Source organism: Massilia sp. DJPM01 (assembly GCF_030348125.1).
In the GTDB taxonomy this organism is placed as follows: Bacteria; Pseudomonadota; Gammaproteobacteria; order Burkholderiales; family Burkholderiaceae_D; genus Telluria_A; species Telluria_A frigida.
This window is the reverse complement of sequence record NZ_JAQOZV010000009.1, coordinates 57672-115342: the sequence shown is the minus strand read 5'-3', so window position 1 is coordinate 115342 and position 57671 is coordinate 57672. Positions and strand designations below refer to the sequence as shown.

General features: G+C 63.3%; 49 protein-coding genes and 2 pseudogenes (1 of these 51 only partly in view). 25 read left to right on the top strand and 26 right to left on the bottom strand.

Annotated elements, in window-relative coordinates:
• A protein-coding gene (locus PO883_RS08770; RefSeq protein WP_289309414.1) for an N-acetyltransferase crosses the window boundary here: on the bottom strand, positions 1–127 show its 5' end (the start). Its footprint begins 338 nt before the window's first position; only the first 127 of its 465 coding nucleotides appear in the window; it begins with the start codon at positions 125–127; the stop codon falls past the left edge of the window.
• Positions 128–322: 195 nt separating this feature from the next.
• Between PO883_RS08770 and PO883_RS08765 the strand changes: the two genes are divergently transcribed.
• From PO883_RS08765 to PO883_RS08715, 12 genes and pseudogenes are all read left to right on the top strand, one after another.
• Positions 323–1051 carry a TorF family putative porin gene (locus tag PO883_RS08765; RefSeq protein ID WP_289309413.1) on the top strand — a complete coding sequence of 243 codons (729 nt, stop codon included), beginning with the start codon at positions 323–325 and terminating at the stop codon, positions 1049–1051.
• Between the two features lie 199 nt (positions 1052–1250).
• Positions 1251–1337: a potassium-transporting ATPase subunit F gene (locus PO883_RS35070; protein WP_082692272.1), complete on the top strand. Its 87-nt coding sequence runs from the start codon at positions 1251–1253 to the stop codon at positions 1335–1337.
• The gene (gene kdpA / locus PO883_RS08760) at positions 1337–3118 is read left to right on the top strand and encodes a potassium-transporting ATPase subunit KdpA (protein ID WP_289309412.1); all 1782 of its coding nucleotides are present in this window, start codon (positions 1337–1339) and stop codon (positions 3116–3118) included. The genes PO883_RS35070 and kdpA overlap by 1 nt, the downstream gene beginning before the upstream one ends.
• Before the next feature lie 18 nt (positions 3119–3136).
• Positions 3137–5236 (top strand): potassium-transporting ATPase subunit KdpB, encoded by a 2100-nt coding sequence (gene kdpB, locus PO883_RS08755; protein WP_289309411.1) that lies wholly within the window; start codon positions 3137–3139, stop codon positions 5234–5236.
• 13 nt (positions 5237–5249) lie between these two features.
• Positions 5250–5834 (top strand): potassium-transporting ATPase subunit KdpC, encoded by a 585-nt coding sequence (gene kdpC / locus PO883_RS08750; protein ID WP_054264914.1) that lies wholly within the window; start codon positions 5250–5252, stop codon positions 5832–5834.
• A 14-nt stretch (positions 5835–5848) separates the two neighbouring features.
• Complete coding sequence (locus PO883_RS08745) at positions 5849–8533, top strand: DUF4118 domain-containing protein (RefSeq protein ID WP_289309410.1); 2685 nt, start codon at positions 5849–5851, stop codon at positions 8531–8533.
• A 38-nt stretch (positions 8534–8571) separates the two neighbouring features.
• Complete coding sequence (gene kdpE / locus PO883_RS08740) at positions 8572–9279, top strand: two-component system response regulator KdpE (protein ID WP_289309409.1); 708 nt, start codon at positions 8572–8574, stop codon at positions 9277–9279.
• Positions 9276–10730: a sigma 54-interacting transcriptional regulator gene (locus PO883_RS08735; protein ID WP_289309408.1), complete on the top strand. Its 1455-nt coding sequence runs from the start codon at positions 9276–9278 to the stop codon at positions 10728–10730. Before kdpE ends, PO883_RS08735 begins: the two co-directional genes overlap by 4 nt.
• 129 nt (positions 10731–10859) lie before the next feature.
• Positions 10860–11672, top strand: coding sequence for an acetolactate decarboxylase (budA, locus tag PO883_RS08730; RefSeq protein ID WP_289309407.1), 813 nt, complete (start codon positions 10860–10862; stop codon positions 11670–11672).
• A gap of 69 nt (positions 11673–11741) precedes the next feature.
• Complete coding sequence (locus PO883_RS08725) at positions 11742–11894, top strand: hypothetical protein (protein ID WP_289309406.1); 153 nt, start codon at positions 11742–11744, stop codon at positions 11892–11894.
• 53 nt (positions 11895–11947) lie between these two features.
• Positions 11948–12648, top strand: a pseudogene (locus PO883_RS08720) (response regulator).
• A pseudogene (locus PO883_RS08715) lies at positions 12645–13965 on the top strand (ATP-binding protein). The pseudogenes PO883_RS08720 and PO883_RS08715 overlap by 4 nt, the downstream one beginning before the upstream one ends.
• 23 nt (positions 13966–13988) lie before the next feature.
• On the opposite strand, the gene PO883_RS08710 reads toward PO883_RS08715, so the two are convergent.
• The 3 genes from PO883_RS08710 to PO883_RS08700 form a co-directional block, all read right to left on the bottom strand.
• Entirely contained in the window at positions 13989–14498 is a 510-nt protein-coding gene (locus PO883_RS08710; protein ID WP_289309405.1) for a hypothetical protein, read from the bottom strand.
• 81 nt (positions 14499–14579) lie between these two features.
• Positions 14580–15011, bottom strand: coding sequence for a cupin domain-containing protein (locus PO883_RS08705; RefSeq protein WP_289309404.1), 432 nt, complete (start codon positions 15009–15011; stop codon positions 14580–14582).
• Between the two features lie 269 nt (positions 15012–15280).
• Complete coding sequence (locus PO883_RS08700) at positions 15281–16915, bottom strand: ATP-binding domain-containing protein (protein ID WP_289309403.1); 1635 nt, start codon at positions 16913–16915, stop codon at positions 15281–15283.
• Positions 16916–17220: 305 nt separating this feature from the next.
• Here PO883_RS08700 and PO883_RS08695 point away from each other — a divergent pair, with 305 nt between their 5' ends.
• The gene (locus PO883_RS08695) at positions 17221–17508 is read left to right on the top strand and encodes a PEP-CTERM sorting domain-containing protein (protein WP_289309402.1); all 288 of its coding nucleotides are present in this window, start codon (positions 17221–17223) and stop codon (positions 17506–17508) included.
• A 33-nt stretch (positions 17509–17541) separates the two neighbouring features.
• On the opposite strand, the gene PO883_RS08690 is transcribed toward PO883_RS08695, so the two are convergent.
• Genes PO883_RS08690 through PO883_RS08645 form a run of 10 tightly spaced genes read right to left on the bottom strand, consistent with a single transcriptional unit; the run spans position 17542 to position 27451 of the window.
• Entirely contained in the window at positions 17542–18573 is a 1032-nt protein-coding gene (locus tag PO883_RS08690) for a hypothetical protein (protein WP_289309401.1), read from the bottom strand.
• A complete protein-coding gene (locus PO883_RS08685; protein WP_289309400.1) occupies positions 18567–20729 on the bottom strand; it encodes a peptidase domain-containing ABC transporter in 2163 nt (720 codons plus the stop codon). The genes PO883_RS08690 and PO883_RS08685 overlap by 7 nt, the downstream gene beginning before the upstream one ends.
• A gap of 12 nt (positions 20730–20741) precedes the next feature.
• On the bottom strand, positions 20742–21980 hold the full coding sequence (locus tag PO883_RS08680) for an HlyD family secretion protein (RefSeq protein ID WP_289309399.1): 1239 nt from the start codon (positions 21978–21980) through the stop codon (positions 20742–20744).
• On the bottom strand, positions 21977–23047 hold the full coding sequence (locus tag PO883_RS08675) for a hypothetical protein (RefSeq protein ID WP_289309398.1): 1071 nt from the start codon (positions 23045–23047) through the stop codon (positions 21977–21979). The genes PO883_RS08680 and PO883_RS08675 overlap by 4 nt, the downstream gene beginning before the upstream one ends.
• Before the next feature lie 46 nt (positions 23048–23093).
• Positions 23094–24125, bottom strand: coding sequence for a glycosyltransferase family 2 protein (locus PO883_RS08670; protein ID WP_289309397.1), 1032 nt, complete (start codon positions 24123–24125; stop codon positions 23094–23096).
• A gap of 24 nt (positions 24126–24149) precedes the next feature.
• Positions 24150–25196, bottom strand: coding sequence for a glycosyltransferase family 4 protein (locus tag PO883_RS08665; protein WP_289309396.1), 1047 nt, complete (start codon positions 25194–25196; stop codon positions 24150–24152).
• On the bottom strand, positions 25183–25650 hold the full coding sequence (locus tag PO883_RS08660) for a tyrosine-protein phosphatase (RefSeq protein WP_146046665.1): 468 nt from the start codon (positions 25648–25650) through the stop codon (positions 25183–25185). The genes PO883_RS08665 and PO883_RS08660 overlap by 14 nt, the downstream gene beginning before the upstream one ends.
• Positions 25616–26107 (bottom strand): NUDIX domain-containing protein, encoded by a 492-nt coding sequence (locus tag PO883_RS08655; protein ID WP_289309395.1) that lies wholly within the window; start codon positions 26105–26107, stop codon positions 25616–25618. Before PO883_RS08655 ends, PO883_RS08660 begins: the two co-directional genes overlap by 35 nt.
• Positions 26104–26727: a hypothetical protein gene (locus PO883_RS08650; RefSeq protein WP_289309394.1), complete on the bottom strand. Its 624-nt coding sequence runs from the start codon at positions 26725–26727 to the stop codon at positions 26104–26106. Before PO883_RS08650 ends, PO883_RS08655 begins: the two co-directional genes overlap by 4 nt.
• A complete protein-coding gene (locus PO883_RS08645; protein WP_289309393.1) occupies positions 26693–27451 on the bottom strand; it encodes a hypothetical protein in 759 nt (252 codons plus the stop codon). Before PO883_RS08645 ends, PO883_RS08650 begins: the two co-directional genes overlap by 35 nt.
• An 827-nt stretch (positions 27452–28278) precedes the next feature.
• On the opposite strand from PO883_RS08645, the gene PO883_RS08640 reads away from it, so the two are divergent.
• Entirely contained in the window at positions 28279–29433 is a 1155-nt protein-coding gene (locus tag PO883_RS08640; RefSeq protein ID WP_289309392.1) for a diguanylate cyclase domain-containing protein, read from the top strand.
• A gap of 34 nt (positions 29434–29467) precedes the next feature.
• Here PO883_RS08640 and PO883_RS08635 read toward each other — a convergent pair whose 3' ends face one another.
• Both PO883_RS08635 and PO883_RS08630 read right to left on the bottom strand, forming a co-directional pair.
• Positions 29468–30154, bottom strand: a complete 687-nt coding sequence (locus PO883_RS08635) for a response regulator (RefSeq protein ID WP_289309391.1) — start codon at positions 30152–30154, stop codon at positions 29468–29470.
• The gene (locus PO883_RS08630) at positions 30151–32298 is read right to left on the bottom strand and encodes a 7TM diverse intracellular signaling domain-containing protein (RefSeq protein ID WP_289309390.1); all 2148 of its coding nucleotides are present in this window, start codon (positions 32296–32298) and stop codon (positions 30151–30153) included. The genes PO883_RS08635 and PO883_RS08630 overlap by 4 nt, the downstream gene beginning before the upstream one ends.
• 498 nt (positions 32299–32796) lie before the next feature.
• On the opposite strand from PO883_RS08630, the gene PO883_RS08625 reads away from it, so the two are divergent.
• Positions 32797–34608, top strand: a complete 1812-nt coding sequence (locus PO883_RS08625; RefSeq protein WP_289309389.1) for a S8 family peptidase — start codon at positions 32797–32799, stop codon at positions 34606–34608.
• Between the two features lie 363 nt (positions 34609–34971).
• Positions 34972–36726, top strand: a complete 1755-nt coding sequence (locus PO883_RS08620; protein ID WP_289309388.1) for a hypothetical protein — start codon at positions 34972–34974, stop codon at positions 36724–36726.
• A gap of 458 nt (positions 36727–37184) precedes the next feature.
• Here the strand turns inward: PO883_RS08620 and PO883_RS08615 are convergent, their stop codons facing one another.
• From PO883_RS08615 to PO883_RS08600, 4 genes are all read right to left on the bottom strand, one after another.
• Positions 37185–37895, bottom strand: coding sequence for a nucleotidyl transferase AbiEii/AbiGii toxin family protein (locus tag PO883_RS08615; protein ID WP_289309387.1), 711 nt, complete (start codon positions 37893–37895; stop codon positions 37185–37187).
• A 377-nt stretch (positions 37896–38272) separates the two neighbouring features.
• Complete coding sequence (locus PO883_RS08610) at positions 38273–38422, bottom strand: hypothetical protein (protein WP_289309386.1); 150 nt, start codon at positions 38420–38422, stop codon at positions 38273–38275.
• Between the two features lie 536 nt (positions 38423–38958).
• Complete coding sequence (locus PO883_RS08605; RefSeq protein ID WP_289309385.1) at positions 38959–39186, bottom strand: hypothetical protein; 228 nt, start codon at positions 39184–39186, stop codon at positions 38959–38961.
• Between the two features lie 212 nt (positions 39187–39398).
• Positions 39399–40655, bottom strand: a complete 1257-nt coding sequence (locus tag PO883_RS08600; RefSeq protein ID WP_289309384.1) for an IS4 family transposase — start codon at positions 40653–40655, stop codon at positions 39399–39401.
• Positions 40656–40851: 196 nt separating this feature from the next.
• Here PO883_RS08600 and PO883_RS08595 point away from each other — a divergent pair, with 196 nt between their 5' ends.
• The 5 genes from PO883_RS08595 to PO883_RS08575 all read left to right on the top strand — a co-directional run bounded on the left by PO883_RS08595 (position 40852) and on the right by PO883_RS08575 (position 44792).
• A complete protein-coding gene (locus PO883_RS08595) occupies positions 40852–41514 on the top strand; it encodes a TetR/AcrR family transcriptional regulator (protein ID WP_289309383.1) in 663 nt (220 codons plus the stop codon).
• A gap of 162 nt (positions 41515–41676) precedes the next feature.
• Positions 41677–42330, top strand: coding sequence for a protein-L-isoaspartate O-methyltransferase (locus PO883_RS08590; protein WP_289309382.1), 654 nt, complete (start codon positions 41677–41679; stop codon positions 42328–42330).
• A 12-nt stretch (positions 42331–42342) separates the two neighbouring features.
• The gene (locus tag PO883_RS08585) at positions 42343–42666 is read left to right on the top strand and encodes a rhodanese-like domain-containing protein (protein WP_289309381.1); all 324 of its coding nucleotides are present in this window, start codon (positions 42343–42345) and stop codon (positions 42664–42666) included.
• A 91-nt stretch (positions 42667–42757) separates the two neighbouring features.
• Complete coding sequence (locus tag PO883_RS08580) at positions 42758–44116, top strand: TolC family outer membrane protein (protein WP_289309380.1); 1359 nt, start codon at positions 42758–42760, stop codon at positions 44114–44116.
• Positions 44117–44294: 178 nt separating this feature from the next.
• Complete coding sequence (locus PO883_RS08575) at positions 44295–44792, top strand: hypothetical protein (RefSeq protein ID WP_289309379.1); 498 nt, start codon at positions 44295–44297, stop codon at positions 44790–44792.
• 58 nt (positions 44793–44850) lie between these two features.
• Here PO883_RS08575 and PO883_RS08570 read toward each other — a convergent pair whose 3' ends face one another.
• A complete protein-coding gene (locus PO883_RS08570; protein WP_289309378.1) occupies positions 44851–45309 on the bottom strand; it encodes a hypothetical protein in 459 nt (152 codons plus the stop codon).
• Between the two features lie 213 nt (positions 45310–45522).
• Here PO883_RS08570 and PO883_RS08565 point away from each other — a divergent pair, with 213 nt between their 5' ends.
• Positions 45523–46668, top strand: coding sequence for a sensor histidine kinase KdpD (locus tag PO883_RS08565; RefSeq protein ID WP_289309377.1), 1146 nt, complete (start codon positions 45523–45525; stop codon positions 46666–46668).
• Between the two features lie 67 nt (positions 46669–46735).
• Here the strand turns inward: PO883_RS08565 and gloA are convergent, their stop codons facing one another.
• The 5 genes from gloA to PO883_RS08540 form a co-directional block, all read right to left on the bottom strand.
• Positions 46736–47149: a lactoylglutathione lyase gene (gene gloA, locus PO883_RS08560; protein ID WP_206090529.1), complete on the bottom strand. Its 414-nt coding sequence runs from the start codon at positions 47147–47149 to the stop codon at positions 46736–46738.
• A 66-nt stretch (positions 47150–47215) separates the two neighbouring features.
• The gene (locus PO883_RS08555) at positions 47216–49918 is read right to left on the bottom strand and encodes a TonB-dependent siderophore receptor (RefSeq protein WP_289309376.1); all 2703 of its coding nucleotides are present in this window, start codon (positions 49916–49918) and stop codon (positions 47216–47218) included.
• A gap of 251 nt (positions 49919–50169) precedes the next feature.
• A complete protein-coding gene (locus PO883_RS08550; RefSeq protein WP_103170664.1) occupies positions 50170–50598 on the bottom strand; it encodes an OsmC family protein in 429 nt (142 codons plus the stop codon).
• Between the two features lie 109 nt (positions 50599–50707).
• Positions 50708–52009: a sorbosone dehydrogenase family protein gene (locus PO883_RS08545; RefSeq protein WP_289309375.1), complete on the bottom strand. Its 1302-nt coding sequence runs from the start codon at positions 52007–52009 to the stop codon at positions 50708–50710.
• A complete protein-coding gene (locus PO883_RS08540; protein WP_054264877.1) occupies positions 52006–52314 on the bottom strand; it encodes a hypothetical protein in 309 nt (102 codons plus the stop codon). Before PO883_RS08540 ends, PO883_RS08545 begins: the two co-directional genes overlap by 4 nt.
• Before the next feature lie 260 nt (positions 52315–52574).
• On the opposite strand from PO883_RS08540, the gene PO883_RS08535 reads away from it, so the two are divergent.
• The 3 genes from PO883_RS08535 (at position 52575) to recN (ending at position 57577) form a co-directional block, all read left to right on the top strand.
• Positions 52575–54791, top strand: coding sequence for a DUF4157 domain-containing protein (locus PO883_RS08535; RefSeq protein ID WP_289309374.1), 2217 nt, complete (start codon positions 52575–52577; stop codon positions 54789–54791).
• 159 nt (positions 54792–54950) lie between these two features.
• Complete coding sequence (locus PO883_RS08530; RefSeq protein WP_289309373.1) at positions 54951–55853, top strand: NAD kinase; 903 nt, start codon at positions 54951–54953, stop codon at positions 55851–55853.
• Between the two features lie 53 nt (positions 55854–55906).
• Positions 55907–57577, top strand: a complete 1671-nt coding sequence (recN, locus tag PO883_RS08525) for a DNA repair protein RecN (protein ID WP_289309372.1) — start codon at positions 55907–55909, stop codon at positions 57575–57577.
• Positions 57578–57671: the final 94 nt, after the last annotated feature.

Sequence of the window (57671 nt, the reverse complement as noted above, 5' to 3'; positions counted from 1 at the left end):
AGCCACGTATCTCGCCCGCCGCCGCGTCGATCAGGGTCACCGAATTTCCTTGCGACAGAAGATGCCGGAAACTGCGCCGGCTGACCCGGTCGCCGGCAAAGCTCGCTTCTTCGATCGCCGCCAGCATCGCCACATCCTCCATCGACGCGCTACGAATCATCGCCGTCTCATGCTTTCCCACCGCTACTCCCTTGGCTTCCTTGAAGCATGCATTTTTACATTTCTTTTACGGCAGCGCCCTAACTCTTTAGAAATTTTTTACGGCCGCGCCGATACGATTTGCCGTCTCTCCGTTTCCCATCACAGCAAAGAAAGAAGCACCATGAAGATTGCCATTCTCGCAGCCCTGCTGTCGGTGTCCGCGCAGGCAGCATCGGCCGCGGACGACTTCAGTCTTAACGCGGCCCTCACCAGCGACTATCGCTATCGCGGCATCTCGCAAACCCGCCTCCAGCCGGCGTTGCAGGGCGGGGCCGACCTGGTGCACAAGCCGTCTGGCTGGTACTCGGGTGCCTGGGCCTCGACCATCACCTGGACCGGCGACGCCGGCGGCGGCGGCAAGGTCGAACTCGACCTCTATGGCGGCAAGCGCGGCGAACTGGCGCCCGGCATCGCTTACGACGCCGGCGTGCTGACCTATGTCTACCCATCCAACAAGCTCGGCCACATAGCCGGCTTCGCCAACGCCCACACCACCGAGGTCTACGGCCAGCTCGGGTACGGCGTCGCCCTGGTCAAGTATTCCCACGCGCTCACCAACCTGTTCGGCTACGTCGACAGCCAACATAGCGGCTACCTCGACCTGGCCGCCAATCCCGCCCTTGGCAAGGGCCTCGTGCTCAACCTGCACGCCGGGCGCCAGCGCGTGGCCCACCATGGCGCCGCCAGCTACACCGACTACAAGATCGGCATCACCAAGGAGTTCGGCGTGGCGAGCGTGGCGCTGGCAGCGATCGGCACCGACGCCGGCAAGGCCGCCTACGCCTCGCCGGCGAACGGCAAATTCCTCGGCAAACGCGCGCTGCTGCTGACCGTCGGCACGACCTTTTAATGCCGGCGTTTACGCTTTGTTTACACCTGCGCGGCAACTCTTTACACCATTTTTAGACGCTTGCCGATACGCTCATCAATAACAAAACCAATTCGTTCGAGGGTGATATGGACTTGATTTTCATTGGAGCGATCCTGCTCTTTTTCGGCCTCAGCTGCGCTCTCGCGGCCGGCTGCGCCACACTGGGGGAGAAAAAATAATGGCCCTCATCTATATCGGCGGGCTCGTCGCAGCCGGCCTGCTGGCTTACCTGGCACATGCGCTGCTGAATGCGGAGGACCTGTGATGAGCACGCAATCGATGGCGCTGCTGGGCGCCTTTTTGGCCGTACTGCTGGCGCTGGCCTGGCCGCTGGGCCGCCAGCTGGCCAAGGTCGCCGAGGGCGGCGCCGTACCCGGCTTCGGCTGGCTGGCGCCGCTCGAACGGCTGCTGTACCGCGCCGCCGGCGTGTCGCCCGGCGCCGGCATGGGCTGGCAATCGTATGCGCGCGCGCTGCTGGTGTTTAACGGCCTGGGCGTCCTGTTCGTGTACGGCGCGCAGCGCTTGCAGGCCTTCCTGCCGCTCAATCCCCAGGCGCTGGCCAACGTCAGTCCCGATTCCTCGTTCAATACCGCCGTCAGCTTTGTCGCCAACACCAACTGGCAGGGCTACGGCGGCGAACAGACCATGAGCTACCTGACCCAGATGGTGGCGCTGGCGGGCCAGAATTTCTTTTCCGCCGCCACCGGCATGGCCGTCGCGTTCGCCCTGATGCGCGGCTTCGCTTCGCGCTCGGCGGCATCGATCGGCAACTTCTGGGCCGACATCACCCGCTCGACGCTGTACGTGCTGCTGCCGCTATCGCTGCTGTTGGCCGTGTTCCTGATGGGGCAGGGCGTGGTCCAGAACTTCAACAGCTACCAGCAAGTGCAGCTGATCGAGCCGGTCGCCTACACGGTCGTCGGCGCCGGCCCGGACGGCCAGCCGGTAACGCAAGCAAGCGTGGCTACCACCCAGAGCATCGCCATGGGTCCGGTCGCCTCGCAGGAAGCGATCAAGCTGATCGGCACCAACGGCGGCGGCTTCTTCAACGCCAATTCCGCCCATCCGTACGAGAATCCGACCGCCCTGTCGAACTTTGTCCAGATGCTGGCGATTTTCCTCATTCCCGCCGCGCTGTGCTTTACCTTCGGGCGCATGGTCGGCGACCCGCGCCAGGGCTGGGCCGTGCTGGCCGCCATGAGCCTGATCTTCGTGGTGGCCGCCGCGGTGCTCATGAGCGCGGAACAGGCCGTGCACCCGCAACTGGCGGCGCTGGGCGTCGACCAGGGCGCTGGCAGCTTTCAGGCCGGCGGCAATATGGAAGGCAAGGAAGCGCGCTTCGGCATCGCCGCCTCGTCCCTGTTCGCCGCCGTGACCACCGCCGCCTCCTGCGGCGCGGTCAACGCCATGCACGATTCATTCGCGCCCATCGGCGGCATGCTGCCGATGCTGCTCATGCAGCTGGGCGAAGTGGTGTTCGGCGGGGTCGGCTCGGGCCTGTACGGAATGCTGGTATTTGCCATCATGGCGGTGTTCATCGCCGGGCTGATGATCGGCCGCACGCCGGAATACCTGGGCAAGAAAATCCAGGCCCATGAAATGAAAATGAGCGCGATCGTGATCCTGGTCACGCCGCTGCTGGTGCTGAGCGGGACCGCGCTGGCGGTGATGCTGGACGCCGGCCGGGCCGGCATTGCCAACCCCGGCGCGCACGGCTTCTCGGAGATCCTGTACGCCTTCAGTTCGGCGGCCAACAACAACGGCAGCGCCTTCGCGGGCTTGTCGGCCAATACGCCGTTCTATAACACCATGCTGGCCATTGCCATGTGGTTCGGGCGCTTTGCCGTGATCGTGCCGGTGCTGGCGATTGCCGGCGCGCTGGCCGCCAAGCCGCGCCTGCAAGCCAATGCCGGCACCATGCCGACCCACGGCCCGGTCTTCATCGGCCTGCTGGTGGGCGTGGTCATGCTGGTCGGCGTGCTCAATTATGTCCCGGCGCTGGCGCTCGGCCCCGTTGCCGAGCATTTGCAGCTCTATACCAAATAACTTCACGCGGAGCCCATGATGTCGCAAGCACTTCCGCTGCCACTGGCAGCCACCACCCGCAAGACACTCACCTTGTTCGATACGGCACTGATTGGTCCCGCCATCGTCGACGCCGTGCTGAAGCTGGGACCGCGCACGCAATTGCGCAGCCCCGTCATGTTCGTCGTCTACGTCGGCAGCATCCTCACCACCTTGATGTACTTCCAGGCCGTCGCCGGCAAAGGCGACAGCGGCAGCGGCTTTACCCTGGCGATTGCCATCTGGCTGTGGTTTACCGTGCTGTTCGCGAATTTCGCCGAAGCGCTGGCCGAAGGGCGCAGCAAGGCGCAGGCCGCGTCCTTGCGCGGCCTGAAGCAAAGCGTCAGCGCCAAGCAGCTGGCCACGCCCAAATACGGTACCACCTGGCTGCCGCTTTCCGGCGCCGATCTGCGCAAGGGCCATACCATTCTGGTCGAAGCGGGCGATGTGATTCCCATCGACGGGGAAGTCATCGAAGGCGTGGCGTCGGTCGATGAAAGCGCCATCACGGGTGAATCGGCGCCGGTCATCCGCGAATCGGGCGGCGATTTTTCGGCCGTCACCGGCGGTACCCGCGTGCTGTCGGACTGGCTGGTGGTGCGTGTGACGGCCAACCCGGGCGAGACTTTCCTCGACCGCATGATCTCGATGGTCGAAGGCGCCAAGCGCCAGAAGACACCCAACGAAATCGCCCTCACCATCCTGCTGGTGGCCTTGAGTATCGTGTTTTTGGTCGTCACCGTGACCCTGTTGCCGTTTTCGCTGTTCGGCGTGGCCGCCGCCGGCGCCGGAAAACCGGTCGGCGTGACGGTGCTGATCGCGCTGCTGGTATGCCTGATCCCGACCACCATCGGCGCGCTGCTGTCGTCGATCGGCGTGGCCGGCATGAGCCGCATGATGGGCGCCAACGTGATCGCCACCTCGGGCCGCGCGGTGGAAGCGGCCGGCGATGTCGACGTGCTGCTGCTCGATAAAACCGGCACCATCACCCTGGGCAACCGCCAGGCCGCGGGCTTCTTCCCCGCGCCGGGGGTGAGCGAGCGCGAATTGGCCGACGCGGCGCAACTGGCGTCGCTGGCCGACGAAACCCCGGAAGGGCGCTCGATCGTGGTGCTGGCCAAGCAGCGCTTCGATATCCGCGAACGCGACATGGCCAGCCTGCAGGCCAGCTTCATTCCATTTAGCGCCAACACGCGCATGAGCGGCATCGATGCCGGCGCGCGCCAGCTGCGCAAGGGCGCGGCCGAGTCGGTGAAAAAGCACGTGGAGGCGCTCGGCCTGGCGTATCCGCCCGAGGTGGCGCGCATGGCCGACGAGGTGGCGCGCCGTGGCAGCACGCCGCTGGTGGTGGCAGACGATGGCCGCGTGATGGGCGTGGTGGAGTTGAAGGATATCGTCAAGGGCGGCATCCGCGAACGCTTCGCCGAGCTGCGCCGCATGGGCATCAAGACCGTGATGATCACCGGCGACAACAGGCTGACCGCCGCCGCGATTGCCGCCGAAGCGGGGGTGGACGATTTCCTGGCCGAGGCCACGCCGGAGGACAAGCTCAAACTGATTCGCAGCTACCAGGCCGAAGGCCGGCTGGTGGCGATGACCGGCGACGGCACCAACGACGCGCCGGCGCTGGCCCAGGCCGACGTGGCGGTGGCCATGAACTCGGGCACCCAGGCCGCCAAGGAGGCCGGCAACATGGTCGACCTGGATTCGAATCCGACCAAGCTGCTCGACATCGTCGAAATCGGCAAGCAGATGCTGATGACGCGCGGTTCGCTCACCACGTTCTCGATCGCGAACGATATCGCCAAGTATTTTGCGATCATTCCGGCGGCCTTCGTGGGCACGTATCCGCAGCTGAAAAGCCTGGACGTGATGCGCCTGGCCAGCCCCGATTCGGCCATCCTGTCGGCCGTGATTTTCAACGCCCTCATTATCGTGGTCCTGATTCCGCTGGCGCTCAAGGGCGTGCCGTACCGGGCCATCGGCGCGGCGGCCCTGCTGCGCCGGAACATCCTTATTTACGGTGGGGGCGGCATCGTGCTGCCGTTCATCGGCATCAAGCTGATCGACATGCTGCTGTCGGCGCTTCACCTGGTCTAGAAAGGACATCGTCATGAAAACCACTTTTCGCCCCGCCCTCATGCTGTTCGGCGCGCTGACCCTGGTCGTGGGCGGGCTGTATCCGCTGGCGGTCACCGGCATCGGCTACGCCGCCTTTCCCGACCAGGTGCGCGGCAGCCTGGTGACGCAGGGCGGCCGGACGGTCGGCTCGCGCCTGATCGGGCAATCGTTTGCGTCGCCCGGCTATTTTTGGGGACGTCCGTCGGCGACCGCACCGATGGCCTATAACGCGATCGCCAGTGCCGGCTCGAACCTGGGGCCGCTCAACCCGGCGCTGATGGCGGCGGTGCGGGGCAGGGTGGCGGCGCTGCGCGCGGCCGATCCGGGCAATACGGCGCCGGTACCGGTGGACCTGGTCACCGCCTCGGCCAGCGGGCTCGATCCGGAAATCAGCCTGGCGGCGGCGCGCTACCAGGCGGGCAGGGTGGCGCGCGCACGCACGCTGCCGCGCGAGCGGGTCGAGGCGCTGATCGGGGCAACGGCGATCATGCCGCTGTTTGGCGTGTTCGGGGAAGCGCGCGTGAATGTGCTGGCGCTCAATCTCGCGCTGGACAGGGCGTATACTCGGGCGGATTAGCGACAAAGGCGGCCATGTCCCCAACTGAAACCCAACGCGCCGATCCCGACGCCCTGCTGGCCCAGGTCCAGAGCGACGAGCGCAAGGCCGCGCGCGGCAAGCTGCGCATCTATTTCGGCGCCTCGGCCGGCGTCGGCAAGACCTGCGCCATGCTGGTCGCCGCCCGCAAACTGCGGGACGAGGGCGTGGCGGTGCTGGTCGGCGTGCTCGAAACCCACGGCCGCCCCGACACCGCCGCCCTGCTCGACGGCCTGGACCTCCTTGCCCCGGCCATGCGCGCTCACCGCGGCCAGGCGCTGCGCGAGTTCGACCTCGATGCCGCCCTGGCCGCCGCGCCGTCCCTGATCCTGGTCGACGAGCTGGCCCACTCCAACGCGCCCGGCTCGCGCCATCCCAAGCGCTGGCAGGATGTGGAAGAGCTGCTGGCGGCCGGCATCGACGTCTTCACCACTGTCAACGTCCAGCACCTGGACAGCCTGAACGACGTGGTCGGCGGCATCACCGGCGTGCGCGTGGCCGAAACCGTGCCCGACACCGTGTTCGACGGCGCCGACGAAGTGGTGCTGGTCGACCTGCCGGCCGACGAACTGCTGGCGCGCCTGCGTGGCGGCAAGGTGTATCAGCCGGAACAAGCCGAACGCGCCGCGAAAAACTTTTTCCGCAAAGGGAACCTGATCGCCCTGCGCGAGCTGGCCCTGCGCCGTACCGCCGACCGGGTCGAAGGCGATGTGCGCGCCTACCGCATCGAAAAATCGATCGGCCCGGTGTGGAAGACCGGCGGCGCGCTGCTCGCCTGCGTGGGGCCGCGCGCCGATGCCGAGCATGTGGTGCGCAGTACCGCGCGCCTGGCGGGCCAGCTCGGCGCCGACTGGCATGCCGTGTACGTGGAAACGCCGGCCCTGCAGCGCATGCCGGCGCCGCGGCGCGAACTGACCCTCAAGACCTTGCGCCTGGCGCAGGAACTGGGCGCGAGCACGGCGGTGCTGGCGGGGCGCGACATCGCCGACGCCATCGTCGGCTACGCGCGCGAGCACAACGTGTCGAAGCTGGTGCTGGCGCGCGCACATCCGTCCTGGCCCTGGCGGCGCGCGCACCGCGAGCGCATCGCCGGCATCGCGCCGGATATCGACCTGATCGAAGTCGGCGGCGGCAAGCCGCGTCCGGCCGAGGCGGCGCCGGAAACGAACACCGTCACCCTGGCCTTCGACAGCGGCAAACGGCGCGCCGCGGCCTATGCCTGGTCGGGCGCGGCCAGCCTGGCCGCCGCGCTGCTGCTCGCGCCGCTGGTCGGTCACGTCGACCTGGCCAACATCGTCATGCTGCTCCTGCTGGTGGTGGTGCTGGTGGCGGTGCGCTTCGGACGCGGGCCATCGGTGCTGTGCACCTGCCTGTCCGTGGCGTGCTTCGATTTTTTCTTCGTCACGCCGCGCTTCGACTTTGCCGTCTCCGACCTGGAGTACCTGATTACCTTCGGCGTCATGCTGGCGGTCGGCCTGATCACCGGCCACCTGACGGCCGGCTTGCGTTTCCAGGCGCGCGTGGCGGCGCACCGCGAGCACCGTTCGCGCGCGCTGTACGAGTTCGCGCGCGAACTCTCCGGCGCGCTCCAGACCGAGCAGATCGTGGACGCCACGCGCGCCGCCATCGCCCGCACCTTCCGCGCCGGCGCCACCCTGCTGGTGCCCGATGCCGAAGGCCGCCTGCAAGCGCCGTCCGGCGCCACGGCCGACATGGGCATCGCCCAATGGGCCTTCGACCACGCCCAAAGCGCGGGCCTGGGCAGCGGCACCCTGCCGGCCAGTCCCCTGTTCTACCTGCCGCTGGTGGCCCCGATGCGCACGCGCGGGGTGCTGGCCATCGCGCCGGAACAACAGCGCTGGATGCTCATTCCCGAACAGCGCACCCAGCTCGACACCTTCGCCGCGCTGGCCGCCATCGCGCTCGAACGGGTGCACTACATCGAGGTGGCGCAGGATGCGCTGGTAAACATGGAGTCCGAACGCCTGCGCAATTCGCTGCTGGCGGCGCTGTCGCACGACCTGCGCACGCCCTTGACCTTGCTGGTGGGCCTGTCGGAATCGCTGGCCGACTCCGGTCCCGCACTGGCGGCGCCGCAGCGCGACATGGCGGTCATCCTGCACGAGGAAGCGCTGCGCATGAGCGCCCTGGTGGCGAACCTGCTGGAGATGGCGCGCATCCAGAGCGGGCAGATCACCTTCAACATGCAGTGGCACCCGCTCGAAGAAGTGGTCGGCAGCGCCCTGCGCGCCTGCGCCGCGCCGCTGCGCGCGCATGCGGTGCGCACCGCGCTCGCGCCCGGCCTGCCGCTGGTGCGCTTCGACGCGGTACTGATCGAGCGGGTGTTGTACAACCTGCTGGAGAACGCCGCCAAGTACACGCCGCCCGGTTCGACCATCGAGGTGTCCGGCACAGTCCATGGCGCATGGCTGCAATTGCGCGTCGATGACGACGGCCCGGGCTTCCCCGCCGGACGCGCCGAGACCCTGTTCGAGAAGTTCGCGCGCGGCGAGCGCGAATCGGCGAAACCGGGCGTGGGCCTGGGGCTGGCGATCTGCCGCGCGATCATCGAGGCGCATGGCGGTAAAATCGAGGCTGGCGCGTCGCCCATCGGCGGCGCCTCGCTTGTAGTGAACCTGCCGCTCGGAACCCCGCCGCCCGGCCCCGAACCTGAAACCTGAAACCTGAAACCTGAAACCTGAAACCTTCGCACCGCCCGATGACTGATTCCGCTCCCACCGCCCTGCTGGTCGAAGATGAACCGCAGATCCGCCGCTTCGTGCGCGCCGCGCTCGAAGACGAGGGCTGGGTCGTGTTCGAGGCGGCCACCATGCAGCGCGGCCTGATCGACGCCGGCACCCGCACGCCCGACCTGGTGGTGCTGGACCTGGGCCTGCCCGACGGCGACGGCATCGCCTTCATCAGCGACCTGCGCAAGTGGTCGGGGGTGCCGGTGATCGTGCTGTCTGCGCGGGTGGGCGAGGCCGACAAGATCCGCGCGCTCGACGCCGGCGCCGACGATTACCTGACCAAGCCGTTCGGCGTGGGCGAGTTGCAGGCGCGCGTGCGCGCCACCTTGCGCCGCCAGCGCCAGCCGGGCGCCGCGCCCGCCGCGCTGGTGCGCTTCGGTTCCGTAAGCGTGGACCTGAAAGCGCGCCGCGTCACCAAGGGCGGCCAGCACGTGCACCTGACCCCGACCGAATTCCGCCTGCTGGCGGTGATCGTGGCTAACGCCGGGCGCGTGGTCACCAATCCGCAGCTGCTGCGCGAGGTGTGGGGGCCGTCGCACGGCGAGGATGGCCACTACCTGCGCATCTACATGGGCCATCTGCGCCACAAGCTCGAAGACGATCCGGCGCAGCCGCGCTGCCTGCTGACCGAAACCGGCGTCGGCTACCGTCTCTTCATGCCGGATGAGCGCCCGTGAGCTTGTCCCTGATCGACGCCGAAAATACGCTGGCCTCGCCGGTCTGCGCGCTGGCCGGCCGCGCCGCGCTGCGGCTGGCGCTGACCATCCTGTGGCATCCGCAGCCGCAGCGCATCGGCGAGCAGTTCATCGCCGCGGCGGGCAGCGGCGACATCGATGTCAATCGCTTCGCGCCGCTGTTCGGCGGCCTCGCGGGCAGCGCGCAAGCGCTCGGGCAGCGCCGCATCGCGCGCGATGCGCTGCGCTTGCGGCGCCACCGCGACCATGGCGTGAGCCTCCTGCCGCCGCAAAGCCGCATGCGGGTGGAACTGAACGGCGCCATGCTGGCCGGCGCGCCCGTGCGCTGCACGCCCGAACAGGTGGATGCGGGCCTGGTCATCGGCCTCGGTGGCGTGGTGCTGCTGTGCGTGCACTGGATGGACCGCCTGCCCCAGGCCAGCGCCATCGCCGCCGTGCACGGGGTCGGCAGCGCCGCCATCCGCGTGCGCGAGCTGATCCGGCAGGTGGCCGCGACCGACCTGCCGGTGCTGCTGCTGGGCGAAGCGGGCAGCGGCAAGGAACTCGCCGCGCAGGCGATCCATCAAGCCAGCGCGCGCTGCCGCGGCCCGCTGGCGACGGTCAACCTGGCGACCCTGAGCGAAGCGCAGGCGGTAGCCGACCTGTTTGGCGCGGATACGGGCGCCTTCGCCCGGGCCGATGGCGGCACCGTGTTTCTCGACAAGATAGGCACGGCGCCGCAGGCGGTACAGGCGCAGCTGCTGCGCGTGCTCAAGACCGGCGAGTACCGCCCGGTCGGTGCGCGCGCCGATCAGGCGGCGCGGGCCCGCCTGATCGGCGCCAGCGACCACGATCTGCATGATGGCAGCTTCAATCAGTCCCTGCTGCGCCGCCTCGAAGCGCTGGTGGTGCGCCTGCCGCCCCTGCGCGAGCGGCGCTGCGATATCGGCGTGCTGGCGCTGCACTTCATGCAAGCCTGGAGCGCGCGCACCGGCTGCGCGCCCGAGCTGCCGCTGGCCTTCGTCAGCCAGTTGTGCAACTACGACTGGCCCGGCAATGTGCGCCAGCTCGGCAAGGTGGTGCAGCGCGCGCTCAGCGCCGCGCAGGCGGGCCAGCCGCTCGCTTTCAATGCGCTGGTGCCCGGTGTGGCGGGGCGGACGGCGCGAATCCGGCTGGCACAACTGAGCGGACAGGCGGTGCTGGACGCGCTCGAAGCCAACGGCTGGCTGATCCGCAACGCGGCGCTGGCGCTGGGGGTGTCGCGGCCGTCGATGTACAAGCTGATCGGGGAGCATCCCGCCATCCGCCAGATCGGCCAGATCGCGCCGGACGAGATCGCGGCGGCGCTGGCGGCGCACGGCGGCGACGCCGGCCGCTGCGCCGCCGCGCTCAGGACCCCGAGCGAAGCGCTGCGGCGCTACCTGCGCCGGCAGGCCGCGGGCAAGCTGTTGTGAAGCGGGCACGGCGGCATGCGGCTGGGGTGGTGGCCGGCGCCGGAGCTTGCATCCGCGCGCGGCCCGGCATCTAATACAGGCAAGGAGCGCCACCCGGGGTTCCCATGAATATAAAAAGAGGATATTGCAATGCAATCTGGACGTTCGTATCGCCGCTGCCTCGCGGGCCTCGCGCTCGGCCTGGCCAGCCTGGGCAGCGCCGCGCAGGAACCGGCCCTGTACGTGTATTCGACCATCGATGCGCTGCTGGCCGGCGTGTACGAGGGCGAGCTGACCGTCGCCCAGCTGGGCACCAGGGGCAACTTCGGGATCGGTACCTATAACCACCTCGATGGCGAAATGGTGGTCCACGATGGCAAGTTCTATCATGTGCGCTCCGATGGGTCGGTGCGCGTGGCGGCGCCGTCGGAGCGCACGCCGCTCGCCTACGTGCTGCCGTTTGTGCCGACCCGGACCGTGGCGCTCGGGCCCAGCGCCAGCCTGGCGCAGATCGAAGCGCTGGCCGACCAGCAGCTCGGCAACAAGAACATGTTCTATGCGCTCGAGATCAAGGGCCAGTTCAGCGCCATTTCGACCCGCGCCATTCCCGCGCAGAGCCGGCCGTACCGGCCCCTGGCCGAGGTGTCGAAGTCGCAGAACGTGTTTGCGCGCGATGCCGTGGCGGGTACCCTGGTCGGCATCCGCAGCCCGGCCCTGAGCAAGGGCATCAGCGTGCCGGGCTACCACTGGCATTTCATTGCGGACGACCTGAGCTTCGGCGGGCATGTGCTCGGCACCGGCCTGGCGCGCGGCGTGCTCAGGCTGGCCCAGGTGCGGCGCATGGAAGTGGAGCTGCCGCTCAACGAGGACTTCGCCAAGGCGGACCAGGAAAAGGATCGCGCCGCCGAATTGCGCAAGGTCGAGAGCGCGCGGCACGACAAGGATGGCGACAGCAAGCCCTGAGCCGGAGCGCGCAGGGCTTGGCCGTTGGCGTAAAAATGCATTTTTCATAATTCAAATGAAAACATTGTCATGCACACGCTCCCGCTTCTGTCCGCTCTCGTCCTGGCCACGGCCGGCCTGAGCGCGCTCGCCTCCCTGGAATGGCAGGTGGACCAAGGCGGGCTGGCCGTCGTCGATGAACAATCTGCCCTGGCCGAGGGCGTGTACAACAAAGGCCGTTGAGTGCGGCATCGCCATCATTGGCCGGCGGCCGTCACTGGGAAAAAAGGAAAGCCGTGGCAGAAAGCGACCATGTCCTGATCGTGGATGACGACCGCGACATTCGTGAGTTGCTGAGCACCTATCTCGAAAAGCAGGGCTTGCGCTGTACGGCGGTCGCCGATGGCCGCGCGATGCGGGCCGCGCTTGCCCGGTCGACGCCGGACCTCATCGTTCTCGATATCATGCTTCCTGGTGACGACGGGCTGGTCCTGTGCCGCGAAATCCGCTCGGGAAAGCAGCGTACGATTCCGATCCTGATGCTCACCGCGCGCGACGATGAAACCGAGCGCGTGGTCGGCCTCGAGCTGGGCGCCGACGACTATATGTCCAAGCCGTTCGCCGCGCGCGAACTGCTGGCGCGCATCAGGGCGGTGCTGCGCCGCACGCGCATGCTTCCACCGAACATGCAGGTGAGCGAGCCGGCGCGCCTGATCTGCTCGCCGGTGACGATGTCGCGGTCGCCCTGAGCAGCGCCGAATACCGGCTGCTGCGGGTCTTCCTCGACCATCCGCAACGGGTGCTGACCCGCGATCAATTGCTGGAGCTGACCCACGGCCACGATGCGCAGGCATTCGACCGCTCGATCGACATTCTCGTCAGCCGCCTGAGGCAGCGGCTGCGCGACGACCCGCGCGAACCGCGCTACATCAAGACCTTGCGCAGCGAAGGGTATGTGCTGTCATGTCCGGTCACCCCGCTCGCGGATCCGGCGTGAGCGGCATCGTCGCCCGCTTGCGCAGGCTGGGGCCGGCCAGCCTGTTCGCGCGCCTGTCGCTCATTTTGCTGGCGGGACTGGCCGCGGCCCAGTTCCTGTCCGCTTATCTGACGATCGAAGAACGCAACGACGCCAGCATGGGGGCGATGATCGATTATGTCGAGGCCGACCTGCGCACCGCCGTCGCCCTGATCGACCGCTTGGCTGCCGCGCCTCGCCCGCGGCGGCTACCGATTCTCGTCGGACGCCGGCCTGGCCGGGCCACCGGTGCGATCGCCGTACTCGCTGCGTTTGCTGGCGTCGGCCACGCGCGCGCTGGCACCGGGCTACGCATTGAGCGCGCATGCGCTCGAGGGCGGCCCCGAACGCTTCCAGGTGCATGTGCGGCTGTCGGACGGCCAGCCGCTGACAGTCGACTTCCGGCCACGGCGCGGCCTGCCCTTGTCGGCCCGGCTGCCCTACCTGCTGGCGGGGCAGCTGGCCTTGGTGGCGCTGGCTTGCTGGCTGGCGGTACGCCTGGCCATCAAGCCCTTGCTCACCCTTGCCGACGCCGCCGATTCGCTCGGGCCGGACCTGCGCCCGGTCCGCATGCCTGAACAGGGACCGTCGGAAGTGGTGCGCGCCGCGCGCGCCTTCAACGCCATGCAAAGGCGTATCGCCGCCTATGTCGATGAACGGCTGCGTATCCTGGCGGCGATCTCGCACGATTTGCAGACGCCGATCACGCGCATGCGCCTGCGCGTCGACCTCATGGAGGAATCCGCGCAGCAGCAACGCCTGATCGACGATCTGCAGCAACTCGAAGACCTGGCGCGGCAAGGGATTGGTTACGCGCGCGCCATGCACGGCCTGCTGGAAGCGGCGCGCGCGATCGATCCCGACGACCTGCTCGACGCCATCGCGCTCGACTACCGCGACAGCGGCGCCGACGTCGGATTCACCCGCCGCAGCGGCGCGCCAGTCGTCACGCGCCCGGGCGCCTTGCGCCGGATCGTGACGAACCTGGTCGACAATGGCATCAAGTATGCGGGCCAGGCGGAGATCGTGATGGAGCGCTCCGCCGGCGCTGTCATCACGATCCGGGTACTGGACCGGGGGCCGGGCATTCCGGAGGCGGCGCTGGAGGCGGTCTTCGAGCCGTTTTATCGGCTCGAAAGCTCGCGCAGCCGCGACACCGGCGGCACCGGCCTGGGGCTGGCCATCGCACGCCGGCTGGCGCTCACGCTTGCCGGCAGCCTGACCTTGCACGCGCGCCCCGGGGGCGGCCTGGAAGCGCGCCTGGTGCTGCGGACACTGGAGGCGCCGGGCGCGCCCTGAGCGGCAAGCGCGCCGGCGTGCCGTCAGCCGAAGGTAAAGGCATAGACGTCGGCCCCGTTGTCGAGGAAACGGACCTCGATGCGCCGCTGCCGCACCGATCCGGATTGCCTGATCAATTGATACAGGCGGGTGTCCGTGACGAGGCCATTGCCGTCGGCATCGATGTCGGCCCCGTAGTCAGCGCCTGGCGCGCGGCCGTCGAGCGTGACCTTGATCCGCACCTGGCGCCCGCGTGCGCCGGCACCCATCACCAGGTGCAGGTCGCGGGCGCTGAACTGGTGGACGATGCCGCTTCCCGCTGGTCCCGCCACGGCCGATTCGGCATTCACGGTCCAGGGTCCGGACAGTCCCCACTGGTTCAGGGCGAGCGCGCCCACCGAGTATTGTTGCGGCATGCCGGGGCGGACCGGTTCAGGCGAGCGGAAATTGGTGGCCTGGCTGCAGCCAACGTAGGTCTCGGCCGAATCGAGCTGGCGCAGGTCGGGCGCAAGCTGCTCGGCGTGCATGGGGGGAGCGAGCAGGGCCGTGTCCACCGGGCCGCCGCGCGCCTCGGCCAGCAGCGACTGGATCGCCCGCTCCAGCTTGTCGGTTCATGTCGCTTCCTTGGAAGAATCTCACTTGTCGAGCACGACGAGGGGTTTGTTCTTTTCCACCAGGTAGCTTGCCAGTTCCGCGCTGACGCCGGGCGCGGCATTCCTTGCCGAATGGGCGGCGCCGGCCGGAATGTACAGCGACTCGCCAGCCTGGAGCCGGATGGTCTGGCCATCCATCTCATCCACGATTGTTCCGCTGAGGACGTAGGTGATTTCCACGCCAGGGTGAGTGTGTTTCGGGGCCGAGGAGCCCGGCGCGAAATCGACCCGCACCTGGATCGCCTCTCTTGCGCCGTCGAATTCGTGGCGTACGGTTTCCGTGCGGGCCAGGCCGCTGGGGCCGAATTGCTGTGCCCATGCGGCCGCCGACAGCAAGATCGCTCCCGCCATCAGCATGAGGCTTGCCACGGTGCGTAGCGGCGATGTTGCGGTGTACATGCCCAGTGCGTTCATTGATTCTCTCCAGTCAGGGTGGCGCCGTCACGGCAGGCCAGGATGGCAAGCCGCGAGAACGAGGGCCCATTAGACCGGATCGTTGTTTCCGCACGATGTAGGGAACCCGCCTGACATCGCGGTCAAGGTTTCCAAAGGGGTGTTGGAAACAATCCGACACAAATCTTGTGCGGATCGCCAGGCGTTCCTGGCCGTCGCACCGGGGACACGCGGCATGCCGGCAGGTTTCCATATCGTTTCGCATCCGGCAACACGGCGGCCGCCAGGCATCAGATCTGGTCCAGCAGCTGCTGTTCGGCCCGTTCGCTGAGCACCAGCACGAGCTTGAGCCTGGCCCGGGTCATGCCCACGAAGAGCTTGCGCAGCACCAGTTCGTCGATCCGGGCGAAATCGATCTCGGTGAAAATCACCGCCGGCGCCGACTGGCCCTTGAAGCGGTACACCGATTCGGCCAGCAAGCCGCCGTCCCGGTAGATGGGATTGCCGAACAGGTCGTATGCGCCGGTGAACGATCTCAGGGTGTGGGCTTCGCTGAGCTTGTCGAGGCGCAGGATGGCCGATTTTTCGCGTCCCCGGAACGAGGCGATGGCAATATCGTGGCGCGCGAAGCCGGCGCCCAGGCACAGGGTGACCGCGCGCCGGGTTTGCGCCAGCATCGCTTCGGTATCGCCTTCGGGATACATCAGTTCCTCGATATCGGCCCCCTTGAACGGGCTGCCCGCTTCCACCGGCGGGTGCACCGCGCCGATCGAGGCCAGCATGTCGACAATCTGGCGCGGGCTGCGCAAGTTGGTATCGGAATGCAGCTTGACCCAGCCCGGCAGCGGCACCGCGGGGCGGCCGTACAGGTTCTGGTTGGGGTCTTCCAGCCAGATGGCGCGGCCGTCGGCCTTGAGCATGCGCAGCAGGATATCGCGCCAGGCGATGGAAAAATCCTGTCCCTCGTCGACGATCAGCACGTCGTATTTCCACGATTCCGGCAGCTCGGCGCCGGCCATGCGCGCTTCGATCTCGTCCCACACGCCGGGCGCGGCGTAGTTGGGAATGTGGCCCTGGGCGCGCAGGAAGGCGTCGCTGAGCATGTGGAAGGTGGCGACCCGGCCGCCGGCGGGGACCAGCCGTTCGATGTGATCGGCCAGCGGCCGGTTGTAGCACACGTACAGGGGCGACAGGCCGGCCTCGATGGCGGCGCCGTATTCGGCCAGGGCCAGCTGGGTCTTGCCGCTGCCGGCGGTGCCCACCACGCGCAGCCGGAACGGGGCAAATTCCAGGCGCCGCGCCCAAGTGGCCAGGCCGCCGGACAGGCGCGTGACCATGGCGGCGGCATTGCCGATCATGGCGCTGGGATCGGGCCGCAAGCTGAGCATGTTGCCGAGAAAGCGGGTGACCTTCTCGAACTGCTCGCCGGGCGCGCCATCGGTGACGGGCAGGATGTCGCGGATCACGTTCGCCAGGCGGTCCTTGCTGGTGGCGTCGATGATGTGGCGCGGGTCGATGCCCGCCAGGTGCGGGTTGCGCACGATGTAGTCGGGGCAGTACAGCAGGTAATCGATGGATAGCTCGCTGCCGAAGCGCTCCGTGAGGCCCTTGATGGAGCGCATCAGGTGGTTGGCGACCTTGCGCGGCTTGCCCTCGTAATGCTTGACCAAGCCATCGGCCGTTTCGTTCAGCAAGCCCGATTTCTGCTCGATCAGCAGCATGCGCCCGCTGGGCGCGACGATGATGAAATCGATCTCGCCAAAAACGGAAAAGCCGTTTTCGACGTTGGTCCAGTGCACGCCGTGGTAGATGCGGTAGGGCGCATCGGCCAGGCGGCGTTCGAGATAGCCGAGCGTGTCGATTTCGCGCACGGCGGTGCCGGTGACCGCCATCTCTTGCCAGCCGGTTGGGTGAATGTGGGCCATTGGATAGGGGCGGGCGCACCGTGGTGGTTAAAACAATATTGTAAGGCTGCGCAAGGGCGGCTACCGCACGCTTGCGGAATTGCAGCGGGCTGGCACGTCAGCGCCCGGCTGGCGTGCCCACGACGCTACCGGCGCTTGTCAGGTCGGGGCCGCGCCAGGGAGCCGGATATTTTGGTGTCGATGCGGCGTTCGCACGACAGTTTGGGGATGTTCATTTGCTAAGCTGTCGGTTCTTCAGGAGACCATCCACGTCCTTTGTCCTCAACAGCCAGCAATATGTCGGCGGGTGCGGCCCCGAAGTGTTCATGTGCGGTCTGTTTGAATTTTCCTATACCCCGGGCGGCGCCCTCAATTTTTATACGGCATGGAGCACCGATCCGTGGGGCGAGGGCGTTGCCGGCGGCCATGCGATCAGCGGCGTTGAGGTCAAGGAGCATGCTTACTGGCCGGGCGGCTCGGCATCGTATACCTTGCGCTGGACCGGCAATGCCGTGTTCCACATCACGCCGGCGCCCGAACCGGCCAGCTACGGCATGCTGGCGCTGGGCTTGGGCGTTCTCGCTGTCGGTGCCCGCAGACGCTCCCGCCCGTAGCAAGCAGCGCGCCGGGCCGGCTGGCGCGGCGCGTTACCGAATGCGCATCAGTTGCGTCACCACGGCCGTCATGTCGGCCACGGACGGCGCCAGCCGCGTTGTGTCCGGACCGAGCAGCGCGACCAGGTCGGCATTGATCAAGGCAACGATCTCGATATACGTCGATGTCAGCGACGGCAGCTCAGGGGTCGTCGTCAATGCAATGAAACGATGTAGCAAGCGCTGCCATATGGCGCGGTCGACTTCGGCGCAATGGAACAATCGTGTCAGTCCCGCGACAAATTCGCTACCTTGTCCTGCGCGGCTTTTGTCGATGGCCGCCAAGGTGAACGGAATGCGCGGCAGCGATTCCACTTCCCACTGCGGCATCCTGGACAAATAGATCGCGGAAAAGCAGGCGGTCGCCACATGGTAGAGGATATTGAGCATCCCGACGTTCAGTGCGCGCTCCAGGGTTTCCTGCGGCAAGCCGATGGCGTGTGCGTCAGCGCCAGGCGCCTGGTCGAGAAACCGGAAGATGTCGGCCTCGATCGCGTCGACCATGGCCTGTGGCGCGGGGCACGATTCGTGCGCGCCCACAAACAGGCCATGCCGTTCGGTATAGGCATACATCGACAGGTCGTCGCCCGCGTTGCCAACGCTATACGCGAGCCGATGCTCGGCATACAAGGCCACGCCGCGAAAGACCTTGAAGGCGTTGGCGATGGCGGCCGGAATACGCGGTCCCGCCGCTTCCTTCGTCATATAGGGCAGACTCAGGCAAGTGTGCGACAGGCATAACAGTCGCCCCATCGGGTCGCGTCCGGCCAATTGGGCGATGGCGTTGAAGTTGGCGAGCAAGCACTTCCAGCCCGCCACATCGAGCGCGCGCAGGGCACCGACGTTCATTGGCCGGCCGCACTGCTGCCGCTGGCCCGGGTAGTGCGACGTCCGGTAATCGATGCTGGACCGATAGTGCGGATATTGATTGGTTCCCCCTTCGAGCAAGGGGACCTCATTGGCGTCCACCCCGTCGTAAGGAACCCAGGCGAACAGGATGGGGAATTGCTGGCGATTGATTAGCATGGCATTTCCATCGCTTCGGCGCACGGTGCCGGTGCGGCGTGCGCATGCGTCACATCGCTGACGATCTTTCCCTTTTCCAGGACAATGATGCGGTCAGCCATGGCGATGGTTTCCGGGCGGTGCGCGACCAGAATCCGGGTCATGGCGATGTTTTGAATGGCGGCATTGACCGCCTTCTCGTTCGAAATATCCAGATGGCTGGTGGCCTCGTCGAGCACCAATAATTTGGGCCGGCGGTACAGCGCGCGTGCCAGCAGAATCCGCTGCTTCTGGCCACCCGACAGGCCGAAGCCCGCGTCACCCAGAATGGTGTCGTACGCCATGGGCATGGCCACGATCTCGGCATGCATCGCCGCCAGTTTGGCGCAGCTGTGCGCGTGCTCGAGGTCCGGGGTCGGATCGAAGAAGCAAATATTGTCGGCGATGGAGCCGACAAACAGCCGGTCTTCCTGCATCACCGTGCCGATGAGCTGGCGGTAGTTGCTCAGTCCAAAACGCGCAAGCCCCACTTCATCGATGAATATCTCTCCTTGGGTCGGCTCGAAGAGTCCCAGCATGACCTTCAGCAAGGTGGTCTTGCCGCAACCGGATGGGCCGGTAATGGCCACGCACTGGCCGGCAGGAATTGTCAGATTCAAATTCTTGAAAATATGGGGTTCGCTGTCCGAATAGCGGAAGGCCAGGTTGCGTACTTCGATCGCCGGTTCGACCGCCGCGGCATCGACTTCGGGCACATCGCCCCGTTGCTCCGGTTCGGTCAGCACGATATCGGCGATGCGTTCGGCATGCAAGCCGAGCATGCGCATCTCGAAGATCTTGTCGATCAAGGCGGCAATCCGCTGGCTGAACTGATCCTTGTAGCTCAGGAAGGCGAACAGCATGCCCACCGAAAAAGCGCCATCCATCACGGCCAGCGCCGCCATCCAGATGACAATGCCGCGTTCCAGGGTAAACAAGAGCGTGTTTGCCGTTTGAAATGAAATCGACACGCGCGCGATGCGCAGCTCGGCATTGAATTGATCGGCCAGGGCATTGAGCCAGAAAATGCGCCGTTCATCTTCCTTGCCGAACAGCCGGATGCTTTGAATGCCGCGGGTCGACTCGATGAAAATCGTGTTTTGTCGCGCCGCATGAATGATTTGCTCCGCCGTCGCATTGCGCAGGGTACGAAAGAATATCCAGCGGATCATGAAATAGATGGCCACCGCCAGCATGCTGACAGCCGCCAGCGGCAGGCTGTACATCAGCATGACGATCAGTGTCGCCACCACCAGCAAGCCGTCGATCACGCCTTCGACGAATTGGGTGGTGAGCGTGCGCTGCACGTTTTCGATCGAGTTAAAGCGCGACACGATGTCGCCCAGCTGGCGTTTTTCAAACCAGGGCAATGGCAGCCGTTGCAGGTGGGCGAAGGTATCGCCCAGCCACTGGAACTTGAGATTGGTCGCCAGCAGCGAGGTAATCCAGGAGCGCACCGCGCCAATCGATACCTGCAAGGCGACCAGCATCAGAAAGCCGATTCCCAGCACCGTGAGCAGTTCGCGGTCTTGCGCGACCAGGACTTCGTCGATCACCCACTGCAGGTAAAAGGGCGCAACCAGGGCGCACACTTGCAGCGCAATGCCCAGGGTGAGCAACTGCGCCAGCTCCTTGCCGATGCCCCTGCTTCGCCCGAGAAGCGAGCTCAGGCTCAATCCTTGTTTTTCGCTGGCTTTCTCGAATTGCTGGCTGGGGGTGAGCTCCAGGGCGATGCCGGTGAAATGCTTGTCCACTTCCGACATCGGCAGCTTGCGTTCGCCCACGGCGGGATCGTTGATGATCACATGGCCGGGATGGACGGATTTGAGCACCACGAAGTGGTTCATATTCCAATGCAGGACCGCGGGCAATTTCAGCTGCGCCAGCAGCGGCAAGGTGAGCTTGACCGGCCGCGGTTGCAGGTTCAGTCGCTGAGCCATCGAGATGATGCTGTTCAGGGTCGTTCCCTTGATCGACACCGAGAAGCGCCGCCGCATGTTCGGCAAGTCGATCTCGTGTCCCCAATAGCTGGCGACCATGGCCAGGCACGCCAGGCCGCACTCGGCCGCTTCGATCTGCAGCAGTGTCGGGACCTGGGGACGGTCCCAAAAGCGCAGGCCGGGGTGTTTATGATTCATGTGCATGTTCCGTCAAGACTTACGAACAGGATCGAGCACCCATTCATACAATTTTCGTTTTTCCAAAATAACGGTCGCGTCCAGCTGCATGCCGGGCCGTAATGGGCGTTCTTCGCGCGACGCGCTGACATGCTGTGTTTTCAGGTTGACATAGACCAGATACAGCCCTTCGGCCGCCGTTTGCGGCCCTGGCTGCAAGGCCGTAAACGACACCCGGTCGACCTGGCCGGCAAACTGACCGAACCGTTGATAGGGATAAGCGCGATAGCGGATCTGCACTTCCATTCCCGGCTTGATGAAGCCGATCGCGGAGGACGGCACCTGCAATACCGCCTGCAAGGGCGAACCGGAAGGAGAAAAATTGGCCAGGGTCTGGTTGGCCAGCACCGTTTGACCGGGGTGGGCGGTGATGGCGCTGACCATGCCGGCACGGGCGGCGCGCACCAGTTGCGTGCGCTGGGCTTCGTTATCGTTCAAGTCTTGCTCGACCCTCCCGATGTCGCGGCCGATGGCGGACTTGTCGCGGGTCGCCCGCAGGCGCGCTTCGCGCTCCTGTGCGGCATTGTCGGTCAGGCTGCGGCCCACGGTCTGTTTCAAGCGCTGCAATTCGAGCATCTTGGTTTCCTGCTCGATGCGGTCGGCCTCCTTGTTTTGCAGCCATGAATCGGACAGGTATTTCATATTGGCCAGATCGCGCGCTTTGTCGAGGGCGCGCTCGGCCAGCGCGAGGCGCTGCTGCTGGAGGGCAATCTGGCGCTCGACCTGTTGCAACTGCTGGCGCAAGTCCTCGCCCTTCGATGCCAGGGAGGCTTGGGTTTGCTCCAGCTGTTGTTGCAACAGTCCTTCTTCGGCCACCAGGCTGCCATGACGATGTTCGATGATGGCGCTGATATTTCGTGCGGCCGATCCTTTGGTCGCGTTGACCCTCTCATTGCTCAGCACAAACAGGATGTCGCCCGCCTGGACCGCCTGGCCTTCCTTTACCTTGACCTCGGACACCACGCCGGCCTGGAGCGCCTGCAATTGAATCAAGCCCTCGCCCGGCTGCAAGGATCCGCTCACGTGCGCCTTGCGCGCGTACTCGAACACGATGACGAATGCCACGATGGCCAGGGCGAGCGCGGCGAAGATCAGGGTGATCCAGCGGTGCGTCAAGGCCCGGGGAATGACCGGACCGCTCAGGCGCCGCTGGCGCATGTGATCGAGCACCTCCTTGCGGATGAACGATTTGGCGCCTGGACTGGTCGTCATGGGCTCACCCGCAAGAGTTGGTCGCGCACCAGCCGCTCGAGGAGTTCGGCGATGCGGGCGGGGCCTGGCGGGTTGTCGATCGCGCTACCAAGCATGGCAATCAGTTCATCCAGGCTGGCGCACAAGGGGGCCAGCAGCCACACCAATGCCGACTCCCGGCTGATGGCCAGGACCGGGCGCGGCGCGTGCACGATGAAGCGCTCGCCCTGGCGCGACAGCACCGCGCAGGGGGGCACATACAGGCCCTGTCCGAACGGCGATGGCGCGCCGATCCGCAGGCCCGGAAAATAGGCCAGCAACTGCAGGTGCTGCGCATGGCGCGCGCACTGTCCGAGGAAGCGTGCGCCATCCTCGACGCTGTCCGGCGCGGCTGAAAACAGGGTTGCCAGATAGGAGTCGAGCTCGCAACCGAGGGCGCGCATCTTCTTGCTGCGCCACTTCGGCCGCGGCTGCGAATCGCCGAGCGAGGCGCGGTAGCCGTCGATGGCCCGTTCCACCAGCAAGCGCGCATTCAGGGCCGAGGAGAGCGGGTCGCCGTCGCTCAGGTTGCCGATAGCGTCTTCCAGCAAGGTGGCCAGGTTGTCGGCGTGCCATCCGACCAGCTTGTCCTGAAAGCCGCTCCAGTCATGCGCGTCCAGCACGCGCGCCCACGCCGCCTCGCCTTGGACGACGCGCGCCGTCTTGATTTTATGCAGGAACATGATGCGCGCGAGGTCGAAGCGTGCCGCTTCCTGCAAGCGGGTGCGGATCAGGTCGGCCGTGACGAAATACACATCCAGGCGCGCCCCCGGCAGCACGATGGGCAGCCAGAATTCCGCGCCATGCCCCTCGACGGGCGCTTCCAGCAGCACCATGACATCGATGTCCGAGTAGGCATTGGCCAAGCCTTCGGCGTACGAGTTCAGGTGCAGGATAGCCAGCGCGCGGTCAAGCAATCCGGTGTCGAGTTTTTGCCTGAGCAGCGCATCGATCGGCTGCGCCAGCAGGCTGCGGTTGTCCGGCAGGAGCGCGTCCAGCCATGCCGCCGAAGCGGCGCAGGGTACCGAAAAACGGGGTGTTTGATTCATCGGTGTTTGATTCATCGGTGTTTGATTCATCGGTGTTTGACTCATCTCAGGTCTCTTTTCCGGTTGGCTCGATTGCCATCCATTCCAAACGTACATAGGCGCTGATCCATCCCAGCCACATCGCCAGGTCGCGTACCGGCTTGCCGACCATCCACGGTAGCGCGCACTCGGCGCCCACTTTCCAGGCAAGGAAGAGCCAGGCCACCAGGAACAGGGGAAGCAGGGTCCAGCCGGAGGCCGTGACGCTGGCCAGCACCAGGCCCAGCAAGGCGAGCCATTTAAAGGCCGGCCCCCACACCCGCCAGCGGCAGATGGCGCTGAAGCGCGATCCGTGCACTTTGGAGCAGAGAAACAAGCCTTTTCCGGCCGCCAGCGACTTGCGCGCCAGACCGAGCATGCTGATGGGATGATCGTGGATCACCGCCAGGGTGGGCATGAACAGCACCGATTTGCCGGCTTGCTGGGCGCGCAGCTGGAAATCGACATCTTCGAAGGTGTAGCGTAAAAACAGGTCCGAGAACACCCCAAGCTCGAGCGCCACAGTGCGCCGCACGATGAAGTTGCCGCCTGCGATGCATCCGCTGAGCTCGTATTCCAGGGGCGCCCCCTGATGCGACGATCGCGCCATATAGGCCATCAATTTGCGCGATCCCAGCGATTCGCCGCGCCGTATCATGCCGCCGATCGAGGCCCTGCTATGGGTCTCGATGCGGGGACCGAACACCACGTCATGATGTTGCCGCTCATCGGTGAGCAGGTGCGCGATGGCATCGAACCACGAATCGAGCGGAATGCAATCTTCGTCGAGGTAGGCGATAAAATCTTCCTTGGCGTGCTCCAGCGCGAAGCGGCGCGCATTGCCGATGTCCAGGCAGGCGGGAGGGATCAGCAGGGTGCACCCGGACCATGCCGCGCTCGCCTCTGGAATCGCGTGCGGGTCGGTCGCAATCAGATAGATGGCCAGATTGGGCAAGCCGGCGCGCGCTACCCGCCGATACACTTGCTCGGCGCTATCCCAGCGATGGTGGACGATGATCGCCACTGCCGCGGTGGCGACCCAGATTTTTTTGATGTGCAAGAAATTGTCCTCAGTTATCGGGGCTCAGCTTGCTTCAGCCCGGATAGCGCGGACCAGGGATTCAAGTTCATCGATCACCCTGCGCGCCGTGAACAAGGTGGCATGGCGCGCCGCTTGAAACGACATGGCGCTACGCGCATCGGCATCTTGGGCCAAGGCGACGGTGCAGCGCAGGAAATCGTTTTCCCAATGCGCCGATTCCGGCACCAGTACCCCGCTGGTGGCGTCGATCACCCTTTCTTTCAGGGCGGCCACGGACGAGATAATGGGAATCACGCCGCACGCCGACGCTTCCAGCACCGCGATGCAGCAGGTTTCGTGATAGGTCGTGGGGTACAGATAAAAGGCGCAGCTCTTGAGCAATGCGGCGTAGTCGTCGCGGCACAGCACGCCGTGGCGAACGATCCCCGGGATCTCGACCTGTGCATGCGGCACATCCTTGGCGAGCAGTTCGCGCGCGTGCTCGGGGCTGTATCCCCACAGCTCATAGCCGCCCGTCAAATGCAGTTCGGCGTCCGGCAAGGCTTGCCTGATGCGCGGCCACAAGCTCAGCAAGTTGCCGAGCGAGCGGTAGGGCGAGGCCGAGTTGATGAAGCGATGGGCCGCGACCGCTGCGCCCGGCGTAAAGACGCTGGCGTCATAGCCGCAACAGCCGATGTGAAAGCGCTGTCCGGGGCGCAGGAAGGGCCGGTACATGGTCCAATGAACGAGCGAATTGAACCACAGCGAATCGCACTCGGCGCCGCCCAGGTCGTCGGCGCCGGCCGCCGGCCGGTCGCCAAAGAACAGGATCGACGTCACCCGCTGCGGCAAGCGCGCCAGGATGGCTGGCGACCGATAGGAAACGACCACGTCGGCCGGCTCGGTCTTGTCGAATGCCTCGATCGGAAGCCACTCGACACCGTCGGCGGCCTCGCTCGGCGACTGGGGAGAAAACACCCGCACCGCATGGCCGCGGCGGGCCAGTTCCAAGGCCCACAGGGCGGTGGTGGCCTCATTGCCACTGAGCCATTGGGCCCTGGATGCGCAGATGGTTCCGCCTTTCGGGGATATCAGGTCATAGCTGAGCATGTGATGGCCGTCCGATGGTTCTGAGCAGGTGGATGGCGCCAAAGCGTGGCAAGGGGCGCCGGGTGTCGCGTTTGTAGCGGGCGATGGCGGCTGACAGGCTGTCGCCGGAACGCAGAAGAAGGGACAGGGCGACAAATCCCGAGCGGTCCCGTCCAAGGCGGCAATGGATCAGCGACACCCCGGCATCGGATTTCTGAAGGAAATCAACGATACGCGCCAGGGTGTCCTCGATCCGCGCCGCGCTCATTTCCCAGAAGGGAAATGGCAGCTGCAAGGTCTCGGCAAATCCGGTTGCTACCGGCGTGCGGCAAAGGCAGACGATCTTGTTTGGCCCGATGGCGAGCAATTCTTCCGGATTCGGTGCGCCGCTGATCCAGATACCCGGAAGTACTTCGACCGGCGCCAGCCTGGCTTGCCGATCAGTAGAGGCCGGCGGGTAAATTTTCGATGTCATGCGCAAGAGCGGTTCGTTTCATGTAATGCGAGAAGATCCAGGCGGCGAATTCAATTTGCTGCCTGCCGTGCTCGCCCCAACCGAGTAATGCGATGGCTTTTTCCGGCTCGACCATCACCCGCCCGTAGGATTTTCCGGTGGCGATGTCGATGCCGACCGGCAGCGCCATATCCAGGCTGGCGACCATCCTCACCTGGGCGTAGTCGCCCTGCGCATCGCCGACCCGCACGTAACCGAGATACTGGATGGCGCGCATCGTCACTTGCGACTCTTCGAGGCACTCGCGCTGAAGCGTCAGGATCAAGTCTTCGCCCGCTTCCGGTTTTCCTCCAGGAAGGTTGTAGCGGCCGCCATCGTCCTGCAGCAGCAAGCGGCCCTGGGCATCGAAAATCAAGGCATAGATTTGCTTGACGGGGAGATCGGCGGGGTAAGGGCCAGTACACCATTGGGCGTTCATTGTTGTGTCCTCTTTGAGATAATTTCTTCAAACAATTCCTCAGCGAGTGCATTCGCCGCGGTATGTTCACTGCTGATCAGTCGGAAGCCGTGATCGAGCGCCAAGGTTTGCAGCGTGTGATCCAGCGAGCGATTCAGTGTTTCCTCATGCATGAAGCGAACCTCGTCACGCACGTCGGTGGAGTTCGATGCGCGCCAGCGGCGGCGCCGCTCTTCGAACGAGCATTGCAGGAACACGGCGATATCGGGCTGGGTGCCATGCCTGAGGGCTTTGCCCAGGATGCGCGCACACCAGGTGCGCCCACGCAGCAGGTTATGCGTCTGCACCCGCAAGGGGCAGCTTTCCTGGATGGTGACCAGGCCACGCCGCTTGCGGAAGGCGAATGCATCGACCACGCACGCCAGGTTGAAGGCGGCGGCGCGCACGAAGGCCGGGATCGACGGGTGCTCCTGGATATGATCGACCAGTTTCTCGATCGGGCCGCGCACCAGCATGACCGGACGCACGTCGACGGCGACCTGGTGCTGGCGCAGTTTGCTCGCCAGCGCAGCGCTGACCGTGGATTTTCCGGAAAAATCCGATCCTTCAATAATCACTAGCAATGTTCTTGCCTCCTTCAATCAGCCTTCCGTGCGTGCCGTACGCACCAGTGCGCAAGAGCTGAATAACCGAATCAAAGCAGCGGTTCAAGACTTCCTCGGCATCGGCTTCGTCCGTGTCGAGTATCAGTACCGCGCTGTGGCGATGGACCAGCATGGCATACGAGTTGGCGATCGCCTCATGGGTATGCTGATCCCTGGTCGTCAAGCGGTCGGTCACCGTGACGGTTTCCCTCTTTTCACGCCGGCTGATGCGTTCGTTATAGTCGCAGCGCAGCAGGATGCACAGGTCGAAGCGCGGAAAGCAGCGGGTGCGTGTCAACGCCAGCTTGCTGATCCAGCCCAGCCGCAACGCAATGCCGTAGGCAATGGCGCGGTCGACATAGGACTCGCAGACCAGGACGTAAGGATCTTTTGCGCGCATCGTTTCAATCAGTCCGTCGATCAAGCCGGAGACGATATACATCGAGTTCAGCATGGCGCTGCGCGCGTATTTGTTGGCTTCCCATCTGCCGAGCAAACGCAGGAAGGGATTGCGGTACAAATATCCTTTTTGGTGGGCGGCTTGAATACCGCTGTCGGTCAGGCGCGCCACCAGTCCCGCGGCCAGGGTCGATTTGCCCGTCAAATCGGTTCCTTCGATTAGCACGCGCAATGCACGTGTCGGGGGCGCATCAGCCAGTGCTTGCGGCGCCCTCGCATTGGCGGGCGAATCGATGGCCATTTTTTTATTCGTGCCGCTCATGTCAGTTATCAGCCGTTGTCGATTGAATGGATGCTGCTCTGCGCAGAGTACGAAGACGGCACATGCATGCCGCCTTCGTACCAGGCCCCATCACTACCAGGGCTAGCGCTTAATTAACGAAAATTAAGCCTGGCGGCCGTGACCGCCATAAATTGCGCAAACTTCGTCCAGCGACAGTTCTTGAATTTCGTTAGCTGCTACTTGATCTTCAACAACTACTTGATTTCCGGCTTGTGCGTTCATTTTTTTTCCTTCATAAAATTGACATTGCCGATCAATGATCGGCGCCTACCGCTATCCCTCTTTATTGCCACCCCATCGGCAAATAAAATATGTGCGCCCAGCCGGATTCCGCCCGAAAACCGAAGGCATGTGGACAGGCGCAGTTATTTGCTGATGGGTGGCAGTAGAAATGGATAAGGGAATGGAACCAGGTTGCCGCGGCTCCATCAGGGCGGGATGTTAATACGAATGTGAATTTTTGTACAGTTCAAAGCAGATAAATTTAACCTAAAGTTAACATTAATTTAACAATATTGTTCATCTGGCCAGACTGGTTGCGGGTGGGTCCGCACACCAGCGCCGGCCGCAACGATGCGCGCGAACGCGCCCGCTTCAGCCGGGTCGATACCGGCGCTGTACGGTGACGCAGAGGTAGCGCGTGTACATCGCCGTTGTCGAGCATGCGGGAGCTTGTGCGGTCGACAAAGCGCTTGCGCCGACGCGGCGCTGGACTGCTGTGGTTGCCGCCTAAGCGAACGGCTCGCCTGCGGCGGTTCGTGGATAATTGATCCGGGTGACGATGGTCACGAACGGGTGGATCTCTGATGAAGCGAGCAACGGCAGCTGGAAATGAACTCGACGCTAGCGCAGCCCCGGGCTGGATGCAGCGCCTGGCCAGCCTGGTCCTGACCGACGAGCGCAAGCAACGGCGCGCGATCATGATGGTACTGACGACCGCGGCGATGTACACGGTCTGTCTTGCGCTGCTGGCCTTCGGCGTCCTGTACGCTGTGTTCCCGGTTGAACAGATCAGGGTTCTCGCTGTCTTGCTGGCATTGACCGCCCCTTTGTTTTACTTTCTTATACGCTGCGGCTTCAATCTGCGCTTGCGCCAGACCACCCTGGCTTTCCCGCAGGCGCTGGTGGCGCAGTCCGTGGTCGCGTTCGCGTATGCGGTGTGCGGCCCGATTCACACCGCCACCATCGTGTTCCTGGCCATGGTCACCGTGTTCGGCATGTTCGACATGAGCACGCGCCAGGTGCGGGTGGTGCTGTTTTATACCTTGGGCCTGATGGCCATGGTCATGACATGGCGCGTGCACACCGACCCGCAGGTCTATCAAGGCCCGCTGGAGCTGATGTATTTCGCCATGATGGCAACCTGCTTGTCCGGCATTTCCATGCTGTCGGTGCTGGTATCGAAGATGCGCAAGCGCCTGCGCACCCAGAAGGATGAACTGGCCCGGGCGCTGGCGCGCATCCAGATTGTCGCCACCCACGATGAACTGACCGGGCTGACCAACCGGCACCACATGATCGCCCTGCTGGGGGAGCACATCAGCCGGCACGCGCGCGGCGGACCCGGCTTTGCGGTAGCGCTCGCCGATATCGACTATTTTAAGAACGTCAACGATACCTATGGCCACCGTGTCGGTGACGAGGCACTGATTACCTTCGCCAAGCAGGCCTGCGCCCAGCTGCGCAGCGTCGACCTGGTCGCACGCTGGGGAGGCGAGGAGTTCTTGCTGTTACTGCCGGAAACCAAGCCGCCGGGCGACCCCGACAGCGGGATCGAGCGGCTGCGCGCGGCGCTCGCGCTGACACCGGCCAGCGCCCACGTCCCCGCCCTGCGGATCGCCTTCTCGACCGGCCTGACCCGCTACATCGATGGCGAAGCGATCGACGACATGATCGAACGGGCCGACCGCGCGCTCTACGCGGCCAAGGACACCGGGCGCAACCGGACTGTGATGGTGTAAGGCGGTGCGGGGGGGGGGCGGCAGCGCGCTGCATTTATCCATCGCCGAAACGATAACCGACGCCGTAGACGGAAAAAATGACGTCGGTGTCGCCGGTGTACGGCTTGATTTTCTTGCGAATGTTTTTGATATGGCTGTCGACGGAGCGATCGTTGACGGCACGCCCCAGCAAATCCTTGGCATTGAGCAGGGCTTCCCGTTCAAAGATTCTGCCGGGTTGGGCCAGCAGGGTCTTGAACAGCCGGTACTCGACTTGGGAAAGCGGTAGCACCTTGCCCTGCCACCGGATGCGTTGCGCCGCTTCCTCCACCACAAATCCATGGCTGTGCTGGGCCATGGCCACCGTTCCGCTGGCGCGGCGCAGCTGGGCACGCACGCGGGCGACGATCTCGCGCGGGCTCACGGGCTTGCACAGATAGTCGTCGGCACCGATGTCAAGGCCCTGGATGCGGTCCGCTTCCCCGACCCGCGCGGTGAGCATGATGATGGGCACCATCGAAAACTGGCGCACGGCCCGGCAGACCTCGATCCCGTCGAGCCCGGGCAGCATCACGTCCAGGATCACGACGCTGGGTGCGTGTTGCCTGACGTACGCCAGCGCACCAAGGCCATCAAGGAGATGCGCGGTGCGCAAGCCCTCCCGTTGCAGGTACTCGGCGATGACCTGGGCCGGCTTGACCTCATCGTCGACAATGACTATTTCGTGCGCGCTGGGGTTCATATTTTATCGATGGAACGAGGCAGATCAATGTGGATTGCCAGCCCGCCCATCGGCGACGGCTCGGCAGAGATGCTCCCATGGTGTGCGTGGACAATGGCCTGGCAAATCGACAGGCCCAGCCCGCTCCCACCGGCGCGCCGGCTGCGCGCGATATCGGCTCTGTAAAGCGGTTCAAACAGGTGCTTTGCATCGGCCGGCCCGATGCCGGGCGAGGTGTCCTGGAGGGTGATGGATACGCGCTCCGGCCCGGCCTGGATCGAAAGAGCAAGTTCTCCCGGCGCATCGGTGTAACTGAGGCTGTTTTGAACAAGGTTATCCAACAACTGCTCGAAGCGCCCCTTATCCCATTTTACGAGCAAGAAACCGGGCGGCACATCCAGGGTAAAACGCAGACCTCTTTCCTGCGCGTGGCGCAGGTACGCGTGTTTTTTCTTCGTCAACAGCTCTGCAAGTTGCCAACTCGTAAAAGTACATGGCAGCGGGCGGAGATAGCTTAACGCCACTTCATGCAAGTCCGACACCAGCCGGGACAGCCGCATCACTTCTTCATGGATGGAGGCGATGGCGTGCTTGTTGATCGTTCTTACGCCGTCCAATAAGGCCTCGGTTTCGCATAGCAGGGAAAACAGGGGCATCCGCAATTCATGGCTGATATCGGCAATCCAGCGTTTGCGCGCCCCTTCCAGGCGCGACAGCGATTCCGCCATCACGTTGACATTATTGGCCAGCTCGGACAACTCGGGCGACTCTCCGGGAGCGAGCCGCACACCGAATTCGCCGTTGGCGATGCGGCCGGTTGTGGTCTTCACCGAGGCCATGAAGGCAGTTCGCTGTTGCGCTTCCCGCAGCTGGCCAGTGCGTTGTTCCAGTTGCCGGGCCAGCTCGGCGTTATTGAGCTGGAGCGCCGTGTTGTACTTCTGCTCGAACGCCGATTTTTCGCGTTGGAGAATGCGCACCCTGTCTTGCTGGGCCACGCCGAGGAGCACCAGTTCAGCGATAAACGCCAGCTGGCAGTAGAAGAAGTAATTGTCATAACTCAGTTCCGCATACCGGACCCCGGCAATCCCGACGATCAGGGCCGTGCTGTACACCAGTTGCGCTAGCAGATACCAGCGCGCAAAGACCGCCCGGCCACGCAGGGCGACGATCGCCAGCACGGGGGCGATGGCATGGGTCAATACCAGTGCGATCGTTACCTGGACAACCGCGACCTGAAGGCCCAGGGTGCGCAACACGATCCCCACGAGCGCAAGCGCGATGACGCCGCAAAAATACCTGTCGAAACGCGGCATGAAGCGCTTGGTCTGCAGGAATTCCCGCACGAACAGACAGTTGGCAATTGTCGCGAGCAAGAAAAAAATCACCAGCATGAAATTCGCGATGTCCGGCCGGCCCACAAAGACGTACTCGGCCAATTGTCCATTGATTCCCAGCCAGGAACCCATGACGGCGAGCACATAGCCTGCGTACACCAGGCTGCCACGGGTTCGGTTGATGAGCCATCCGCACAGCGCGTACACGACCAGGGCCAGGGGAATGCCGTAAAAGACGCCCATCGATAGCTGATCGTTTGCCATTTTTCGTAAGAATGCTGCTTCATCGGACAGGGCAAAGGTCAAATGCATGGGCGACGCCTGTGTGTTGCGCAAACGGATATAGACCTCCGATCGTTGTCCCGCGTCGGAAGTGTGGCGAACGCTCGCGATGCGATACGGAATTTGCCGCTCCGAGACCAGGGTGCGGTCGCCTCCCCGGGCGTGGGCCACCAGCGCGCCATTCGTAAAAATCCAGTATTCAACGTAGTCGGTAATCGGCATGGGATGGCGCAGCACCCAGGCGATGCTGGCCCTGGACGGGTTGTGGACCGATGTCTTGAGCCAGTAGTCGCCGCGCTGCAAGCGCTGATTCACATCGCGCTGGCGCACCGGCGCAAAGTGGTCTTCCGGCAGTGTCCTCACTTGAGCAATCGTCAGGGTTTGCCGTGGGTCGCGCACGAAGCGCAGGCCAAGTGTTTCACCAGTCAGGTCGCCGGCCAGACGCAGGGTGTCCAACCCAACCGCGTTGGTGGCCTCGGCCCGAAAGCACATCAGCACGCATGTGGCGAACAGAATCAGGTGTCGTGTTACTTGGAGGGAGGGCAACATAGGACGCTACAGGTTGGACCATTGACCGCCAGTCCGCATCGAACAGGATCGACTATTGAGTGTACGCAGGCTTGCAGGCACTGTGCGGCATCTTCCGGTCTTTTTCCCGATCGCGCAAGGGTAGGCGCCGAAGCGTGGGCGCCGCGATGACGAGTGTTGCGGCGATGCATAACAGAAGTGTGTCATCACGAAATGATGATGACAAATCCACAATTCATCCACATTTTCCTTTCATACTTTGGCACCTGGGAACACAGCGCGTCATGAACGCGTTGCGAGCAGCCGCCACTCGCGCGGCAAGTTGCTGATGAAGTGAGGCGCGATGATCGGTTCCAACGTGGGCAGCGCCGCACGGCGCGGCCATGTAAGCAATGGAGAACCCTGCCGCATTCCAACCAGATCCACGCGCCAACGACCTTGACGCGGTTTTGCCAAAATCAATCAGAAAAATTCGCGAAAAAAACGACAGAACAACGCGCCATGTGCGCAGGAGACCATATGCACCCGCTTCCCCGTTTTTACCTTGCCTGTACCGCATCCGCGATCGCCGTGGCCGCTGGCCTCGTGTCGGCCGCGCAGGTCGCCCCTGGTGCCGAGATCGCATCCGCCGTGCCGGCCGCTCGCGCCTTGTCGATTGACGAGCTGCGCGCCATGGAAGGAAGCCAGCGCTTCGACAGTACGCGCCTGATCGTCAAGTTTCGCAGTGACGCGACCGAAGCCGACAAGGAGCAGGCAATGCGCGCCATTACGCCGACCAGCCATCAGCGCTTGCGCGGCGGGCGGCAGGATCGCGGCCTGGCCAAGGTCACCGATCTGAGCCTGGCCAGCGAGAGCCCCCAGGCACGCGCCCACGCGCGTGCCATGGATCGCTACGAGCTGGTTCATCTGAACCGTTTGTGGAGCGTGCCATCGGCGATTGCTCAGTTGCGCCGCAACCCGCTGGTGGAAGATGTCCAGCCGGACTGGATGCTCCAGTTGCAAGACGTTGCGCCGTCCAACGATGCGGCATTTTCCAATCTGTGGGGCATGCAGAGCGCCGCCACCAGCCCGGCCAATCCGTTCGGCACCGGGGCGGCCGAGCTGTGGCAGCAAGGCTATGCATGCAAGACCACCCAGCCGGTGTACGTGGCGGTGCTCGATACCGGTGTGCGCAGCACGCACGAGGATTTGAAGGACAACATCTTCAGCAATCCTGGCGAAAAAGCCGGCGATGGGGTCGATAACGATGGCAATGGATTCATCGACGACATCCGGGGCTGGAATTTCTACAGCCACACCAATAACACGGAAGATGATCACTCGCACGGCACCCACGTGGCCGGAACGATCGCTGCGCGCCACAACAACGGCCTTGGTGTGGCCGGCATTTGCGGCGACGGCGGGGTCAAGATTCTTCCCGTCAAAGTATGCAGCGGCGGCGGCAGCTGTCCCACGAGCGCGGTGCTGGAAGCGCTCAGCTATGTGGTGGACCTGAAAACCAGGCGCGGCATTAACGTGGTGGCGGTGAACCTGTCGCTGGGAGGCATGTCCGATAGCGTCAACAACAGCGGTATCGAATACTTCCAGGCTGCGCGCGACGCCAATATCATGGTGGCCGCGGCGGCCGGCAATAACGGGTCCAACACGGACGTCAAATTCATGTGGCCGGCGAACATGGATGTGGAGAACATCATCGCGGTGGGCAATCTGAAGCAGGACGGGACCTTGTCGTCGACGTCCAATTTCGGCGTCACCTCGGTGGACATCGCTGCGCCGGGAACGGGCATCTATTCCACTGTGATCAGTTCGGACAGCGCTTACCAGTGGAAGAACGGGACCTCGATGGCGTCCCCGCACGTCGCCGGCGCGATCGGACTGTACCGCGTGTTGCATCCGGCGGCCACGGTACAGGAAACGCGCAATGCCTTGCTGTCGAGCGCGGCGGTGGAACCCTCGCTGAACGGCAAGGTAGCCGGCTCGCGCAGGCTGGACGTATCGCACTGGGCGTGGGGCAAAGCCACCAGCTTCCAGGCGCAATGCGGTATCAGTCTGACGACCCGCGCGGGTTTGTGGATCCGCACGACGGCCTATACCGATAGCACCTTGCGCACGCCGCTTGCACAAATGGGCACCGCCTTGACTTTCTATAACGCCCAGGGCGGCCTGATGGGCAGCTATAGCCGCAAGACCGACGCCAACGGCCAGGTGCTGTGGTCGTATAGCCTCAGTCAGTTCCCGATGGGGACGCAGTTCTCGGTCAATGTGCGCACCGACGATGGCGGCAGCCGCACCTATACCAGCGCTGAGCTTGCTTGCTATGCAGGCCACTAAGCGCGGCTAAGGCCCAGGGATGCAGCCGGGCTTGCGTCGTATGGCGCAGGCGCGGCGCACCTGTGGGGATGGGCGTGTGCGCTGTCGTGACGCCTTGGGCGGGGTGGATGAACAGCATGGCACGCGGCGGCGCACACTGCACGCATGATCGCTGTGATGTTCTCGCCTTCCATTCACAAGCGGGCGCGCGCATGACCAGCTGGCCGAACCGATGAAGACTTCTTCATGACGATGGGAGCCTTGGCGCCTGGGCCATCCCGATGGTCCAGGCACATCATAGGACTGCTCTCAAAAGCAACAGCTTGCAACAATCATGAACTCGTCTATCATTGGCCGACCTGATGCCGTCGCTTTCTGTTGCCCATGCTGATCTATCCCGATGCCGCCATGTTGAAAAAGCCGGAAAGGCAGGCACTTTCCAGTTTTTGTCGAAAGCCGTTTACCGAGGAAAGTTGCGTGCTGGTGGCTGACCGGCTGCCGCACCTCGCGCAGGTTTATCGGGCGCTGGCGAGTTCAATGTCGACCTGGCGAGGTGGAACATTGCTGTCGCAGGTGCGCCAGGCTGACCGCGTCTTTCAGCAGGTCGCGCAGTTAGGACCTGACCAACTTCCGCTGATTCCGGAACTGGTGCTCGCCCGGCAGGTCGAACTGCTGGAGGAACTCGTCCGCGATCACGCCGACTTCCTTCATCAGCGCAGCGAGCAGCCAAACCAGCGGACCAAGCTCGACGCTGACAGCAGCCGGCTTGCCTTGCGTGCATTCAGCTTCCACGAAGCGGCTTTCTTGACGCTGATGGGGATACTGGAAGCGCAGCTAACACGCCAGCTGGTGACGTTTTCCTTCACGCCGCGCGGTGGAGAAATTTTATACAACCGGACGATCACAACGACCATGGAGTCGCAATCTCAACTGTCGTTGACCTTGGTGCTGCGTGACGTTATTGCTCGTCTGCGTCATGGCGACCCGACCCGCACCGCCAGCATTCCGACACTGTTGCAGCCCGAGCTGCTCGATACGCTGGAAGAGGCCTTTCTGGACTGTTTCTTCTCTATCGGCGCGTATACGTCACGCGATGCCTCCTCGTCGCAACTGATCAGCGGCGCGCGCGAACTGTGCCGTTGGTTTGCGCTGCTTGAAATCGTGCGGCTCGCCGACGAAGCGGGCGTCATACCGAGCGATGCGCTATGTGAGCGACTTAAACTTGATCGTGACCTGCTGAACCGGGTGCTCGCTGACCGCGCCGCCGCTGTTCCATCCGATCGCGGCATTTACGTGGACGCTGAAGGCTGCCTGAGCCTGGGAAATACGGGGCTCGGACACGCGCTCCATTGCTGCAAATCCGCCGTCCTGAGCAAGGGACAGGACCGTGACCTCGGCGATAAATTTGAAAAGGAAATGTCGGAATACCTCACGCGACGTGTTTCCCCAGCCGATTATGTGGTGCGGCCCGGATTCAAGCGGAGCGAAAATGGCGAAGGCGAGATGTACGACTGCGACTTGATCATTTTCGAGGTGGCGCGGCGGCAGATATTTTTCGTCCAGGCGAAGTGGAAGCGCAATAGCCGTACGGCTGATCTGGGCGATGAATTAAATTGTTGGCGTGACGAGAGTTGGCCGCTGACGAAAGGCGTGAATCAACTGGTCGTTTTGCGCCAGCGACTCGCGGAAAAGGACGTGCTTGCAAAGATCAAGGGCGCACTGGGCGACATCAAGCTGAGCGACCAGCATATTCTCGCGAACTCGCATTACGTCGTCGTCCACACGCTCCCGTCTTTTAGCGCATATCAGATCGATGGTGTGGCAATCTACGAATGGAATCTGTTCCGCAGACTACTGCAAAGGGGCGCAACGGAGCGCAGCTTGTCGACAGGCGGGCCACCTGCCCCGGCCATCGTCCTGCCCGAGCATCGGCATCACACTGTGCTGAAACTCGAAGACCCACATCAGGTTCTGGACTATTTTTACACGGCGGCCGGTGGCGACCTGGAACGACTGCCGCGCGTAAAGCAGGACCGTGAGCAAGCCAGGTACGGTTTTGATCTCGCATTGCCATCTGCATCGCTATGGAGCCGCATGAGGGGACACGCAACGCTGCGCGTCATACGTCCCTACACCTGAGCGCAACGCTGAACTGCCTTGCAGCTGATCAAGGCGGCGGTGTCGATATGAGTAAGCTTGCTAGTCTTCCAACGGTCGGATATGCGCGTCGCGCGACACATACCTTGAGATTTTGCATGGCATCGAATCAAGCACTTACGGGAGATCGCGACAGATAATTTCACCACCTCGCGACACATAACCTGAGATTTTTCTACGTCAACGACAGATAGCCTGAGATTTTTCAGATGTTGGCTCTACCACCGTCGTTGCCCCATATGTTGCCTTCGTCGCCTGCGTATGCCAGAGTAACTGGCCGCCCGTGCCAGTGGCAATTGCCCGCATAGCGATGCGTTGGTGCGCATAGCGGCATCAACACGCTCCGGCGTTTCGATACAGGGACAGTCTCGCGGAAAAGTTTGCTCAGGGAAGTCGAAATGGCATTCCGACGCTGAGCAAGCAATGAAGGAAATCTGCTGCTACGGAGCTGGTGAATAATCCGATCCTGAGGTCGGCATCGAACTACGCAACAATTCCGGGATGCGTTTAACTAAAGCTGGCTCCATGTGCATCTTCTTCAAGCAGGACGCCAAGTAATCAGAATCGCTCACCAGTTCGATGGCTTTGCTGTAGGCGGCGTCGATACTTTCGCCGTATGGCCTACGTGTCTTGGTCCATGCCTCTTCGGGGATCGCTCCCCAGTGCTCGATCAACATTGCCAAGTCGATGGCATCACGGCTGAGCATCGAAAGATCGCCGCATCGGTCGGCGTTGGCAAGCAGCTTTTCAGCGTACATGTCTTCACGCGACAGCGTTGGAACACCGAACAAGAGGTCCATGCTGCCGCTGATATCGATGCGGCCTTCGCTGACGATTTCGAATTTGATCGGCACGCCGTCAACGCGAACGAAGGTTCGAATGCCATAGCGATCCGCGCGCACTTCACGGGCCAGCTCTACAGGCCCGGACAGGATGCTCCCCAGCGAGGCATTGCTGATCGTGTTGCGCAAGGCCCGATACCCATCTATTGAGCTGCACAGGAAGTCAACGTCCACCGATTCCCTGTACTCGCCCAGAGACAGGGCGATAGCCGTCCCGCCACCAAAATAGCACCCGGACTGGGCAAGGAATTCTGCGTCGAGGCAGGCGAGGAGCTTGGCGATGCGCTGGTGATGGGGCCGGTCAAACATGCAAGATGCCATGTCCGTATTCACGGGTCAGCCGGTCAATGACAGTGCGCTCACGAGGGAGCATGGCAGCTTGGTCTACGAACCGCCAGTTCCGCTCGTAGAGGTCGAACGCTTCCTCCCCGGTGATTGCGTCATGTGGATTGCGGTTCCACGCGATCAGTCGGAGCTGGGGCAAGTCCCCAATGACGAAGGTGTCGGCTGCGGCTCTCATGAGCCAATTATGCACTATGCAGGGAGTCTTTTCAAACGAAAAGACAACGTAGGACGACGCATCTCTTTGTACGGGCAGATGTTAGAAATCAATGACTTAGAAATTTTAACGACACATCCGCTTGCACTATACGTCCTCAGCGACATACCCTCAGGCGAAACGACACTTAGTCTACAGACGGGGCAGCGGCGCCGGCAATGGTCACGCGCAGTGCCGCCGCGTCGGTGAAGTCGGACAGGCCGAGCCGACCAAGTAAGTGCTGTTGGGCGAAGAAGGCGTCGCGCTCGGCCCCATGGCTAGCGCCTTTGCTTTTCATCGAGCTGCGTCATCGCTGTCAGTACCGGCGTTGCCTCAAGCATGGGCATGATCGGTAGGTTTAGCTTACAGTTGCCCCCGAATCGCCGTAGGTTTAGCTTACGGGACGGTAGGTTTAGGCTACGGTTCCCGCTCACAGCGCAACAGCACGCCAGATGATGATCACATGCTGCGGATGTGAAAAAGGCCGGAGACCCCGGCTGCGCCACGATCCGCTCCGGGTCCTCGATGAGTAGGTCCGGCATGCTTGACATCCGGTTCAAGTACTGCGATATAATAAAAAGAGCCCCGAACGGCGTCAAACGGTTGAGGCTCTGAGTTACTAGCTAAACATCATCAATAGAGCAAGAACAAATGCTTTCTCGATGGTGAAGCCAAATCCCAACTTCTTGCCAAGCTTAATTGTTAGTTTCATATCATAGTCGCTCCTTTCAGGAGTGAGCTTCCGAGACGAAACGGCACCCGTCGACTTTCCACGGAAAACGGGTGCCGCTCTCGGTCTCTATCTGGCCGACGCTCAGTGCGCCAACCATTCCATCAGCGAAAACCCGTGCGCAGCAGGGCTTCCAGCCGGTGCGTCGCGTTTGCGTCGGCTTGTTTGCCTGCCTCCCGCCAGCCGGGATCAATGACGGACGCGTCAACACCATCATCGGCCTGCCAGCAAATATATTCTGCTCCGCCCGGCGTCGCGGTCTGCATTTTCGTGTTCGGAACAAGCGAATGTGTCGTTAGTGCAATGGGAATATCTCGTCCAACTTTACGCAAGGAAACCTCTCCAATGCAACTTACCCCCTTGACGTACTCAGTCCAAATATGGGTCGTACAATGTACAGTTATGCGTCGCTAATCTATGGGTACGTGTCGCGCGACGACCAGTGCAAACTCATCTGTCGTCCGGTGCAAGCTTATCTGTCGCTAGTGCAAACTTATCTGTCGTCCAACGATCAATCCTCCCAAGTTAAGGAATCTGCACCCGCTCAACATGGTTTTTGCGTCATGAATTTGTGCGACTTCGGTCTGGATTTGCGCGGCTTCGATAGATTTTCTCGATGAAGGTATGTGTGTTTCCCAAGCAATTTGAGCAGTTTGCGCAAGTGCATGGCGATCTGCTTTCCCAGCAATAGTGCCGGCATCACGGGTTTCAGTGCGGTATGGGCGTAGGCGTGGTTGATGCGGTCGACGGCACGCAGGTCAGCCTGGTCATGGGCGGTCAGCGCAGCCAAGGTCTGCAGGTTGTCGCACATGATTTTGGCTGCGACATCCTGCACCACTGCCTGCTGGCTCAACCCGGACACATGCTCCAGGTTGAGCCGGTGTTTGAGCCGTTTGAAGGCTTCCTCGATGCGCCAGCGCTTGTGGTACAGGTCGCCAAAGGCGCTGGCCGGGAAGCGCGCAGTGTCGAACAAATTGGTCATCAGCACGCGCACTTTGCCGTTCGGCGCGATGTGCCGCACCAGACGAACCTGCTGCGGCGCGCGGGTGAACTCGTAGTCAGCGGCCTCGCGCTGCGACGGCGCTGTGAGCGTGACGACCTGCTCATCGAGGCCGGAGCGCAGAAATGCGCGCACGCAGGCGAAGCCGCCGTTGCCGGCTTTCTCCACCCGCATGCAGAACGAGATGGCGCGCTCGTTGAGCAGGGCGACCAGCCAGCGCGACGGATAGCCCCGGTCCAGCAGCAGCAAGTCCTTGCTTGAGAGTCGGTCCAGATGCTGGGCCAGCATCTGGCGCTCGCCGCACTCCTCAATGCCGTGCAGCGAGGTCGCCAGCATCAACTCGGCGCCGGGCAGGAACAGGCCGAAGAGAATTTGGTCCGGTAGCGCGGCGCGCGCGAGGCCACTGGCGCGCAGGCCGAAACGCACCGTCGAGGCGTCGGCGGCGACCAGGCGCAATCCGCACCAGCGCGGCACGAACCCGTGCTGCTCGGCGCGCTCGACGAGCCAGTCGTTGAGCGAAGGGATGGCGGTCAGGGACAGCTTGGCGCGCGCTTGCGCGAACGCCTGCTCGGACACCATACGCAGCAATTCGGCCTTCCCCGCCAAGCGGCCGAAGAACGTGTCGAGTTCAGCCTGAATGCTCATGCGCATGCCGCTTAGCATGAGCGCCACGAGCGACGGCAATGGCAACTTTCGGCGCCGTGTGAACGCCGTCGGGTGTTCCGGATGCCTGGCCGACTCGAGGAATTCGGGTGACTGCAATCGCAAAGCGAGGTCGATAAAAAGGGCGGTAAGGGACATGGCGGCCAGTGAGAAAAAAAATCTCACTGCAGGCGCAGCTCATAATTGAAATGTCAAGCTATTTATCGCATTTTCACCATGTTTTCGAGGAAATTCCTTAACTTGGGAGGATTGGTCCAACGATGCATGCAAACTTGACGGGGTGAAACCATCGGTCTATATTAATGACTCGCAGGTAAGTTACGGAATAGACCCCATGCAATGTCCCCTTGAGATGAAGCCGCGCTGGGAGCGCCGTAAAGACGCGCGACCCCAGGAGCTGCTCGCCGCCGCCCTCGACCTGTTCGTCGAGCGCGGTTTCGCCTCCACGCGGCTGGAAGACGTGGCCAAGCGCGCAGGCGTGTCCAAGGGCACCCTGTACCTGTATTTCACCAACAAGGAAGAACTGTTCAAGGCCGTCGTGCGCGACACCATCGTGCCGGCCTTGGGCGCGGCCGAGGACATGATCGCCAGCTTCGAGGGCCACAGCGCCGACCTGCTGCGCGCCGTCATGATGGCTTGGTGGGAAAACGCCGGCGCCACCAAATCCTCCGGAATGATCAAGCTGGTCATGGCCGAATCGAACAACTTCCCCGATATTGCCGTCTTCTACCGCGAAGAAGTCATCCAGCGCGGCAGCACAATGATCGGCGGCATGTTGGAGCGCGCCGTCGCACGCGGCGATTTCCGCCCGCTCGACGTCTTCCTGACCACCCAGATCCTGATCGCCCCCATGCTCATGCTGATGCTGTGGAAACACTCGATCGGCCCCTGTGACATGGCCGAGCTCGACCCGGTGGCCTTCATCGATGCCTTCCTCACCATGACCCTCACCGGCTTGCTGCCGCGGGCGCCGGACCTGTCCGCGGCCGCGCCGTGACTTGTCAAAAGCGCCAGAGCGGCGTTTTGGGGCGTTCATCCCCTCTAAACTGCAGACTGTCGCAATTTCTCGCGATCCGGGGCCTCAGATCGTTAAGATGTGCGTTCTGAGGCCGTTCAACGATAAAATATCGGATTATTATTTTTCCTCACCGAGCACAAGATGAATATCGAACAAGCCCGTTTTAACATGATTGAACAGCAGATCCGTCCCTGGAACGTGCTGGACCAGGACGTGCTCGATCTGCTGGTGGTCGTCAAGCGCGAGGATTTCGTGCCCGCCGCCTACAAAACGCTGGCCTTTGTCGATACCGACATCCCGCTCCCGGGCGCCGAAGCGATGTTCACGCCGAAGATCGAAGCGCGCATCTTGCAAGAGGTAGCCGTCAAGAAGCACGAAAATGTGCTGGAAATCGGCGCCGGCTCGGGCTACATGGCGGCCCTGCTGGCGCACAAGGCGCGCCACGTCACCACCGTCGAGATCAATCCGGAATTGAAGGAACTGGCCGCGGCCAACCTGGCCAAGGCCGGCATCACCAACGCCACGGTTGAACTGGGCAATGGCGCCGAAGGCTGGGACAAGGGCGCGCCGTTCGACGTCATCGTCATCTCGGGCGGCCTGGAAGCCTTGCCGGAAGCGTTCATGAAGCAGGTCAAGGTCGGCGGGCGCATCGCCGCCATCGTCGGCCAGGCGCCGGTCATGTCGGCGCACCTGATCACGCGCGTGTCCGAGACCGCGTACGACACGGTCAAGGTGTTTGAGACCAACGTCAAGCTGCTGTCGACGTCGGTCAAGACCTCGCATTTCACCTTTTAAAGCGGGCACGGCATGCATCACCTCACCGCCCCCGAGTTGGCCGCCTGGCTGGCCGATCCTGCGCGTCCGCGCCCGCTGTTGCTGGATGTGCGAGAAAACTGGGAGTTTGAAACCTGCAAGATCGAGGGATCGACCCAGATTGCCATGAACACGATTCCGGCGCGCATCGAAGAACTCGACGAGGAGGCCGAGATCGTCTGCATCTGCCACCACGGCGCGCGCAGCATGCAGGTTGCGGCCTTTTTGGAGCGCAACGGTTTTAGCAATATCACCAATCTGACCGGCGGCATCCACGCCTGGGCAGTGCAGGTCGACGGCAGTATGCCGAAGTATTGATTCCAGGTAACGGTAGACGCGCGGCGGCGGTGTCGGCCACCACCGGGCTGCAGTTCTTTTAACTTTTTTGATGACTCCAATGGAGAATGCAATGCAGAAACCCCTCATGGCCGTGCTGATTGCCAGCGCATTTTTTTCCTTGAATGCACAGGCGGCGGACCTGATCCAGGTCTACCAGCAAGCGCTGGCCAATGACGCCGCGTTCGCCAGCGCGCGCGCGGCCCTGGCCGCCGGCATGGAGCGGGTTCCGCAAGGCCGCTCGCTGCTTCTGCCCACCGTGGGCTTGAACGGCAGCATCGTCAAGAACGATAGCGACTCGACGCCGTGGAATGTCGGCCAGACCGTGACCCTGGCCAATGGCTCCAGGGTGCCGGTCACCAGCGGCGGCGCCAACGAGCGCACCACCACCCACACCCTGTCGCTGACCCAGCCGCTGTTTCGCTGGGCTAACTGGCAAAGCTACGAACAGAGCAAGCTGCAGCAAGCCCAGGCCGAGGCCCAGTTCGCCCAGGCTCAGCAAGACTTGATCACGCGCGTGGCGCAAGCCTACTTCGATGTGCTGGCCGCCCAGGACACCCTGGAACTGAGCCGCGCCCAGAAAACCGCCACCACCGAGCAGCTCGCCTCGGCCAAGCGCAACTTCGAAGTCGGCACCCAGACCATCACCGATACCCACGAAGCCCAGGCCGCCTACGACCTGGTGGTGGCGCAGGAGTTTGCCGCCATCAACGACCTGGAGAACAAGCGCAGCGCGCTGCAAGCGATCATCGGCAGCGCGCCGTCCGGCCTGGCCACCCTGAAACAGGGCGTGCTGCTGGCGTCGCCCGAGCCGGCCGTGATCGACCCGTGGGTATCGTCGGCCGAAAGCCATAACTACGGCGTCGTCGGCGCCCAGCTGAGCTACGAGCTGTCCAAGCGCGAAATCCAGAAAAGCCGCGCCGGCCATTATCCGACCCTGGACCTGACCGCCAACATCAGCCGCCAGAACATGACTGGCCAGACCCAGCAGTCGGGCAGGACCGAGAACAAGGGTATCGGCATTGCGTACAACGTGCCGATCTTCAACGGCTTTGCCGTGACCAGCCGCGTGCGCGAAACCATCGCGCTCGAAGACAAGGCCCGCAACGACCTCGAAGCGACCCGCCGCAACGCCGCCAACGTGGCGCGCCAAGCCTTTTTGGGCGTAAACAGCGGGCTGGCCCAGGTCAAGGCGCTGCAGGCGGCGGAAGTGTCGAGCAACTCGGCGCTGGAATCGAACAAGCTCGGCTACCAGGTGGGCGTGCGCATCAATATCGACGTGCTCAATGCGCAGCGCCAGCTGTATTCGACCCGGCGCGACCTGTCGCGTGCGCGTTACGACACCATCCTGAACGGCTTGCGCCTGAAATCGGCGGCCGGTTCGCTGCGCGAAGCGGACCTGGTGCCGGTCAACGATTTGCTGGTCAAGTAAGCCAGTCAGCACCCCCGAAGGGCAGGCGCTGCCGGGATCCGTTCCCGGCAGCGCCTGCCCTTGTCACAGGAGCCGAAACAGGCAAGTACGCCGGCCAGGTCGATGACGCCGCCGGTGACGCTCATGACGCTCGACAAATTCCGGCGCACGGTCTTGCCGTCCGCCCGACAGCATCGAGATGGCAGCGCCCGCCGGACGAAGCAGCTTGCTGGCCTTGACCACGGCGGTGCATGCGGACGCCCGGCCAATTTTGCAGTGGGACCGGGAAGAGCGGCGCAATCCGGTCGCCTGGTACCTCTACCCGTCCGGCTCCTTGCCCAGCGAATTCAATCTGACAGGCAGTTTTTATGAAGTAAGGGCCATCACCTTGCTGCCCTGCGCATGGGGCGGCGAGCAGCATCCCCAGCACGGTGAACGCCTCATCTTCGTGCTCAAGGACGCGCGCGACCTGAACAAGTGCGGCGGCCAGTCCGCGCTGTTTCCGGCTTGTATGAAAGGCGAGCTGCACGGCTTCAGGTCGACGATTGAAGCGTACAGCCAGGCCAATAGCCTGGCCGGGTCCGGCGACGATAACGTGGCAGGTCTCGGACTGGCCAAGGGCGACCAGTATCAGGTGCGCGTGCGCGTGAGCTCCAACGGCCAGGCCAGCGAGTACCAGCTCGACCGCTGGGACTGAGCTGTTGCGGAGCGGGGCGCCGCTTGCGCCGTTTGGCGTGCGCCCGGCGCGCGCCTCCTCAAGCCTCGCTCTGCGGCAGCGGAAACTCGAAACGGATGGACTGGACCGGCATCCTCTCCAGCGCCGCCGTATCCCATTTTTTGCTGTAGTCCGCCGAGTCGGCCAAGCCCTCGACGACGACGGTGATTTCGGATGCGTGCCCACCCTTGAACATGTCCAGCAAGGAGGCAAAGCGCTCGCTCGACTGATGGATGTCGATCACGCATTGCGATTTTCCCGCGCCCGCCGTGTAATTGACCCAGCCGGGCGGTTCGGTGGGAAGGAGGATGCCCGGCTTGTGGCGTTGGATCGTCATGCTCCAGGCGGCATGGTTGATCATGAACGAATCGGAGGCGTAGATCTTGGGGCCGCCCGTCAGCTCCAGCTGCAGTGTAATCACAGGATCGAGCTCGACGGCTCCCTCCTGGCGCATCACATGGTAGCTCAGTCTACTTTCGAACACTAACTCGGCACTCATCGGCTCTCCTCTTCATTGCACTTTCGGCCATGTTACCCCTTCCTGTACCCGGGCGGATGCCAATTGTGCCTATGCCACCGGCCGCGCCGCTTATCGGTATGACCGATGCCGTACGGTAAGCATCGAAACAGGCGTAGACTGTGCCGATGTGGATCGGGTAGTTAAAACGGTTCAGTCAATCAAGAATACTCTCTTTCGCCTTATCAGGATGTCATGCGCCTTTCTAAATTCATCAGTGAACATATCGAAGTGATCTTGCAGGAGTGGGAAGATTTCGCCGGCACCTTGCATCCGCTGAAGTCTTCCACCAAAGCGCAGCTGCGCGATCACGCGAAAGCCATCCTCGGAGCGATTTGCCTTGACCTCGATACCTACCAGAGCGTCGAGGCGGGCATTGAAAAATCCAAGGGAAACGGGCCCGACTCGGCCGCCGAAACGGCGGCCGAGGCCCATGCCGCCGACCGGGTGAACGCCGGTTTTACGGTCGAGGAATTGATGGCGGAATTTCGCGCCTTGCGCGCGAGCGTGCTCAGGCTCTGGCAAAACCGGGTCAAGACCGCCGATGAATCCGATCTTCAGGACATGCTGCGCTTTAACGAGGCGATCGATCAATCCCTGACCGAATCCCTGGCCCAGTTTTCCGCCATGCTGCGCGATTCCCAAAACGTGTTCCTGGCCATCCTCGGGCACGACGTGCGCAATCCACTGGGGGCGATCAGCATGGGAACCCAGATGATCCTGCAAGACACCACCTTGCCGGCGCGGCATGTGAAGGTGGCCGCGCAGGTCTTGCGCAGCACGCAACGGGTGACGGAGATTGTTTCCGATCTCCTCGACTATTCCGCCAGCCACCTGGGCAGTGGCATTCCGGTCACCTTGGCCGACTACGATGTATCGATAGAAAGCCGGTCGGTCGTTCAGGAGATGAGACTGTTTCATCCGGAGCGGGAATTCAAGGTCGACATCGAGGATGGCATTATCGTTGCATGGGACTGTGCCCGCATCAGCCAGGCCCTGTCGAACCTGATGGCGAACGCGGTACAGCACGGATCGGCGACGAGTCCGGTCTGGGTGACGCTCAGCCGTCAGGGCAAGGAGGTGGTGATGGTGGTCCAGAATGAAGGCGATATCATTTCTCCGAACAGGCTCAGGGTCATGTTCGATCCCGGCAAGAGTTTTGCCATGAAGAGCACCAGCGAACGCAGCGCCAGCCAGACCAGCAATCTGGGCCTCGGCCTCTACATCACGCATGAAATCGTGCTGGCCCATGGCGGAACCATCCGGGTGAGCTCGACCGAACTGGAAGGCACCACGGTCACGGTGCGCATTCCCGCGATCGCAACGCGGCCTGCCGCCTAGGCTGGCGCGCCAGTGAAAAACGCCTCGTGCGAGGCGTTTTTCGTGAACCTGCGCGGCCTGGCTGGTCTTACTCGTTCAAGCCGTTCGCGCGCACGCCATCCTTGCGCTCGATGAGTTCGATCTTGTAGCCGTCCGGATCGGTCACGAACGCAATCACCGTGCTGCCACCCTTGACCGGGCCCGGCTCGCGCGTGACGTTGCCGCCATTGGCGCGCGCCGCGTCGCAAGCGGCCACGATGTCATCGGCCGAAATGGCCAGGTGGCCGTAGGCGCTGCCCAGCTCGTACTTGTCCACGCCCCAGTTATAGGTCAGTTCCAGTTCCGCATGCTCCGGATTGCTGCCGTAGCCGACGAACGCCAGGGTGTACTTGTACTCGGCGTTCTCGCTGGTGCGCAGCAGGGTCATGCCCAGCACCCTGGTATAGAAATCGATCGAGCGCTGCAGGTCGCCGACCCGTAACATGGTGTGCAAAATGCGCATCGTAGTCCTTGGTAATCAAATCAAGCCACGATTTTAAGCGCTCCATCGATTCTCTGCCGGCCGCGCTCAGGAACCGAAGTGGTAGTTCAGTTCCAGCCAGAACTGGCGTCCCACCGGGCTGTAGTTGCCGACCGGGTAGTTCGGCCAGCCGCCGGTGGTGTCGCGCTTGATGCGGTTACCGACGTTGTTGACCGCCACCGACACCGTGGCGCGCCCGCTGACCTTGTACACGCTCGACAGGTTGACCAGGGTGGTCGGCGACAAAAAGGCCGTCTGCGCCGCATTCGGCACCTTGCCGTAGCGCTGGGCGAACACGGTGTTCGACCAGTTGCCCACGTTCCAGTTCAAGCTGGCGTTGAGCTTGTCGCGCCAATCCTGGTTGGAGAGGTCGTCCAGCTCATCCTTGAGCACGTCGCCGGCGAACTGGCGCGAGTTCTTGCTGAAGGACTTGGAGTAATTGCCCTTGAAGGTGAATTTGCCCCAGTCGGCGCTGCGCAGCACATAACGCGCGCTCAGGTCGATCCCGTCGGCATCCTGGTAAGCGGCGTTGATCGGATTGACCCGGATTTCGCGGATCTCGCCCGGCTTGTTGAGCGCCGTTAAGGCATAGCGCTGGATGCGGTTGATGGCATCGACGCAGGTGGGCGAACTCAAGTCCCCGGCGATGCGGCAGTCCGATTCCTTGCGCAGCAGGACGTCGGCGTCCAGATTGGTGAGCAGATCGTCGATCTTGATGTTCCAGTAATCGATCGAGACGTCGAAGTCGGCGCTGGGCGACCATACCGCGCCCAGCCCGTAGGATTTGCCTTTTTCCGAGCGCAACTCCTTGCTGCCGGTCTGGATGTAGTCGTTGCCCGGCGAAACGTTGGCGAATTCGCAGGTATCGATGCTTTGGCCGGCCTGGGCGCAACGGTAATAGTCGGTGGTCGACGAGTAATAGCCGGTGCTGCGCGCCTTGAAGATGTAATTCATGTCGGGAGCGCGGAAGCTGGTGGCGTAGTTGCCGCGCACCAGCAGCGGCTTGAGCGGACGCCATTCGACGCCGGCGTTGTAGGTCAGCTTGCCTTCGTTGCGGCCGGCAAAATTGTAGCGGTCGTAGCGGCCGGCCAGGGTCGAGTTCAGTTCCTTGAGCAAGGGCACGCTCGCTTCCACGCCCAAAGCGTAGCGGCGGCGCGAACCTGCCGTGATATCGCTGCTCGATACGATGTTGAACGCGCCTTCGCCGTAGCGCTGGTCCGGCTTGTTGACGAAGCGCTGGTGGCCGGCTTCGGCGATGCTCGCCAGCTTGACCGGCCCCGCCGGCAAGGTGAACAGTTCGCCGGTCGCGACCAGGCTCAGGGTCTGGTTGCGCGAGGTGTCGTCGCTGTCGGCCTGGCCGGTGATGCTGTTAAATTGCTCGGGAGTGAGGCGCTGGGTCAGGCGCGCCTGATTCGGCGCGTAAATGGCGATGCCGTCGGTATCGGTGCCCAGTTTCGGCCCCAGGAAAAAGCTGTCGATATTGGCCAGCGCGCGCTGCACATGGCCTTCGCTCTTGTAGAACGAGGCGCTGTAGCCGGCTTCATAGCGCCAGCCGGTACCCGGAATGTCGCCCTTGGCGCCCAGGGAGACCGAGCTGGCCTGGTCGTCCCAGGTGCGGTTGTAGCGCTGTACGCCGCCCATTTCCTCGGGCGAGATGTATTTGGTCCAGGCTTCGTACACGCCGCTGTTCTTGTTGAAGAAATAGCCATTGCCGGTCGACGATGAGGTCCACGACGGGCCGCGCGTGTTGTTGGCGGTCTTGTTCTGGCCGAGCAGGAATTCGGCGAACAGTTCGGTCGACGGGGTCAGCGCATAATTGGCGCTGCCGAACAGATTGGTGCTGCGGTTCTTGGTCTGGGTGGTCCAGTAGGTCGGGCTGACCTTGTTGCTGGCGCAGTAAGTGCCTTTTTTCGCGGTGTATTTGAATTCGCTGCCGCCGAACAGGTCGCCGAGCGTATCGCAGGCATCGCCCAGGTCGACGTACTTGCCGGTGTTGACGTTCTTGCGCGACAAGGTATTGGTCGGCGTGCCGTCGCGCACGGCCATGAAGTCGCGCTGGTTGCTCCACAGCGGCTCGCGGTCGAGCACTTCCAGGCTGAATACGGTGTTGAGCTTGTCGAAGCTGCGTCCGCCGCTGATCTGCAGGCGGCGGTCGCCCCCGCCGCCGCGCGAGCTGGTGCCGCCCTTGAGGTTGACGTCGATGCCGTCGGCCTTTTTCTTGAGGATGATGTTGACCACGCCGGCGATGGCGTCGGAACCATACACGGCGGAGGCGCCACCGCTGAGGATCTCCACCCGTTCGACAATGCTCGACGGAATATTGGCCAGGTTGGTGAAGTTGACCTCGCCTTCATACGCGGTCGGGAAGTCGGCCAGGCGGCGGCCGTTCAGCAGGATCAGGGTGTGGTTCGGGCCCAGGCCGCGCAGGCTGATGGTGTTGGCCGATGGGGTGTGGGTATTGCCAAAATCGGCGCCGGTGGTGAAGCCGCTGTTCTGCGCCTGGTTGTTGAGGGCGTCGAACAGGTTCTTGTATCCCTGTTTGGTCATTTCCTCGCCGCTGATGACCACCACGGCGGACGGCCCTTCGACCTTGGCCCGCGCGATGCGCGAACCGGTGATGACGACCGACGACGTGGGGGTGACCGCCTCGGCGGCGCTGGCGGTTTGCGCCTGCGCCTGCTGCACCGCGCCGCAGAGCAAGGTGATCGCCGCTGCCGCCAGGGGCGTCAATTTCAAATGTGTGATTGTCATTGAGGTGCTTTATGGTAGTCAAAAATCAATGATACCAACAAGCAAACATCGTGCGAACGATTGTTTTTGCGTTTATATATACAAAAATGCACAGGCGCAGGGGCGACATGGCGGGAACGTACGAGGCGAGGCAAAACGAGGGGTGGCGAGACGAGGGGGGCGAGACGAGGGCAGGCGCAGGACAGGGGGGATGGACGATGATTGTTACACCCGCGCCGGGTGCCGCCCTGGCGCGGGAATGGTGCCGGTGCTTACTCTTCCAGACGCGCGTCGAGCGTGATCGCCGCATTCAACAGCTTCGACACCGGGCAATTGTTTTTCGCGCGCAGTACCGCCGCTTCGAAGGCTTCCTGGTTGGCGCCGGGAATGGTCGCCACCAGATTCAAATGCACGGCCGAAATCGTGAAGCCATCATCGGTCTTGTCCAGCGACACGGTCGCGGTGGTCGTCAGCTTTTGCGCCGTCATGCCCGCTTCGCCCAACTGTCCCGACAAGGCCATCGTGAAGCAGCCGGCATGCGCGGCGCCGATCAATTCTTCCGGATTGGTTCCCGGACCGTTTTCGAAACGGGTATTGAAACCGTATTGTGTATTGTCGAGCACGCCGCTCTGGGTCGAAATGCTGCCTTTGCCATCCTTGATGCCGCCACTCCAGACGGCGCTGCCTGAACGTTTGATCATGGTATTTCTCCTTAGATTTGTTTAAATGCAATCAAGCCATCATGCGCCGCGACCATCGGTCCATCCGTTCGCCAGCGCACAATGAAGCTGAAGCTATGCCGCGGTGCAGCTATTTGCCGCCGGGCGTGATGCGCCAGACCGTATTGCCGACATCGTCGGCGACCAGAATGCCGCCGCCCTGATCCACCGCCACCCCCACCGGCCGCCCGAAAGCGCGCCCTTCGGGGCTGAGAAAGCCGGTCAGCACATCCTGGGGCGCACCGTTCGGCGTGCCGTCGGTGAACGGCACGTAGATCAGCTTGTAGCCGGCAAACGGCTTGCGGTTCCACGAACCGTGCTGGCCGATCAGCGCGCCATTCTTAAAGGCTGGCATCAGGTCGGCGTTATAGAACGCCAGGCCGAGCGAGGCCGTATGCGCGCCCAGCGCGTAATCGGGTGTGAGGGCCCTGGCCACCAGGTCGGGCCGCGGCGGTTCCACCCGCGCATCGACATTCTGGCCGAAGTAGCTGTACGGCCAGCCGTAAAAGCCGCCATCCTTCACCGAGGTCATGTAGTCGGGGACGAGGTCGTTGCCCAGCTCGTCGCGTTCGTTCACGCTGGTCCACAGCGCCCCGCTTTCCGGCTGGAAGCCCATGCCGACCGGATTGCGCAAGCCCGTGGCGAACAGGCGCGACTTGCCATCGGCCGGGTTGAATTCCCAGATCGCGGCGCGGCCTTCCTCTTTGTCGAGTCCGTTTTCGCCGGCGTTGCTGTTCGAGCCGACCGAGATATACAAACGGGTGCCGTCGGGACTGGCCACGAGGTTCTTGGTCCAGTGATGATTGATCCCGGCCGGCAAGTCGAGCACCTTGACACCTTTGGCGCTAATCCGGGTCTGCCCTTCCTGGTATGGAAAGCGCAGCAGCGCGTCGGCATTGGCGACATACAGGTCGTTGCCCACCAGCGCCATGCCGAAGGGCGAGAACAGGCCGTCGAGAAACACCGAGCGGCTGGCCGCCTCGCCGCTCGGCCCGGTCCCGCGCAGCAGGGTAATCCGGTTGGCGGACGGCACGGCCGCGCCGGCCTTTTTCATTTCATGCTTCATCACCATGCCGCGCAGGCTGAAGCCTTCGTCGGGCTTGGGCGGCGCGTTGGTTTCCGCCACCAGCACGTCGCCATTGGGCAGCACGTACAGCCAGCGTGGATGCTCCAGCCCGCTGGCGTAGGCCGCCACCGCCAAGCCCTGGGCCACCGCCGGTTTGGTCCCCTTGGGCCAGGGATCGGCCGGGGCGATGTTCATGGTCGGCAGCAGCGAGCGCGAGGGCGCCGGCAGCGCCGGATTGGGGCCGAAGCCGGACGGCATGGTCTGCCCGTGCGCAGCGAGCGCGGCAGCGGCCAGGCCGAGCGCCACCATCAGACGCGAGCGTTTCATTCTTTGTCCTTGCCCTTGGCCTGGTTCGACGGCTCGTGATGGCGCATGCCGCTGCCGGCGTCCGCCTTGGGCCGGGCCTGGCCCGAACCGCCGGCGGGCGCGACTACTTCGACGCCGCGCATGCCGTGCATATCGGTATCGACCAAGCCCTGGGCCAGGTCGTCGGCCGCCTGTTTCATGACGCCGCGCGGTTCCTTGTCGTGGCCGTCGGGCGACTCGTCGCGCTCGTGCGGCAGGCGCTTGACGTCGTCGTCATGGATCTTGGCGTCGGTGTTGATTTTACGGTCTTGTGTTTCGGTAACCATGGTGCAGCTCCCTGTGGATGACTCATTGTGCAAATGGTATCGCTTCGAGGGGAAGGTGGCCGTTCAATTGAGCGCCACGCGCACGCGTCCTCGCGCAGGCCTGGACGCAAGCGCGATTGCATGGCCGGGAAATTTTGATGCGGCCGGCCTGATGCCGCATACTGGAGACACCCGTGACATAAGGATGAAAATTGGCTTAACTTTGGGCAATTTTTAATGAATGCAATATTTCAACAATTGATGAAATAGGGATTCACGATATGACCATTCACGCTGACAAGACGCCGGAAAATCACATGCAGCCGATGACCAGGGGCGCTGCTCAACAAACCGGCGCCAGCGCGCCGGCGTTGCAGTTTATGGATAACCGTGCTCAAGCGGGCGTGCATCGGACATTGCAGGAACTGGCCAATAACAGCGCTCGGGTCCGGCAATTGCGGTCTTTCCAGCCGAGTGGGCCGATGAAGGATGAAGAAAAGCATCCGGCCATCCAGGCAAAACGGAACCGCAACGGGCTGCCTGAGAAATTGCAGTCAGGCATGGAAGACCTGTCCGGCTACGCCATGGACGATGTCAAGGTCCATTACAACTCGGAGCGACCGGGAACCCTGCAAGCGCATGCATTTGCCCAAGGCACGGAAATCCATGTGGCACCGGGACAGGAAGCCTATCTTCCCCATGAGGCATGGCACGTGGTCCAGCAGAAGCAAGGACGGGTACCAGCAAGTTCGCCTATGAAGGGCGCAGGTCCGGTCAATACCGACCGTACCTTGGAGAAAGAGGCAGACGTGATGGGCGAAAAAGTCCGTTCGCGTCCCTTGGTGGAACGCAGCCATGCGCCGCTGCAAGGCAGGTTCCAGGCCGGTGGTGTCATTCAATTGCGAACCAACGAGGAACGGGCCGCCCTGGCGAACGGGTTCATGCAACAGGTGAACACCCTGTATCTCGGACGCATCGTCGGCGCTAGCACACTAAGAAACAATCATACCGGGGAGATCGCCACCCTTGCACCAGGGAGCGTCATCGTCTATCAGGGCAACTTGCGAGACAATTTCAGCAAGGGGCTGAGGACTGTCATGAAAGACCATGTCTTTTGTGCAGCGGTTGCCGGCGCTACGGGTACCGTTCATGGCAATCCCGCGCAGTGGCGGCGGGGCTGGGTGGTCTACGAAAATATCGAGACCGATTCCGCCGGCAGCGCCATCTTGCAGGCTGCCGCTCCTGCCGGCTCGGTTGCGTTGCAAGTGCTCGGCTATCTGCAACAGGCGGCACAGGGCGGCCCCTTGCCGCCGCGGGTCGCGAACCGCCGCGATACGGCACCGAGGGCAATCAAGGCCTGGGCCGAAAAGACGCGCAATCCGCTGACGGAACAAATGCCCCTGGCCGATCTCGGCCTGACGGCGGTCGATTTGGACAACATTGCTGGCAATGCCTACGACATTATCGATCCCAACGGCGACCTCGGCCTGGACCGCGTCGCTCAAGACAGTGCATTTTTTACCGATGCCCAAACGTTTCTTGCTTTGAATGCCGCCGCCATGCCGGGCACTCTGGCCAAGAATCATGAGCTGAGGGACGCGACGGTGGGTGGCGAACGCGCGCGCAACGGGCGGGCCTGGCTGGCATCGTATGCCGGCAAAAATTTCAACGATGCAGAGATGATCGCCATCACCGGGGCGCAGGTCACGAATATTTTCATCAACCGACATGCGCCCACATGGGCTGCTTACCAGCAAAATACCGAGCATCAACATCTACACCATCAGTTCGGTGCCGCACAAGCCAATTGGAGCGCTTCGCAAACGATCCGGGGCAAGGGCCAGGACGCGTTAATTAACCGCATGACAGCCGGCGGCGCCGGCGAATACTATCTTTTTCACGGCACCTCAAAAGCCAACGTCTACAACATCAGTAAAAGCGGATTCGATCCGGAGTTCGTCAACTATACCACTCTGAAAGGGTATGGAAAAACCGGCTATGGGACCGCGTTTACCGATCAATTTGCCAAGGCCCTTGCGTATGCCCCGCCTGAAAAAATTGCCGGCGTCAATGGCGGCCCCGACACGTACAAGCATTACGTGCTGGTCGCGCGCGTGTTTGCCGGACGCACGCACCAGGTGGGCGATAACGCGCGCAGGACGCGGGGGAATCTGGAAATGACCCAGCACAACATTAACTATCCGGAAGCGACCGGGAATAAAATGCGGGCGCAAGGCCAAGGTATGCTTCATTTGGGACAGGCGAGCAAGACTGTTGCGGACTCGTATGCCACCGGTACGCCCTTGCATTCCACTGTTCAGGACCGGGACTTCAGCCTGACCTTGAATGCGGATGGTGGCCTTGCGAAGGAAAATCGTACCTACCGGGATACCAGCCTTACTGTGCCGGATGCGATCCAGATGTATCCAGCCTATATCATCGAATCCGAGATTCCTGCGGCGAACATGCGTACCGGCCAGCGCACGATGGCGCAATAAGCGCCGGCACGGCCGATTGCGACTTGCCCGCGCGCGCCGCCGCACTTATACTGCGCCACTGTGAATGCATACAGTATTGCCGCCGATGGCGGCCATGTAGCAGAAGCAGGCATTATGGGGTAATCTCCTGCGTGTCGCCCCTCAACCGCCGAGAAGTCCATGCCAGCTACGCCAGAATCGCAACAAACCATCGCGCTCGTCGTGCGGCACAACACGGACGGGATCGGCGAGCCGGTCGCCCGCCTGCTCGCCTTCCTGCAAGGCGCCGGCTACCGCGTGGTGTTCGAGAGCGAAACCGCAGCCCATCTCGGCCTGCCCGTGATCGAGGCGATGAGCGTGAGCGGCATCGGCGCGGTGGCCTGCGCCGTGATCGTCATGGGCGGCGACGGCACCATGCTCGGCATCGCGCGCCAGCTGGCGCCCTTCGACGTGCCGCTGATCGGCATCAACCTGGGGCGCCTGGGCTTCATGACCGACATCCCGGTCGAGCGCATGCTCCCGGTGCTGGGCGACATCCTGGGCGGCAAGGCGCGCGCCGAAAAGCGCACCCTGCTCGAAGGACGGGTGCTGCGCGGCGGCGCCATGATCGCCTGCGGGCTGGCGGTCAACGATGTGGTGGTGGCGCGCGGCGCCGGCGCCGGCATGGTCGAGCTGAAAGTGGCCGTGGACGGCAATTTCATGTACAACCAGCGCTCCGACGGCCTGATCATCTCGACCCCGACCGGCTCGACCGCCTACGCGCTGTCGGCCGGCGGCCCGCTGCTCCATCCCAGCCTGGGCGGCATCGTGCTGGTGCCGATCGCCCCGCACGCGCTGTCGAACCGGCCGATCGTGGTGCCCGACAGCAGCGAAATCGTGATCGAGATCGTCGGCGGGCGCGACACCAGCGTCAATTTCGACATGCAAACCTTCGCCAGCCTCGCGCATGGCGACCAGATCGTCATCTCGCGCTCGCCCAACCACATCACCTTCCTGCATCCGGAAGGCTGGAGCTATTACGACACCCTGCGCGAAAAATTGCACTGGAACGAATATCCGTCGGGCGAGGGCAAGCTGCGCTAACAGCGCTGTCCCGCACGCCATTCCCCGTTTGAATACTGGACTGACACACCTTCATGCTGCGTACCCTTACCATTCGTGATTTCGTCATTGTCGATACCATTGAGCTTGAGTTTTCCAGCGGTTTTTCCGTGTTTACCGGCGAGACCGGGGCCGGCAAGTCGATCCTGATCGATGCGCTGCAACTGGCGCTGGGCGGCCGCGGCGATGCCAGCGTGGTGCGCGAGGGCGCGCCCAAGGCCGACATCACGGCCGATTTTTCGGTCAGCGAGGTGGGCCCAGCTCGTGAGTGGCTGGAACAGAACGAATTTGCCGTCGAAGAGGGCGGGGCGCTGCTGCGCCGCGTGATCGACAATGCCGGCCGCTCCAAGGCCTTCATCAATGGCATCGCCGCCACCGCCGCCCAGCTGCGCGACCTGGGCGACATGCTGGTCGATATCCACGGCCAGCACGCGCACCAGTCGCTGCTCAAAAGCGAGGCCCAGCGCGCGCTGCTCGATAACCAGGCCGCCTTCAAGGATGCCGGGGCGGACGCCGACGCGCGCACCGTGGCCGCCGCCTACAAGGCATGGCGCGCCCTGGCCCGCCAGCGCGAGGAATTCGAAACCAATGCCAAGAACGTGCTGATCGAGCGCGAACGCCTCGAATGGCAGGTGGCCGAGCTGCACAAGCTGGCCGTGAAACCGGGCGAATGGAGCGAGATCACCAACGAGCACAGCCGCCTGTCGCACGCCGCCAGCCTGCTCGAAGGCGCGCAGGAAGCGCTGGCCGCCATTTCCGAATCGGACCATCCGATCCTGTCGCAGCTGTCGTCGCTCAACCAGAAGCTGGGCAAGCTGGTGGCCGTGGATGCGCAATTGCAGACCGTGCTCGACTGCATGGAACCGGCCCGCATCCAGCTGCAGGAAGCGGTGTATGCACTGAATAACTACCTGGACCGGGTCGAGCTCGATCCCGAGCGCCTGCGCCAGGTCGACGCGCGCATGGAAGCCATTCACACGACGGCGCGCAAGTTCCGCGTCACGCCCGACGAGTTGCCGGACGAGTTCGCCAGCCTGTCGGAGCGCCTCCAGCAACTGGCCGATGCCAGCGACCTGGACGGCTTGCGCGAGCAGGAAGAGAAAATCAAGGCCAGCTACCTGGCGGCGGCCGCGCGCCTGTCGGCCGCGCGCGCGCTGGCGGCCAAGCTGCTGGGTACGCAGGTGACGGCGGCCATGCAGGAGCTGAACATGACCGGCGGCAGTTTCGTGGTCGGGCTCAATCCCTGCGAGCCGACCGGCAATGGCGTCGAGCAGGTGGAGTTTCTGGTGGCGGGCCATGCCGGCGTGGCGCCGCGTCCGCTGGCCAAGGTGGCTTCGGGCGGCGAGCTGGCGCGTATTGCGCTGGCCATTTCGGTGATCACCTCGAATGCGACCACCACGCCGACCCTGATTTTCGATGAGGTCGACAGCGGCATCGGCGGCGCAGTGGCCGAAGTGGTGGGACGCCTGCTCAAGCGCCTGGGCCAGGAGCGCCAGGTGCTGTGCGTGACGCACTTGCCGCAGGTGGCCAGCCAGGCCAACCAGCATTTCCAGGTGGCCAAGGGGACCACGGGGGAGGGCAAGACCGTCTCGCACATCGACGTGCTCGACAACAAGGCGCGGGTGGAAGAGGTGGCGCGCATGCTGGGTGGGGTGGAGATTACCGCCACGACGCGCAAGCACGCGCGCGAGTTGCTGGCGCTGTAAGTTCCCCCGGGTTGGAGGTTCGCGGTAAACGGGTGTGTCCTCCCGGGTCACACCTTCCAACACCGGTTCAATACGCGTAAATAATGCGGGGATT

Excerpts from the sequence above, each read along its gene's own strand:
- PO883_RS08725 (WP_289309406.1), top strand. The coding sequence starts at position 11,742 with ATGCACACGCTCCCGCTTCTGTCCGCTCTCGTCCTGGCCACGGCCGGC.
- recN (WP_289309372.1), top strand. The coding sequence starts at position 55,907 with ATGCTGCGTACCCTTACCATTCGTGATTTCGTCATTGTCGATACCATT.
- PO883_RS08705 (WP_289309404.1), bottom strand. The coding sequence starts at position 15,011 with ATGAACGCACTGGGCATGTACACCGCAACATCGCCGCTACGCACCGTG.
- PO883_RS08575 (WP_289309379.1), top strand. The coding sequence starts at position 44,295 with ATGGCAGCGCCCGCCGGACGAAGCAGCTTGCTGGCCTTGACCACGGCG.
- PO883_RS08660 (WP_146046665.1), bottom strand. The coding sequence starts at position 25,650 with ATGACATCGAAAATTTACCCGCCGGCCTCTACTGATCGGCAAGCCAGG.
- PO883_RS35070 (WP_082692272.1), top strand. The coding sequence starts at position 1,251 with ATGGCCCTCATCTATATCGGCGGGCTCGTCGCAGCCGGCCTGCTGGCT.
- PO883_RS08585 (WP_289309381.1), top strand. The coding sequence starts at position 42,343 with ATGCATCACCTCACCGCCCCCGAGTTGGCCGCCTGGCTGGCCGATCCT.
- PO883_RS08615 (WP_289309387.1), bottom strand. The coding sequence starts at position 37,895 with ATGTTTGACCGGCCCCATCACCAGCGCATCGCCAAGCTCCTCGCCTGC.
- PO883_RS08630 (WP_289309390.1), bottom strand. The coding sequence starts at position 32,298 with ATGTTGCCCTCCCTCCAAGTAACACGACACCTGATTCTGTTCGCCACA.
- PO883_RS08535 (WP_289309374.1), top strand. The coding sequence starts at position 52,575 with ATGACCATTCACGCTGACAAGACGCCGGAAAATCACATGCAGCCGATG.
- PO883_RS08700 (WP_289309403.1), bottom strand. The coding sequence starts at position 16,915 with ATGGCCCACATTCACCCAACCGGCTGGCAAGAGATGGCGGTCACCGGC.
- PO883_RS08690 (WP_289309401.1), bottom strand. The coding sequence starts at position 18,573 with ATGCTAATCAATCGCCAGCAATTCCCCATCCTGTTCGCCTGGGTTCCT.
- PO883_RS08655 (WP_289309395.1), bottom strand. The coding sequence starts at position 26,107 with ATGAACGCCCAATGGTGTACTGGCCCTTACCCCGCCGATCTCCCCGTC.
- PO883_RS08580 (WP_289309380.1), top strand. The coding sequence starts at position 42,758 with ATGCAGAAACCCCTCATGGCCGTGCTGATTGCCAGCGCATTTTTTTCC.
- PO883_RS08550 (WP_103170664.1), bottom strand. The coding sequence starts at position 50,598 with ATGATCAAACGTTCAGGCAGCGCCGTCTGGAGTGGCGGCATCAAGGAT.
- PO883_RS08590 (WP_289309382.1), top strand. The coding sequence starts at position 41,677 with ATGAATATCGAACAAGCCCGTTTTAACATGATTGAACAGCAGATCCGT.
- kdpE (WP_289309409.1), top strand. The coding sequence starts at position 8,572 with ATGACTGATTCCGCTCCCACCGCCCTGCTGGTCGAAGATGAACCGCAG.
- PO883_RS08565 (WP_289309377.1), top strand. The coding sequence starts at position 45,523 with ATGCGCCTTTCTAAATTCATCAGTGAACATATCGAAGTGATCTTGCAG.
- PO883_RS08745 (WP_289309410.1), top strand. The coding sequence starts at position 5,849 with ATGTCCCCAACTGAAACCCAACGCGCCGATCCCGACGCCCTGCTGGCC.
- budA (WP_289309407.1), top strand. The coding sequence starts at position 10,860 with ATGCAATCTGGACGTTCGTATCGCCGCTGCCTCGCGGGCCTCGCGCTC.
- gloA (WP_206090529.1), bottom strand. The coding sequence starts at position 47,149 with ATGCGCATTTTGCACACCATGTTACGGGTCGGCGACCTGCAGCGCTCG.
- PO883_RS08635 (WP_289309391.1), bottom strand. The coding sequence starts at position 30,154 with ATGAACCCCAGCGCGCACGAAATAGTCATTGTCGACGATGAGGTCAAG.
- PO883_RS08645 (WP_289309393.1), bottom strand. The coding sequence starts at position 27,451 with ATGAGCGGCACGAATAAAAAAATGGCCATCGATTCGCCCGCCAATGCG.
- kdpC (WP_054264914.1), top strand. The coding sequence starts at position 5,250 with ATGAAAACCACTTTTCGCCCCGCCCTCATGCTGTTCGGCGCGCTGACC.
- kdpA (WP_289309412.1), top strand. The coding sequence starts at position 1,337 with ATGAGCACGCAATCGATGGCGCTGCTGGGCGCCTTTTTGGCCGTACTG.
- PO883_RS08625 (WP_289309389.1), top strand. The coding sequence starts at position 32,797 with ATGCACCCGCTTCCCCGTTTTTACCTTGCCTGTACCGCATCCGCGATC.
- PO883_RS08595 (WP_289309383.1), top strand. The coding sequence starts at position 40,852 with ATGCAATGTCCCCTTGAGATGAAGCCGCGCTGGGAGCGCCGTAAAGAC.
- PO883_RS08570 (WP_289309378.1), bottom strand. The coding sequence starts at position 45,309 with ATGAGTGCCGAGTTAGTGTTCGAAAGTAGACTGAGCTACCATGTGATG.
- PO883_RS08640 (WP_289309392.1), top strand. The coding sequence starts at position 28,279 with ATGAAGCGAGCAACGGCAGCTGGAAATGAACTCGACGCTAGCGCAGCC.
- PO883_RS08555 (WP_289309376.1), bottom strand. The coding sequence starts at position 49,918 with ATGACAATCACACATTTGAAATTGACGCCCCTGGCGGCAGCGGCGATC.
- PO883_RS08610 (WP_289309386.1), bottom strand. The coding sequence starts at position 38,422 with ATGAAAAGCAAAGGCGCTAGCCATGGGGCCGAGCGCGACGCCTTCTTC.
- PO883_RS08620 (WP_289309388.1), top strand. The coding sequence starts at position 34,972 with ATGCTGATCTATCCCGATGCCGCCATGTTGAAAAAGCCGGAAAGGCAG.
- PO883_RS08675 (WP_289309398.1), bottom strand. The coding sequence starts at position 23,047 with ATGAATCAAACACCCCGTTTTTCGGTACCCTGCGCCGCTTCGGCGGCA.
- PO883_RS08540 (WP_054264877.1), bottom strand. The coding sequence starts at position 52,314 with ATGGTTACCGAAACACAAGACCGTAAAATCAACACCGACGCCAAGATC.
- PO883_RS08680 (WP_289309399.1), bottom strand. The coding sequence starts at position 21,980 with ATGACGACCAGTCCAGGCGCCAAATCGTTCATCCGCAAGGAGGTGCTC.
- PO883_RS08530 (WP_289309373.1), top strand. The coding sequence starts at position 54,951 with ATGCCAGCTACGCCAGAATCGCAACAAACCATCGCGCTCGTCGTGCGG.
- PO883_RS08600 (WP_289309384.1), bottom strand. The coding sequence starts at position 40,655 with ATGTCCCTTACCGCCCTTTTTATCGACCTCGCTTTGCGATTGCAGTCA.
- PO883_RS08685 (WP_289309400.1), bottom strand. The coding sequence starts at position 20,729 with ATGAATCATAAACACCCCGGCCTGCGCTTTTGGGACCGTCCCCAGGTC.
- PO883_RS08545 (WP_289309375.1), bottom strand. The coding sequence starts at position 52,009 with ATGAAACGCTCGCGTCTGATGGTGGCGCTCGGCCTGGCCGCTGCCGCG.
- PO883_RS08665 (WP_289309396.1), bottom strand. The coding sequence starts at position 25,196 with ATGCTCAGCTATGACCTGATATCCCCGAAAGGCGGAACCATCTGCGCA.
- PO883_RS08765 (WP_289309413.1), top strand. The coding sequence starts at position 323 with ATGAAGATTGCCATTCTCGCAGCCCTGCTGTCGGTGTCCGCGCAGGCA.
- kdpB (WP_289309411.1), top strand. The coding sequence starts at position 3,137 with ATGTCGCAAGCACTTCCGCTGCCACTGGCAGCCACCACCCGCAAGACA.
- PO883_RS08695 (WP_289309402.1), top strand. The coding sequence starts at position 17,221 with ATGTGCGGTCTGTTTGAATTTTCCTATACCCCGGGCGGCGCCCTCAAT.